Genomic DNA, 41,905 nt, shown 5'->3' with positions numbered 1-41,905 from the left:
TGGCGACAACCGTGCCGGGGCCGAAGTCAAGGTCGACGTTGGTGGTGCTCATGTAAGGCTCCTCATTTCGTTCCGCTTGTGCGATCTGGCGGGCTGCGGGGTGCAGCTCAGCCAAGCCATTGGCTTTTCCGTACACGCGCGAGATGGTGGCGCTCACCTCCTGTGGTCAGGTTTCTTCGGGCGTCCCCACCGGGCCGTCGCCGCCGTAGGCCGCCAGCTCGGAGGGAAGCATCAGGTGCACGATCTGCCGGTCGTGCAGGCTCTCCACGAGTTCCTTGACGAACCCGTGGGTGAAGTGGGGCAGCACCCCTCCGGCGTCCAGCACTGTCAGGGGCCCCCTGGTCAGGGCCGCCAGGAGCGGGTGCTCGCTCAGGTCGAAGGCCCGGGAGCGCTTGGGCTGCCGCCAGTCCCGCTGGAGCAGCAGCGTCGTGGGGCGGGGCTGCGGGTCGGCGCCGTACTCCTCGTCCTCCTTCGCCAGCCGCAGCACGTCGTAGCGGAACTGGACGACCGCGTGGGGCTTGCGCAGCACGAGGGTGCTGCCGGCCCGCAGGGCGCCTTCCGGCTCGTCCGGGAACACCTTGGGGGTCTCGGCCAGCTCGCAGACGTGGCTGCAGAACCGGAGGAGGTCCACCAGGTATTCCGGCAGCGACCTCTCGACGACGTAGTCGAAGGAGAAGTCGACGAACCGGCGGAGTTCTTCCATGCGCCCGAACTGCCCGACGGAGACCGCCTGGTGGTACGCCTGGAAGAACTTCCCTCGCGGCGTGTAGCGGAACAACGCGTTGAGGAAGAGCCCGAATTCCGCTTCGCGGCGGACGATGCGCTGTTTGATGACGAGCGTGGCGACGCCTTCGAGATAGTCCGGGTCGATGCTCGCGAACTGCGTCTTCTCCGCCTCGGTGAGGCCGAGTTCGGCGGCGGCCCGCTCCAGGCCGTCCGGCTGCAGGACGGAGCGACGGAAGTCGCCGTCCCGCACCGAACGGGTCAGCAGCTGCTGGAGTCCTGCCAGGCTCATCGCGCCTTCTCCTCTGCCTCGATCTGCGGAGCCATGAGTTCACGGACCCATTCCAGGCGCTCCTTGGTCCGTTCCGGTGCCGGGCGGGACGGAGTGCCGCTGGCCTCGACTTCGAGGATCACGGCGGAGGGCCGGAAGTCTTTCTCCTTGAAGAGCCGCTCCAGGGTGGAGAAGTGCCATTTCTCGTTCCTGCGGAACCGGGCGTATTCCGGCTCGGCGAGCTCCTTCTCGTTGGGGAGCGGGAGGTGCACCTGCCAGACGCGGTCCAGCGGGATGCGGCTCAGTTCGCTCTCCCAGTCGACGGGGTGGTAGTCGTCGGAGATCACGAGGTTGGAGAGGCTGAGCAGGATGCCGGCGTCCGCGCCGACCGCGATGTCGGCGACCTGCTGGCACACGCTGCGCGGACCGATCTGGTTGAACAGCATCGGCTGGTTCTCGATGATCAGCGGAACGGATGATTCCGCGTTGGCGGCCCGCAGGTTGTCGATGAACACCTGGGTCTGCTCATCGGTCCCCATCGGCTGCATGAACGTTCCCGTATAGGTGTCCCGGGTGCCCACCATGCCGACGTGCTCGCCGATCCAGCGGCAGTTGGAGACCTCTGCCATCCGCTGCAGCCGGCGGACCGTCTCCGGGTCCGGGTCGTCGACGGAGCCGAGCATGTACTCGTAGCTGTGCAGCGTCGACGGCAGGCCGGCGGTGGAGGCGTTGATCTCCCCCAGGTAGTCGGGGTCGGTGGCGAAGTGCGCCGCGAGGTACTCGACCATGTCGACCCGGGCGTCGAGCTCCATCAGCCGCTCGAAGTACTTCTGGTGGCCCGGAATGCAGTGGTGCAGGTAGCCCGCGCCGATGGTGGCCGGCCGTCGATGCCGTCGCATCTGGTCAGCGCTGGTCATGTTCCGCCTCCGGCAGAGCGTCGGTGGTGAGCAGGTGGTCGGTGATCCGGTCCCGGATCAGTTCGTTGGACGGGCCCATCAGGGCGGTGGCCCTGGCGTCCCGGAGGCGGCGTTCCAGAGGGAACGACGCCAGGAAGCCGCGGGATCCGACCGTGTGCAGGAGCGCGGCGGTGATCTCCTCCGCCGCCGCGGAGGACTGCAGCTTGAACTTGCTGGAGGTCACCGGGGACGCGCCCGGACCGCTGCCCGCCACGGCCAGTGCGGCGTAGGCGTAGCTGGTCTCGACGCGCACCAGGGTGTCGGCCAGGGCCGCTCGCACGTGCTCGGCACCGGTGCGGGGCTGGGTCTCCGGCAGCCGCCCGGTCGCCATCAGGCAGGCGTCCTCGAAGGCGCCGGCGGCCGCACCCAGGGCGAGCAGACCGGGGTTGAGGCAGACCTCGTGGTTGCGGCCCATCAGCTGCCGGCCGCTGCCCGCCTCCCCGACCAGGTCCGCAACGGTGAGTTCGACGCCGTCGAACTCGACCGAGGCCGTCCCCGATGCCCGCAGGCCGAGCAGCGGGTAGGGGGCCGATATCCGGACGCGCGGGTCCTTGGTGTCGACCCGGACGAACGTGGGGCCCTGCCGTTCGCCGTTCAGATGGGTGTCGGCGAGGACGTGCACCACGCCGGCGGTGGCGAGGCCGGTGCAGAAGGTCTTCTCCCCCTCCAGCAGCAACCGGTCGTCGCCGGGGGAGCCTGCGGGACTGCGGGAGTCGTGGGAGGACAGCCGCGTCTGCAGGTTCTCCTTGTTCTTCGTCGTGGCCTTCTCGGTCCAGGCGCTCGCCCCGATGAGCGATCCGGTGGCGAACCCCCGCAGGTCGTCGTCGCGCCACGGACCGGCACCGAAGGTGAGAGTCCGGCGCACGACCTGGTAGTGGAACATCAGGACGGCGGCGGTGGAGGCGCAGGACTGTGCCACCCGTTCGACGACCAGGCAGGCCGCCGCGTCACCGAAGCCGAGCCCGCCGTACTCCTCGGGCACCTGCACTCCCAGTGCCCCGAGGTCGCCGAGCGCTTCGAGCGACCGGAGCGGGGGCTCACCGGTGGTGTCGGCGTCGGCGGCCCCGGCGGCGATCAGGCCGTCCGCGAGGTCGTCCAGGCGCCGGAACCAGTCCCGTGCGCTCTCCGGCAGCCCGGACAGGCAGGCGGCGACGAATTCGTTCCGATACGTTTGGGGCGAAAATTTCATGCGGCCCTCTCCAGGCACAGAAGGTCAACGAAAGAGCAGCGCACGAAACACGGGAAAGCCCTGGCGTCTCGCGTTCTCTTTACTGTCACTTCGATTCGAAGAAGACATGGCAGATTCTGCTCTTCGGCCGCCACGTCTCAATTCGGCACGGTGGGAGGTTTTCCCGAACCGACAGGTTCGTCAAGCACTCTTTTACTACTCGCCACAGGCCCTGCAACTCGCCCGTTCACCAGGCAGCTTCACGTTTCCCCACACTCCCCCGTACAGGCAAGAAAGGCGCCGCGAGACGTTTGCTCGGAACTGAACGCTACCCCAAGGCAAATCGACGGGCCAGGTTTTCCTGGGCCCCATTGGTCGATCAATGATCCAACAAAAACCGATATGTCCACCCACTGCAGATTGGCAATAACCTGCAACCAAGGGGACCGGAGGAGGTTATTCCGAGTGAATTCCCTGACAGAGGTCGAACCGGCCTCCGAACAGAAAAAGAAGCCCCCGACCGGCGTTTCCCGCCGGTCGGGGGCTTCTTTCGTGTCGTCGGGCCTGATCAGGCCGTCGCAGCCGCCGGTACGTCGTCGGCGGACTCGGCCTCTTCGGCCTCTTCGGCCGCTTCAGCAGGGCGGGGGACGCGGTGCAGGCCCTTGCGGTCGTAGAGGCGGGTGACGCCGAAGCCGAAGAGGGCTCCGGTGACCAGAGCGGTGCCCATGGCCACCCAGGCGCGGGCAAGCCCGGCGTCGGCCTGTGCGTCGTAGTAGAGGATGGCGCGCAGGCCACCGGTGATCTGGCGCAGCGGCTCGAACTCCGAGAGGACGCGGAAGAAGCCGGGCAGCGCCTCCAGCGGCACGGTCGCCCCCGAGGAGGGGACGGCCATGGCCACGAAGATGATGGCCGAGAGCACCATGCCGGGCGTGCCGAAGACGGCGAGCAGGGCCAGGGCGCTCACACCGACGGCCGCGATGGTGCCCACGGAGTAGAGCCACAGCAGGCCGAGGTGGGAGGCGTCCATGCCGAGGATGCCGACCGTGGCCAGCTCGACGAGGGAGCCCATGACCACGGAGAGGCCGAGCATCAGGACGGTGCCGATGGCCAGCGTGCGCACCCGGCTGGTGTGCCGGAGGGGCATGCGCTGACGGAAGGGGCCGAAGTCGGTGTGCACGTAGCCGAGTGCGGTGTCGACCTGGGAGCTGATCGCGTTGGCGCCGAGCATGCCGCAGACGACCAGGACGAGCGCGTAGTAGAAGGCGCTCAGGCCCATGGCGCTGTGCGAGTCGAGCGGGTGGCCGTCGGCGACCTGGACGGTCACGGGGTCGGCGAGCATCAGCTGGGCGGCCGGGGCGAGCTTGGCCCCCTGGCTCTTCGCGCGGCCGAGGAGTTCCTTGCCGAGCTGGGCGGAGGCGGCGTGGGCGGCCTTCTGGTTGGCCTGGCTGGCCATGGAGGAGCCGATGCTGCCGGCCGACTGGTTGGTCAGCACGGTCACGGCGGGCCGGGCGGCCTCCGCCTGTCGCGGACTGGTCAGCCCCGACACCGCGGCGGTGAAGTTCTCCGGCACGACGAGGGCGCCGAAGAGCTTGCCCTGGCCCAGCTTCTTGTCGGCCTCCTGCCGGCTGAGCACCTGCCAGTCGAAGCTGTCGTCGCCCTCGGCGGACTTCTTGATCCCGGAGACGACCTGGTCGCCGAGGTTGATCTTCTTGCCGCCGGCGTCGGTGCCGCCCTTGTCACTGTTGACCAGGGCGACGGGAAGGTCGCGCAGGTTGCCCTTGGGGTTGACGTTGCCGCCGACGTAGAGCAGGGCGAACAGGGTGGCGACCACTGCGACGATGAGTCCCGTGCCGATCCACAGCCGCGGGCTGCGGAGTACGGAGGAGGGCTGAGGGGAAGGCATGAACGCTCCGGTGCGATGACACTGCGTAACTAGATATTGAAGGTATCCAGAAGCTAGATAGTGACAGTATCGGGTTGAGGTGTCCAGTTGCCCGACGGATGCCCGGCCGCACCACCAGTCGAGGAAGCCGCATGAAGATCTCGGAGCTCAGCCGCACGACCGGTGTGCCGGTCGCCAGCATCAAGTACTTCCGGCGCGAGGGCCTGCTCCCCGCCGGGCGGGCGACGGCGGCGACGCTGGCCGAGTACGGGGAGGAGCACGCCCAGCGCCTGCGGCTGATCAAGGCGCTGACCACGCTCGGCGGGCTGTCCATCGCCGCCACCCGCGACGTGCTGGCGGCGGTCGACCGGGCCGACAGCACCGACGGCACCCTCAAAGCCATCAGCTACGCCCTGCCGGTGCCCGTCGCCCAGGCCCCGGTCGGCGACGCCGACCAGGCGGCGGAAGCGGAATCGGCCGCGGAAACGGACGTGGCGAACCTGATCGCGGCCATGAACTGGCAGGTCCCCACCACCTCGCCCCACGTCCAGGGACTGACGGCGGCCCTGAGGGAGCTCCGGCGGCTCGACATGAACTACCAGCCGGAGAGACTCGTGGCCTACGCGGAACTGGCCCACGCGGTCGCCCGCCTGGACCTGGAGCGCGCGGCCGCCTTCGACGATTCGCCGGCCCTGGCCGAACAGGCGGTCATCGTCCTGGCCCTCGCCGGCCCCCTGCTCGAACTCCTGCGGCGGCTCGCCCAGGAGGACCAGGTCCGCCGCCGCACACCACTCGAGGAGCCCGACGCAGGGTGACACCCCCCGGCCGGGCCGGCGAAAGGATCAGGAGTCGTACCAGACGACTCCATCACCCCCGTCGTGGCCTATGGTCTGCGCCATGACGTTGCCTTCCTGCCAGTACTTGGGGTGCTGGTTCAGGAAGCCGAGGACGGACCGCACCGAGGTCGCGTCGCACACCCCGTCGGTGCGGATGCAGAAGCGTTGCACCGGTACGCCGTCGAACTTCGCCGGGCCGGCGCCGGGGGAAGTGAACCCCAGGGCGCTCCACCCCTTCGGCAGCTGGGACCAGATGCCGGTTCCGGGCTGCAGGGGGTCGGAGTACAGCATGCCGTTCACCTGCGAGCGGGGAATGCCGGTGGCGCCTTCGGCGATCTTCTGGAGCACCAGGTCGGCCACATGTGCGCCTTGGGAGTAGCCGACGATCGTGAGGCGGGCGGTGGGGTCGCGACGGTGCGTTTCCTGGGCGGTGGTCAGCAGGTTGCGGTACCCCTCGCGCACGCTGGCGTCGAAGCTCGGTGCGGTCGGGTCCGGGACGTTGTGGCCGTTGAGCCAGGGGCCGGCGCTCGCCGGGTAGCAGACCGGCACGGGGATGCCGCCGTTCAGGTGCTTGTTGGCGAGGGCGTAGGTGCTGGTGCAGTCGGGTGCGGGCGCCGCCGAGCCCGTGCCGCCGACCTCCAGGTAGTAGTGGTGCACCGGGTCGGCGTGGGCGACGGTGGGGGCGATGGCGGTGACGGCCACCATGGCCGTCACGGCACCGACGGCGCCGATCGCCTTCTTCCATCTGCGGGCCAGGTTCATCGTTCTGCTTCTCCTTCGTGTGAGGTGGTCATCGGTGACCGGCAGGCGTGCAGCTCAACTGCCGTGGCCGGGCCCGACGTTAGCCACGGCCGGTGACACGACGATGAAACGACGGGCACGGCGGCCCGCTCGTCACTGCAGAGGTGCCCGGGACCGGCGCACGTCAGCGGATGCCGTCCGTTCGAAGGCGCTCCACGAGTGCGCAGAAGACGAAGAGGTTCGGGACCTCGGACGCCGCAGGACCCAGCCGGTGCCATGTCCCGGCGATGTCCAGCCCGACGGCCCCCTTGCGGATCCCGGCCTGCTGCACCTGCGGCCACCGCGCGGACACCCTGCCGGACCCGACCCCCTCCCCCGTCAGCCAGATGTCCCCGAAGGTCAGTCGCTCGCCCCCGGCGAGCGCGGCCAGCGCCCGGGGCAGTCGGGCGCGGGTGACGGCCCGCCGGATCCCGGGCCACCATTCCTCCGCGTCCTCCGCGCCGCCGCGCTCCGGCCCGGCGTGCAGCGTGATCCGTCTCCCGTCGGCATCGCTGATCGTGCAGGTGGTGCCGGCGCGGGCCGGGTCGTACGGTTCCGCGACGCCTTCCTCGAACACGGACGTGGCGTCGTAGCGGACGACGTGGATCCGCCCTTTGAGGGCCACCGTCATTCCGTGCTCGTACAGGTCCAGTCGCGCGTCCCGGCGCGTCTGCGGGGCGGAAGGCCGGCCGTACAGGACGAAGGCCAGCAGCGAGCCGATCCCCCTGACCGGCACGGCATGCGCGGGGGCCGTGTACCCGACGGCCGTGTAGGTGGCGCGCCGCTTGCCGAGGTACGCGCGGCCGGCCGCTGCCGAGATCTTCGCCAGCAGGAGCTCTTCGCCCCGCGTGGGCCGCGTCGGTCCCGTCACGGCGTCGTTCCGGTGAGGATCATGTGGTGCGTCTGCCGCAGCATCCGGCTGGGCGGCACCCCCAGCTCGTCGGCCAGCCGGCGGCGGGTGCGTTCGAACACGATCAGGGCGTCGGCCGGCCGGCCGCTCCGGTGCAGCGCGCGCATCAGCATCGCGGCGACCGGCTCGTTCAGGGGGTGCTCCCCGGCCAGAGCGAACAGCTCGGCGATCGCCTCGGTGTGCCGGCCCAGCCTCAGCTGCCACTGCAGCTTCCGCTGCACGACGGCGATCCTCCGCTCGGTGAGCCGCAGCCGCTCCAGCTCGGCGAACGGCCCGGGAAGGCCGGCCAGGAGCTCCCCGCGGAACAGGTCCAGCGCCCGGGAGCACGCACGGACCGCCTCGGCCAGGTCACCCGCCCGCTCGGCCTTCCCGGCGGCGGTGACCAGCTCCTCCATGCGCGCCACGTCCACCGCGACCGTGCCGGGGGCCAGCCGGTAGCCGCACCGGTCGCGCTCGATGACCGAGTTCGGACTGTCCCCGGTGCGCAGGGCCTTGCGCAATCGGTAGATGTACACCGGCACCACCTTCGTGACCGGTGGCTCCATCCCCCACACCCCGTCGAGGAGCTCCTGTTGACTGACCGTCCGGCCCAGGCACAGCGCCAGCGCCGCCAGTACGGCCTGCTGGCGGAGGTGCCCCAGGTCCACGGGCCTCCCGTCGCGCCACGCCTGCAGCGGTCCGAGCACCGAGATCTGCAGCCTCGGCCCGGCCGTCCGGCGGACGGCGGCCCGTGGCGCGGGGCTCGGCTCCTGCCTGCGCGGGCCGTGGCCGGGGGCCACCAGGCCGCAGTCGAAGGCGTGGACGATGGCGGCGGCCCGGTCACGGAGTCCGAGAACGGCGAGGACCCTCGCGAGGTGTCCGGCCACGGCCTCCTCGGGTATGGCGAGTGCGGCGGCGATCTCGTCGTCCCTCAGGCCGCAGCCGACCGCGTAGAGCACCTCGCGCTCCTGGTGCCTGAGCGTGGTGACGGTCGGCCGGCCGGTGGTTGCGGTGGTTGCGGTGATCGGCATCATGGCTCCCGGGCTTCGGGCTGCTTCCGGCGGGTGGTTGCCGTCGACGCTGGCCCCGGCGGCGGCCGGCGGACAGGCCAAACGACCGGCCGTATCCGGCCGGTGGCCGCGCTAGAGTCCCCCACCTGGGGAAACGCAGATTCGAGGGGGAGGCCGTGACCTGTGGCCAGTGAGTTCAGCGCGCTGTTACGGCGGCTGCGGCGCGAGGCGGGAATGACCCAGGAGACCCTGGCGGAACGCGCCGGAGTGGGCGTGCGCACCATCCGGGGGCTGGAGACCGGCGAGCGCGCCGACCCCCGGGTGACCACGGTGCGGCTGCTGGCCGACGCGCTCGGGCTGGCGCCGGAGGACCGCGAGGAGCTGCTGGCCGCCGCCGTCCGCCGGCCCGGGCAGGAGAACGGGCCCGGGCACGGGAACGGGGCGGACGGCCCGAGCGACAGGGGGAACCCGCCGGACCACGCGCTCGCCCCTCCCGCCCCACCGGCCGTGGAGCGGCAGGGCTCGGCGCTCCAGGAGGCCCTGGCCGACGTCGGCGAGCAGCTCGCGCAGGCGGTGGCCGCCCGCTGGCAACGCGAGGAGGAGCACCGGCAGGTCCACGATCCGTACCCGTTGCCACTGCGCTGGCAGGCGGCTCCGGAGGAGCTGACCGACCACTGGGCCAACATCCGGCGGCTGCCCGCCGGGGTCAGGCACGGTCCGCTGGAACTGGGCGGGCGGCTGGACGAGATCGTCGGCGTGTACCGGCGGATCCCGTCCGGGCGGCTGGTGGTGCTGGGCCGGCCAGGATCGGGCAAGACGGTCCTCGCCGTGCGGTTCGTCCTGGACCACCTGAAGTCGAGGACCCGCACCGACGCCGTACCGGTGATCTTCAGCATCGGCTCGTGGGACCCCACCGCCCTCACGTTCCGTGACTGGCTGGCGAGACAACTGACGCGCGACCATCCCGGTCTCGCCGCCCCGGGACCCGCCGGGCCGAGCCTGGCCGCCGCACTGGTCGAGAGCGGCCGGGTGCTCCCCGTGCTGGACGGCTTCGACGAGATCGCCGGCGGTCTGCGCCGCCCCGCCCTGGAGGCGCTCAACGCCACCACCCTGCCCCTGGTGCTGACGAGCCGGCCGTCCGAGTACGCCGCCGCGGTGGCCGAGACCGACGTGCTCACCTCCGCCGCCGCGGTGGGCCTGACCGATCTCACCCTGAGCGACCTGGCCGACTACCTGCCGCGCACCACGCGCAAGGCCCGCGGCGGGGACCCCGCGAGGACGGCCTGGGACCCCGTGCTGAGCGAACTGGGCGTGCCGGATGGGCCGGGCGAGCCGGGAGACCGGGGCGAGCGACCGCACAGCCAGGCCGGCGCCAACCTCGCCGCGGTGCTCACCACGCCGCTGATGGTGACGCTCGCCCGCGCCGTCTACAGCGACACCCCCGGCCACGACCCGGTCTCACTCCTGGACACCGGGCGTTTCGGCAGCCCGGAGGAGCTGGAGGAGCACCTCCTCGACAACTTCGTCGCCACCGTCTACCGCCCCCGGCCGGAACACCACCCCGGCAGCGGTCCGCGCCGCGACGTCGACCCGGAACGCGCCCGGTACTGGCTCGGCTACCTCGCCCACCACCTGACCCGCCTCGACACCCCCAACCTGGAGTGGTGGCGGCTCGGTTCGGGGCTGCGCCGCTCCACGCGCACGGTGGTGACCGCGCTGCTGATCGCTCTGACCACCGGGCTCGTCGACTGCGCCGTCGGCACCCTCTTCGACACCCTCGGGTTCCAGCTCGCGGACGGGCTGGCCGTGGGGACCATCGCCGGGCTCATGTTCGGATTCACGTACTGGTTCATGGTCGCGGCCAAGGACACGGCGGTGGCGCCGTCGGGCGTGCGCATGAAAATGGGCGGCAGGGACGGGAAGGCCGTGCGGAGGGCCCTCCTCCGGCTGCTGATCGGATTGGCGGTCGGGCTCGTCTTCGGCTTCGGTTACGGATTCATCCGCGGGTTCCACGACGGCTTCGCCTATCACCTCGGGCTTTCGATGACCCTGCGCGCCGGTCTCTACGACGGCATGGTCTACGGGCTCGCGTTCACTCTGGCGGCCGGCCCCGCCTTCGGCCTGCTGGGCCTCCTGGAGACGCCTCTCGACATCCGGTCCGCCATCAATCCGGCCAGCCTGCTGCGCACCAACTGCCGCACGGTCACCGCGCAACTGCTCGTCTGGGCCCCCACGTTCGGACTCCTGGTCGGCTTCGGAGCCGGGGTGGCCATCCGCCTCCTGCCGGCCCTCCTGGGCCCGATCGCGTGGAGCGCCGAGTCCTCGATCAAGATGGGCCTCATCAGCGGGCTCTGCGGTGCCCTCAGTTACTCCCTCAGCCTGACGGCCTGGGGCCAGTGGGTGGTCTTCTCCCGGATCTGGCTGCCGTTGACCGGCCGGCTGCCGTGGTCCCTCGTCGCCTTTCTGGAGGACGCGTACGAGCGAGGTGTCCTCCGTCAGGCGGGCGCGGTCTACCAGTTCCGCCACGCCCGTCTGCAGGACCACCTCGCCCGCACCTACCGGGCGGCCCGCGCACCCCGGCCGCCGGAGAGGGGTGAGTGATCAGGCGGTACCGAACACCACCGCCGAGTTCTGGCCGCCGAATCCGAAGTTCTGCTTGACGGCGACGTTGATCGGGGCGGACCGGCCCACGAGCGGGGTGTAGTCCAAGTCGCAGTCGGGGTCCGGGTTGTCCAGGTTCGCCGTGGGCGGCACGTACTTCTCGCGCATGGCGAGCAGCACGCCGACGCTCTCCAGGATCCCGCACGCGCCGCAGGCGTGGCCGATGACCGATTTGGGCGCCGTGATCGCCATGTGCCGCGCGTGGGAGCCGAACGCGCGCTTGATGGCGGCGGTCTCGGCCCGGTCGTTGAGCGGTGTCGACGTCCCGTGCGCGCTGACCAGGTCCACGGCGGCGGGGTCGAGTCCGGCGTCCGCGCAGGCCAGCTCGATCGTCCTGGCCGCAACGGTGCCGTCCGCACGGGGAGCCACGGGGTGGTGGGCGTCGCAGGTGGTTGCGGCGCCGAGCACCTCGCCGTGCACGGTGGCGCCGCGGCGCAGCGCGGAGCGCTCGGACTCCAGCACGAGCACGGCGGCCCCTTCGGCCGGCACCATGCCGTCGCGGTCGCGGTCGAACGGCCGGGACGCGCGCGCCGCCTCCGCCGCGGGTCGCTGGGAGAGCGCGTCCAGCAGGCAGAACGACGCCAGGCAGGGCAGGTCCAGCCAGCTCTCCACACCGCCGACGAGGACCACGTCGGCGGTGCCGTCGCGCACCGCGCGCAGGCCCGCTCCGATGGCGTCCGTCGAGGACGCGCAGGCGGTCGAGAGGGTGAGCACCGGGCCCGTGATGTCCAGTTCCTGGGCGACGAGCCCGGCGGCCTGGTTGGGCAGCAGGCGCAGCAGGCCGAGCCGGTTCATCTGTGACCAGCCGCTGTGGCGCAGGGTGGTCACGAGCCGCGCGGCTTCGTCGAGCCCACCGCCGCCGGTGCCGACGAACAGCGCGCCCGGCGCCGTGCGCAGCCCTGCGTCCGCCCGTGCCTTCATCGCTGCGGCGAACAGCAGTTGCTGAAAGCGGGAGGTGCGGCGGACCTGCTGGACGGACATGTGCTCGCGGGGGTCGAACCCCTCGACCACGCCTCCGACCTGGCACGGCAGCGGTTGCTCCAGTTCCAGTGCCGAGATCGCGGGGCGCCCTGCGGACAGGGCATCCCACAACGCGTCCGGTGTGCCGCCCGCGCACGACTCGACGCCGATGCCGGTCACCAGCACGCGACGGCGTACCACGTCGTGCATCACGCTGTCCCCGACATGGCCTCGACCACGTCTCCGACCGTGCGCAGGTCGGAGATCCTGATGTCGGTGTCCGCCAGCTGGACCCCGAATTCCGTCTCCAGCACGGAGATCAGCTCAAGTGCCTCCATGGAATCGAGTCCCAGCACCGGCTGGTCGGGGTCGGCGGCGTAGAAGAGGGCCGATTCACGGGTGATCGCCGTTCGCGCCTCTCCCAGGTCCGGCCGTATACCGATGATGGCCCGGGTGACGACGTTCATGACCTCGGTCATGGTGCATTCCTTTCGTGAGGGTTCTTACGGCCGGACGGCGGAGAAATACACGCAGCGCCGCGTGATCGTGAACGGTGCGCGCTCGTACTGTTTTTCCATCGTCTCGGCGAGGAGTGCCCCGGCGGTGTGCCGGTCGAGCCCGGGGAGTGCGGCGGCGGCGAACATCGGGGTCGAGCACAAGGCGGCGAGGAAGTCCGGGCCGAGGGCGAACTCCCGCTCGGTGGTGTCCACACCGGTGAATCCGGCCGCGTCGAGGGCGGCCCGGTAGTCCCCGGCGCTCCTGCGCAGCCCCGAGGGCCGTCCGGCGGCCGACCGGGCGAGGGGGAGCCCGCGCGTCCGGGCGACGCGGCGGGCCGTGCCGACCAGCTCGGCGTACAACGGTAGGTCGGCCGCCGTCTCCGCGCCCGAGTAGAAGGCCGAGTTGAACACCAGACGCCCGCCGCCGGCGAGGACCTGCCCGATCGCGTCGAGCGCCTCGGCGAGGTCCGGAACGAGATGGATGCAGTTGGCCAGCACGACGATGTCGAAGGCGTCCGACGGGAACAACCGGGAGACGGCGGCCGCGTCCCCCAGGACGAAACGGGCCCGGTCGCCCAGGCGGGCCCGTGCCGCGTCGAGCAGGGCCGGGTCGGGATCGGCGCCGATCAAGGACATGGCCGGGTCGCGCAGCAGCAGTTGCTCGCTGACGGCTCCGTCCCCGCATCCCACGTCGAGGACGGCCGGCCCGGAGCCGACCGGGACCAGGTCGAGCAGTGCGCGGTTCAACTCGGCGTATTCCGGGTCTCGGCGCAGCGCGGCGTAGTCCATGGACGGTTTTATGGTTTCTGTTCGTGCGTTCATGAATTGCCTCTCCGTCGATGCGGTCGGCGAATCACCGCAGTGCGGAACGAATGACGGGCGCCGACGCTAGCAGCGCCCCCGAAGGGCAACAAGGGTTTGATTTCCCGCGGCACCGTACCCATGGGCGTGACCAGCAAGGACATCCCTGTTTCATCTTTCTTTCATCGCGGCCGGATAGTTTCGGCGAGTCGCACCGAGGCGTCATGGGGAGAGCGTCGCCGGGTCGGTGGACAGGGGAATTCAAGAATGGGGCGAGGAGAATCTGCCGTGCGTATGACCCAGATCCTCGACTGGCGACCCGAGCCGGGTGAAGTGGTCGAGTTCGAGCTCGCCACCGACCGGACGCCCGTACCGCACGACGTGCCTGCGTCGCACTTCCAGCAGGCGCACCTGCGGTTGGCGGCCGCCCACCGCGCTGCCGGACGACGGCAGTCGCCCTGGGTGGCCATGGTGTTCGACCTGCCGGGCCGGGCCGATCTCGATGCGCTCACCGACGCGTGGCAGGGGCTCGTACGCCGCCACGAGGCGTTCCACACCTGGTACGAGCCGGAGAGCGAGGACCTGACGGGCTTCCGCCTGCCGCCCGGTTCCCTCACCGTGCATCCGGTGCGCGTGGGCGACCTCACGAGCACGGACGAGCTGCGCGCCTACGTGCACCGGAGGATGGACGAGCAGACCTGGACGGGCCGGCCGGGTCTGCTGGCCGGGGTGATCCGCCGGGACACGGCGTCCACGGTGTACTTCGCTATCGACCACGCCTATACGGACGGGCACTCCCTGGCGCTGCTGTTCGACGAGATCTGCAGCCGGTACCACGCGGCCCGCAGCGGCACCCCCATCGACCTGCCGCCGGCACCCGGCTACCTGGACTGCAACCGCCGCGAGCGGAGACGCTCCGCGTCACTGACGGCGGCCGCGCCGGAGCTCGCCGCGTGGTCGGAGTTCCTGGCCGTGCGGGACGGTGACTTCCCCCGCTTCCCCGTCGAGCTGGGCAACGACGCCGACGCGCTGCTTCCCGGCAGGCGACTGCAGTACCCGGTGCTCACGGACGCCGAGGCACGCGCGTTCCGCGCCCATTGCGCCCGGCACCGCGGCGGGTTCGGCGCGGGTGCCTTCGCCGCGCTGGCCCTCGCGCAGTGGGAGTTCACGGGCAACGACGTCTACCGCGTGCTCACGGCCGTGTCGACCAGGGCCTACCCCCGGCTGCTCCCGGTGCACGGCTGGCTGGTCAACCTGGTGCCCCTGCTGTTCCGGCTGCCCGCCTCGCCGACCTTCGCCGACGCGATAGCCGCTGCGCAACAAGGCTTCCAGCGGGCCCGCGCCGGATACGACGTGCCGCTGCACCGGGCGCTCGAACTGCTCCTCGACGGCGGCGACGTCCCCTCGATCCCGCCCATGGTGTCGTACGTGGACGGCCGCGCCGCTCCGGGCTCCCGCGACTACCTGCGCGCGAACGCGACGGTCCTGACCGGCCCCGACAACGCCAGCGGCGTGTCGATGTGGTTCAACTGGTTCCCCGACCGGGCCGACGTCGTGGCCAGCATCCCGGACACTCCCGAGGCCACGGCGGGGGTGCCGAAGTACCTCGACCGGGTCAGGGAGATCATGCTCACCGCGTCGTCGGGAGCCCGCCGGGCCTCCTGACGGTGCAGGTGGTCAGGGCCGGGGTGGGGAGCAGGACGCCTCCCGCTCCTCGACGAGGGCGCGCATGGCGCCGGGGTCGCTCGCGGCCTGGTGGTAGCGGTAGCACAACGCCGCATTGGCCTCGTACTGCAGCCCTTCCTTGGCCCCCGGCGGGTGGTGGAGGGCGTAGACGCGGCCTTCGTGGCGGACGGGCGGTGCGCCCAGAAGGGTGGTGTGGGCGGCCTCCCAGGCGGCGTCCTCGAAACCCCAGCCGCGGAAGCGCTCGTCCTGCCCTCCATGGGCCCACCACGTCGCCGGAGTGGTCACGTAGACGCCGCTGCACGCCCCCGGGACCGTGAGGGCGCTGCAGTCGGACAGCGCCGCTCCTGCGCGATGCTGCGCGCTGCCGTCGGCGTCGAGAGACCGGTATTCGGTGTACGGCAGATGGACGAGGCCGCTCCCGGCGGCGCCCTCGATGGCGTTGTGGAGCGGGCCTTCCTCGACCAGCGTGTCGGCGTCGGCGATGACGACGACATCGGCGCCGGACCGCGCGGCACGGCGCACGCCCGCGTTGCGGCAGGCGGCGGAGTTGAACGGCTCGTCGCCGGTGTCGACGTCGATCACCGGGGCGGCGGGCAGCGCGCGACGCCAGTGGGCGACGCTGATGTCGTAGGCGTACTCGCGGCCGGGCCGGGGCCGCCAGGGCATGGCGACGGCGATGTTCACAGCTCCTCCTGGGACGGTGTGCAGCCGTTTCGGGTGGCGGCGGGTGGTCACGTCGTGGGCGGCGGCAGCCGTACGCGAAAGGCCCTCCGGCCGTCGGGGTCACCGGCAGGAGGGCCTTCGGTCAGCGGCACACGATGAGTCGGCCTCTGCGCGGACCGCCGGCCCCCGGGGTCAGGAACTGGTGAGGTCGGCGATGACCAGCGCTGTGACGGCGCCCCTGTATTGCCAGTTGACATCGCCCTTCGCGTCGTTGGGGTGGTTACGGCGCCAGATGGTCAGCTCGACGGCCGCGTCGTAATCCGGATTCTCGGTCGGAACGATCTTCAACCCCACTTGGTCGAGCGACATCATGCAGTGGGTCACGGTGTGGTTGTACAGCACCTCAAGCGAGTACGACTGAAGCGCCACACTCCAGACGGACTTGTTCTTGACTTTGCGCACCGTACCGGTGAGCGAGAATCCCACCGTCTGCTTGCACGGGCTGTCGCCCATGGGCGTATCGCCCACCGTGAACGTGACCGGCTTGAATTCGATTGGCACTGACTTTCCTCCCGTTCGGGGTTGGAAGTTTCGCCGACGTATTTCTGTCGTGATCACTCCGGGATTCGTCGCGTGAGTGATCGCACATGGGGCGGTCGTCCCGCCGGGAAGGGCGGACGGTCAGCGCGCCGAGCCCGCTACGCGGAAGGGCGTCCTTCGGCTCTCGCGGCCCAGCGACTCGATGGATTCGCACCAGACGTCGAGATCGGGGTTCTTGGTCAGCTCGTCGGAGCGGGCCTTCGCCCGGCGGGAGGCCCTCGCCCAGTTCTTCGGGTCCTTCAAGCCCATCAGAGCGTGGATCCAGGCGTCCATGTCGTCGCGGTAGGCGAAGATCCCGGCCTCGCCGAGGGATTCGATCAGCCCGGGGGTGGGGTGGGCGATCACCGGGATGCCGGAGGCGAACGCCTCCACGGCCACCCGTCCCCAGGACTCGTACAGACTGGGCATGAGCATCACGCGGGACCGGCTGTAGACGTGCGTGCGCATTTCGTTTCCGGGCACGCCGTCCGCGACTTCGCAGTTGGACAGCCGAGGAGGCGGCATGACCTGCTGCCCGTAGGCACCGCGGACGCCCAGGAAATTCCACTCCGGTGTCCACGCGGCGATCTGCCAGAAGAGGTCGCCGCCCTTGTCGGGGTTGAGGTTCACCAAGGTGGCACGGTCGCCCGGTTCGGTTCGGTAGTCCTCCGCGAGTACGGGAGGGCGGACGACGACCGTGCGCCTGGGCATGAATTCCGGGGGGTACCGGGCGTAGAAGATCTCGCCGTCCCGCCGGATCCATTCGCTGTTGTAGACCACGAGATCGGCTCCCGCCGCGTTGTGGAAGCTCGTGGCGAAGTTGTCGTGACAGATCACGGCCACGGGAATCCGGCGGGCCCGGGCCAGTCCCGACACGAGGGGGACGTTCTCGAAGTGGGACAGGAGCACATCCGCCTTCTGTGCGGCGGCGGCGAAGTCGGCGCCCTCCTGGTACGGGACGACGCGCACCCCGTCGATGTCGTAGCTCTTCTCGATGCTCCCGGGATGCGAAAGCCAGACCGTCACCCGGTGGCCGCGCTCGGCCAGGGGGCGGAGCATCGAGTGCAGCATCCACTCGGATCCCGCGTTGTGGGCCGGTGGATATCCGTACACCCGGGCCGCGATGGACATGCTCCACGGCTTGGTGAGCGCGGCCAGAGGAGGCCCCTGCGGGCGGGCCGCCGCCGAGTCCACGTGTATGTACTCCCTCCGGAAGAACGATGTGAGAACGAGGCGAAGGACGCCCTGGAGGCGGCGGGTCTCTCATGCGGCTTTCCGGCCGGAAGGGTCCAGCCGCCACCGGACCTATTCGGCGACCACCTCGACGGGTGCATAAGTCGATTTGTCGCCGACCGTGAAGGCCGGCTTCGCTTCGCCCAGCTCGGCGTCGGCAGGGATCTGCACCCCGATCAGCAGTGAGTTCGACGTCCCTGCTCCCGACAGGTGCAGATCGACGGGGCCGCCGGTGGTGAAGGTCTGCTTGTCGTCCGACAAAATCCCGCCGTAGGAGGCCAATTGCTGGCCATTACCCCACACGAGCAGGTTGCCGCTGCCGTAGAACCGAAGGCCCTTTCCCCCGGGAAGCCGCACGCTGACCCTCTGCGGGGGCACACCGTCTCCGAGTGCCTTCACGTAGATGCCCGGCCACGCCTGGTCCTGGCCGCGCTTCACCTTCGTCGGCCCTCCCGGTGACACCGAGAACCCGACCGTGACGTCGACGGGCGCGGAGGTCGGAGCGTGGTCGCCCACTGTGAAGGTCAGGCGTGCTTCGCCCAGCACGGCGTCGGCAGGGGCTTGCACCTCGACCAGCAGGGAGTTCGTCGTGCCTTCTTTCGACAGGAGCAGGTCGACGGGGCCGTGGGTGGTGAAGGTCTGCTTGTCGTCCGACAAGGACCCGCTGTAGGTGGCCAAGGGCCCGAAGCCGCCGTCTTTCTTCTTGCCGAACACCATCAAACTGCCGCTGCCGGAGAACTGCAGATGCCGTCCCGGGGGGAGCGTCACGCGAACCGTCTGCGGGAGAACCGTGCCGCCTCCGAGTGCCTTCACGTACACGCCGGGCCAGCCGGCCTTGCCGGTGCCGCGCTCCAGCGTCGTCAGGCCCCCCGGCCACACCGAGAACAGGGCGGGGACGGGAACGCCACTCACCTTCCGCACCCGGTTGTTCTGGGTGTCGGAGATGTACAGGCTTCCGTCGGAACCCACCGCTGCACCGCAGGGACCGTTGAGGGCGGCCTTGTCGGCCGGTCCGCCGTCGCCGCCGTAATCAGCGCTGCCGTCACCTGCGAAGGTGATGATCGTCTGCGTCTTCCCGTCCACCCTCCGCACCCGGTGGTTGTGGGTGTCGGCCACGTAGAGACTGCCTTCGGAATCCACCACGACACCGCGGGGACGGTTGAGTCCGGCGTTGACGGCCGGCCCGTGGTCGCCGGAGAAGATGGCACTGCCGTCGCCTACGACGGTGGTGATCGTCCGGGTCTTCGCGTCCACCCTGCGCACCCGGTCGTTGTCGGTGTCGGCGATGTAGAGGTTGCCGCCGGTATCCACCACGACGGCGCGGGGATGATTGAGTGCGGCGTGAACGGCCGGCCCGTCGTCGCCGGAGAAGTCCTCGTCACCGTTGCCCGCGACGGTGGTGATCGTCTGCGTCTTCGCATCCACCTTCCGCACCCGGTGATTGTCGGTGTCGGCGATGTAGAGATGGCCGCCGGAATCCACCACGACGCCGAAGGGCGTATAGAGGCTGGCCTCGTCGGCCGCCTTGTCGTCACCGTCGAAACCAGCCCTGCCGTCACCGGCGACGGTGGAGATCGTCTGCGTCTTCGCGTCCACCCTGCGCACCCGATGGTGGTCGGTGTCGGCGATGTAGAGATTGCCTTCGGCGTCCACGGCAATGCCGCGGGGACCGGAGAGGGAGGCGTCGACGGCCGGCCCGTCGTCGCCGGAGAATTCCTGATTGCCGTTGCCGGCGACGGTGGAGATCGTCTGGGTCCTCGCGTCCACCCTCCGCACCCGATGGTTCTCGGAATCGGCGATGTAGAGATTGCCGAAGGCGTCCGTTGCAACGGTGTTGGGGTGGTAAAGGCCGGCCTCGGTGGCGGCGTGACCGTCACCGGTGTACTCACCGTTGCCTTGGCCCGCCACCGTGGTGATGCAGGGGGCACTCACCGGCGCCAGGATGCTCTGGGTGCCACCGGGTTCACTCATCGTCGTCTCCTTCACGCTGATGATGGGCGACGTACGGGATCTACGACTCTGTCATTCGCTTCGCCTGAGTTATTCATACTTACGACAAATATCTCTGATGCGGCCTTTGTCGTGCCGAACAAGGCTGGCCCGGGTCCGGGATGTAAAGAAAGGGGCTCTCCGCGCGAAGTGCCGTTCCCTGCCACACGGAGAGGCCCCGCCGAGCCCGCATCAGCCGACCACACACGTCCTACGCGTACCGTGCGGGCTCCGCATTGTCTTCCCACGCCCACCACCCGGCACGGCTTCTCCCCGTCACCCCGGGCACCCCGCGCCGGGGCGGTTCACAATGGCCGGGACCGGATCGGGCGAAAACAGGCCAGGCGTTCTCCGGATCCGTCAGCGCTGGGCCGGAAGCATTTCGACGGTGCCGTTCCGTCGTGCTCGCTCCGCGGCGAGAACCGCCAAGTGGCTGGCGAGGGAGTCGCGCGGGCCCGACCTGATCCGTGTGGGGTCTCCCATGGCCACAGCCCCGACGAAGGCGTCCATGAGCCCCGCGTCTCCGCCGCCGTGACCGCCGGCCGCGGTCATCTCTCCCTGCCGCGAGGGCGTGACGTCCGTTGTGCTGCGGGTCAGGAAGTCGTGGACCTGAATGCTCGTGCCGTCACCGCACAACTCGCCGCGGGTGCCGAAGATCCGGGTCTTGCGGGGGGCGGCCTCGGTGAATGCGGTCATGGTGAAGGTGGCGGTGGCTCCGTCGGGAAACTCCATCGCGACGACCTGATGGTCGACCACGTCGTTGTCGCAGGCGTACACGCACCGGCCGTAGGGTCCCGTGCGCAGGGCCCGGTCGAGTGCGTGCGGCGTGAAGGCGTCGACGACGACGCTGAGCGGCCAGCGGTGTTCACCGCGGTCGAGCATGCCGCCGTAGAAGTGCGTGGCCGAGTACGGACAGCTCTGCGCGACCGGGCACTCCACGCACCGGTCGGCCGCCCCGGCGGGTCGGTTGGCCGGGGTGAAGTGCGAGAGGCGGCCGAAGCTGGAGACCCGCCTCGGCGACTGCCCCAGGATGTACTGCAGCCAGTCCAGGTCGTGGCACGACTTGGCCATCAGCATGGACGTCGCCTCGTCGCTGCGGCGCCAGTTGCCGCGGACGAACGAGTGTGCCTGGTGCCAGAAGCCGACCGGCTCCAGGTGCTGGACGTTGACGATGTCGCCGAGCCGTCCGGAGTCGACGACGGCTTTGAGTGCTCGTGTGTAGGGGGTGTAGCGCAGGACATGACCGACGGCGAGCATGACGTCGGCCTTCTCGACTGCGGTCACGACCCGTCGGCAGGAGTCTTCGTCCAGTGCCATCGGCTTTTCCAGCATGATGTGGTAGCCGAGGGCGGCGAACGCCTCGGTGGGCTCGACGTGTTCCCGGTCGAGGGTGCAGATCAGCACGGCATCGGCGATCTTGCCGCGAGCGGCGAGCTCCTTCCAGTCGGACACCGCGTTCCCGGGCGCGATGCCGTGTTCTTCGACGAGCCGGGCGCGGCGCACGGCTCGTGGCTCGGCCACGCCGACGACGGTCGCGCGATCAGGATGTCCGAGGGCCCACGTGGCGTATCCGGTGCCTCGATCGCCGGCGCCGATGACGAGGAGAGAGACAGGCGACATGCCGCCACCCTAAGGAGTCCCGTCACCGGCAGGACGAGAACGGCGGCCATCAGTTCACCCTTCGGGGTGGAACCGGTGATCGACCCCGCGCCGGCGGGGATCAGACCGGTTTACCGGGTGCTCGGGCCGGCCGGTGTGCGGCAGAGTCGGTCACGTACCCCGAAGGTCACCGCCGAGGCCCTGACCGCCACCGGACAACGACCCCCGAGGAGCCTGCGTGGCAGCACGCACCGGCAAGGCGTTTCTCGACCGGCTCGCCGACTCGCGCCCCACCGTGCACGTCCGGGGGGAGACCCTGGCCGGGGGGGAATCCGGCACCACCCCGCGTTCCGCAACGTCGTCCGCACGTACGCCGAGCTGTACGACCTGCAGCACTCGGCCGAGCACAAGGACGTCCTGACCTACCCCTCCCCCGCCTCGGGGGAACCCGTCGCCACCTCCTTCCTCACCCCCACCACGCCCGACGAACTCGTCAAGCGCCGCGAGGCGTTCACGGTGTGGGCCGAGCACAGCAACGGCATGCTCGGACGTACCGGCGACTATCTCAACAGCGGGCTGATGGCCATGGCCTCGGCCGCCGGCTGGTTCGCCGGGGCGGACCCGGCCTTCGGCGACACCGTCCGCCGCTACTACGAGAAGGCCCGCGAAGAGGACCTCCTGCTGTGCCACACGCTCATCCCGCCGCAGGTCAACCGGTCTGTCCCGGGACCCCGGCAGGCCGGCGGGAGCGTCGCCGCGCGCATCGTGCGGGAGGACGACAACGGCGTGGTGATCCGGGGTGCCCGGATGCTGGCCACCATCGCCCCCTTCGCCGACGAACTCCTCGTCCTCCCCTCCACCCTGCTGCGCGGCACTCCCGAGGACAGGCTGTACTCGTACGCGCTCGCCGTTCCCATGGACGCCCGAGGGCTGCGGTGCATCGCCCGCGAACCGCTCGATCACGGCCTGTCGCGCCACGACCACCCCCTCGCCTCGCGCTTCGACGAGCCGGACTGCGTCGTCGTCTTCGACGACGTGCACGTGCCGTACGAGCGGTGCTTCCTGCTGGGCGACGTCGAGCGGTGCACCGACCTCTTCGCACGGACGTCGGCCGTGGTGCACATGTCGCACCAGGTGGTCACCCGCACGGTGGTGAAGACCGAGTACGTCCTGGGCCTGGTCTCGCTGCTGACGGAGGCCATCGGCATCGAGGGGTACCAGCACGTCCAGGAGGACGTGGCGGAGGTGATCGGCACGTTGGAGATCCTGCGGGCGTTCCTGCGCGCGGCCGAGGCCGATGCCGCCGTGAACGAGTTCGGCGTGCTGACCCCGGCGTGGGCCCCGCTGAACGCCGCCCGCACCGTGTACCCCAAGCTCTGTCAGCGCTTCCCGCAGATCCTGCGCAAGCTCGGTGCCGGCGGACTGATGGCCACTCCCACCGGGCTCGACGTCACCGGGCCGGCCGCCGCGGACATCGACGCCTACCTGCAGTCGGCGACGCTGACGGGTGCCGAGCGCGTGAAGCTGTTCCGGCTGCTGTGGGACACCTGCATCTCGGCGTTCTCCAGCCGGCAGGCCCTGTACGAGTACTACTTCTTCGGCGACCCGGTGCGCATGGCCGGTGCGTACGTCGCCTCCTACGACAGGGAGCCGTACAAAGCCCGCGTGCGGGCCTTCCTCGACGGATACGGGGCCGGGGAGGCGCCGGCATGAGCACCACCACTCCCCTGCCGCCCTCCGTCATCGGGCACTGGATCGGAGGCGAGACCGCCGGTGCCGCCGACGGCCGCACCCTCGATGTGACCGACCCGGCCTCCAACCGGCCGTACGCAAAGGTGGCCAGGGGCGGCCCGACCGACGTCGCCCGTGCCGTGGACGCCGCCCGCACCGCCTTCCCCGCCTGGGCGGCGACCGCGCACCACGAGCGCGCCCGTCTCCTGCACCGCATCGCCGACGCCGTCGAGGAGCGGCACGACCGGCTCGCCGCCTACGAGTCGTACGACTGCGGACTGCCCATCGGCCAGGCATGGGGGCAGGCCCGGCGCGCGGCCGAGAACTTCCGCCACTTCGCCGGCGTGATCACCGCGCTCGGCGAGGAAGCCTTCCGGCAGGGCGAGGAACAGCTCAGCTACGTGGTCCGCAGCCCCGCCGGGGTCGCGGGCCTCATCACCCCGTGGAACACCCCCTTCATGCTGCAGAGCTGGAAGCTCGCCCCGGCGCTCGCGGCAGGCTGCACCATCGTCCTCAAGCCCGCCGAATGGACCCCTCTTTCGGCCTCGCTGTGGCCGGACATCCTCACCACGGCGGGCGTCCCGGCCGGTGTGGCGAACATCGTGCACGGCCCCGGCACGGAGGCGGGCCAGGCGCTCGTCGACCACCCCGGCGCCCCGCTGCTCTCCTTCACCGGCTCGACCACCACCGGCCGCCACATCCTGCGTTCTTGCGCCGACCACCTGAAGGCCGCCTCCATGGAACTGGGCGGCAAGTCCCCGGTCGTCGTCTTCGCCGACGCCGACAGGGCCGCCGCGCTCGACGCGGTCGTGTTCGGCGTGTTCTCGCTCAACGGCGAGCGCTGTACAGCCGGATCCCGGGTGCTCGTCCAGCGCCCTCTGTACGAGGAGTTCACCCGCCGCCTCGCCGACCGCGCCGCAGGCGTCCGCGTCGGGCCGCCCTCCGAACCCGCCACCGAGGTCGGCCCGCTCGTCCATGCCGACCACTACCGGCGCGTCCTGGAGTACGTCCGGACCGGCCGCGAGGAGGCCCGCCTCGTCGCCGGCGGCGAGCGGCCGGCGCACCTGCCCGAGGGCAACTACCTCCAGCCGGTGGTCCTCGCCGACGTGCCGCGGGACGCCCGGGTCTTCCAGGAGGAGATCTTCGGGCCCGTGGCCGCCGTGACCCCCTTCGACGACGAGGACGAGGCCGTCGACCTGGCCAACGCCACCCCCTACGGCCTGGCCGCCTACGTCTGGACGTCCGACCTCCGGCGCGGCCACCGCATCGCCCACGCCGTCGACTCCGGCCTGGTGTGGATCAACTCCCACAACGTGCGCGACCTGCGCACCCCCTTCGGCGGGACGAAGGCGTCCGGCGTCGGCCGCGAGGGCGGCGCCCGCAGCATCGACTTCTACACCGAGTCCAAGGCTGTCCACGTCGCGCTCGGCGAGCCCCGGCGGCCGCGGCTGGGAGGAGGACCATGACGACGAGCGAGCACCGGACGGACCGGGCCCCCGACGTCGTCCGCGCCGCCTACGCCCAGCTCACGGTCACCGACCTGGCCCGGGCACGGTGGTTCTGGGCGGACCTCCTCGGTCTCCACGTGCAGTACGAGGACGGCGGCACGCTCTGCCTGCGCGGCACGGACGAGCTGACCCACCACTCCGTGGTCCTGCGCAGGGCCGATGTCGCCGCCCTGGACCACATCGCCTACCGGGTGCGTACACCGGGAGACGTGGAAAGGGCCGAGCGGTTCTTCGGGCGGCTGGGCTGTGCCACCCGGCGCGTCCCCGCCGGGCGCGGGACCCGCGGGGTGGGGGACGCCGTCCGCGTCGTCGACCCGCTCGGCTTTCCCATCGAGTTCTTCCACGGCATCGAGCGCGCCGAACGCCTCATCCAGCGCTACGACCTGCGGCACGGAGCAGAGGTCGCCCGCCTGGACCACTTCAACATCTGCACGCCGGACGTCGCCGCGGCGTACGCGCACTACGCGTCCCTCGGCTTCCGCTGCTCGGAGACCATCGAGGGCGACGCCCACGAGCTGTACGCGGCGTGGATGTACCGCAAACCGACCGTCCACGACGTGGCCTTCACCTCGGGGGCCGGACCCCGCCTGCACCACCTCGGCCTGGCGACCCACGAGTCCCACCATGTCCTGCGCGCCGCCGACATCCTCGGCGCCCTGCACCAGGAACACCGCATCGAACGCGGTCCCGGCCGGCACGGCGTCTCCAACGCCTTCTATCTCTACCTCCGCGACCCCGACGGCCACCGCGTGGAGATCTACACCTCCGACTACTACACCGGTGACCCGGACCACGAGACCCACCGCTGGAACGTCCGCGACGACCGTCGCCGCGACTTCTGGGGCAACGCGGTCGTCGAGTCCTGGTACGAGGACGCGTCCCCGGTCCACGACCTGGACGCCACGGTCCAGCCGCTGTCCGAGGCGGCACGGGACGAGTGGTCCGGCCGGGTGGGCGCGGACGGCCTGGGCTGACGGGCGGCAGCAGGCGCGCAGCCGGTCCGGGAAAGCCCCTCGTCCCTCCTTCACTCGCTCCGCCTACTCGGACGGGCGGTCCGGTCACCGTCTCTTGAGACTGGCAGGGAGAGCACGCTGACCTGCGACCTCGGGGAGCCGGTATGACGATCATCGGTACATGGAACGTGGAGAACCTGTTCCGGGTCGGTGAGCCGTCCGGCCCGGAGACCGAGGAGGAGTACGAGGCAAAGCTCAAGGGGCTGGCCGGCACGATCAACCGGCTCGGTCCGGACGTTCTGGGGATTCAGGAGGTCGGCAATCCGGACGCTCTCGCGGACCTCGTCAGCCGACTGGACGGGGAATGGCACACCGCCCTGTCCGAGCACCCGGACGTCCGCGGTATTCGCGTCGGCTTCATCAGCCGTCTTCCGCTGACCAAGGTGAAGGACGCGACGGCATTCCCTGAGCGTCTTCGGCCGGTGCAGATCGAGGACGACGGAACGTCCGCGGATTCCGCAGGCCGTGGTGTGCTCGCGGTGCGTGTGGAACCCTCCGCCGGACACACCCTTGCGCTGGCGGTGTGCCATCTCAAGTCGAAGCTCCTGACGTTTCCCCCTCCGCCTCCGCAGCGGCATGTTCCCCATGACGAGGGGGAACGCGCGCGCTACAACGCCTACGCGCTCTTCCGTCGTGGGGCCGAGGCCGTCGCCCTGCGCGCTCTGACCGACGAGCTCCTCGCCGGTGACGGCCGTCAGCACGATGTCGCCGTTCTGGGCGATTTCAACGATGGACCCACCGCAGCCACCACACAGATCCTCTGCGGCCCGCCCGGTTCTCAGATCGGGACCGCCGGGTTCGATCATCCGGACAACGGTGACGCGAAGCGGCTGTGGAACCTGGCGCCGCTGATCGGGAAGCAGCCCTTCTCCCGCATCTTCGAGGGCCAGCACGAGTTGATCGACCACATTCTGGTCAGCCGCTCGTTGCTGTCCCGCGTCGAGGAAGCCTTCGTGGGGGCACTGGATCCCTTGCCCGACGTCAACGAGCAGCCGGCTGAACGGCGGGGCAAGCCGGTTTCCGACCACGCACCGGTCATCGCCCGGCTCACGTACTGATCCCGCGGCGGGTACGACGAAGACCCTGTCTCCAATGCTGGATACAGGGCCTCCGACCTGCGAAAATCGCTGGTCGGGACGGCGGGATTTGAACCCACGACCCCTTGACCCCCAGTCAAGTGCGCTACCAAACTGCGCCACGTCCCGGTGCTTGTCCGGCCCGGACTTTCGCCCTTGCCGACCGCGCACGAGAACAATACCGCACTTCGTGAGGTGGTCGCGCACGGCTTTCGGGGGCGGGAAGGGGCGGGAGGCGGCGGGAGAGCCCCCGGGAGGGTCGTCGCGCACGGCGAGGGCGTCGTCACCTCACGTCAGGTCGGGGTGGGCTTCCGTCAGCGTGCGGGGGGCCGTCTGGCGCCAGGAGTCTTCGAGGATGACGCGGAGCTCTGCGGTGTCCTCGACGGCCGTCAGGCGGACGCGCAGCCACGCGTAGCGGTCGTCGTGACCCGTTCGGATGAAGAATTTGCGCGGCTCCGAGGCGATCAGCCCGGCCCTGTCCTGCTGCGGGCACTTCACGCCCATGGAGGCGTCGTCGTCCGCGAGGGACGCGAAGATCTTGCCGCCCACCCGGAACGTGGGCATGCCCCACGCGAGCTTCTCCGATGTCTCCGGCAGGGAGAGGGCGATGGTGCGAACGTCCTCGGCAGTGACCATGGCTGCGCTCCGTTCCCGTCTCACCCGGCGCGTCCGGGGTGGCGCCGGATACCGACGACCCTAGCGCCCGGCACTGACAATGCCCGCTTTCTCAGGCTTGGTGCGGTGTTGACCTGCGACCTGTACGGCATGCAACCATCGCCCTTTGGATTTTAGCTGCCAACTCACCCAACTCCCTTGACACAGGAGGACAGTTGAACACCAGCATGTCGCGTAGAGGATTTCTGCGGACGGCAGCCGGGACGGCCGCCGCAGCCGGGGCCGCGGCCGGTACGGTCGCCGCTCTGCCGCTGGATGCGGCGGCCTCGGCGCGTACCGCCCGCACCGTCCTCTCCTTCTCCGCGGCCACCAACGGGGCGGCCTCCCTCTCGCCTTCCGGCGAGCAGTTGATCGCCGAGGTGCAGAACGTCCTGTGGTCCGTTCCCCGCAAGGGAGGGGAGGCCGTCGCGATCACTCCGGCGGATCTTGAGCCAACCCGTCCCGTCCACTCCCCCGACGGGAGGTCGCTGGCCGTCTGCGCCTACCGGGGCGGCGGCTTCCATGTGTGGACGCTGCGCACCGACGGGTCGGAGCTGCGGCAGCTGACGGACGGGCCCTGGGACGACCGGGGGCCTGCGTGGTCGCCGGACGGGAAGCGCATCGCCTTCGCCTCCGAGCGCGGCGGCGACCCGGTGGCGGGCAGCCCGTACCGCGTGTGGGTGGTGGACGTGCGGACCGGTGCGCTGACGCAGGTCACCGGGCTGGCCGGGCAGGAGGGCCCGGGGCAGGACGGGGCGTGGGAGGACTTCGACCCCGTCTGGTCGCCCGACGGCAAGCGGCTGCTGTTCGTGCGGGGCCGTGTCGTGGCCGGGGCACTGGAGGCCCGGACCGTCGCCTCCGTGCCCGCCGACGGGCAGGGGCCGGTGCGGGCCGAGCACACCGAGACGGTCGCCGCCCAGGTCATGACGCCCGCCGTCGCGCCGAACGGGCGACTGGCCTATCTCCGGACGACGCCCGCGCCCGCCGCCTCCTGCACCCTGGTCGTCGACGGGGCGGCGGTGCCCGTGGACGGGGACGTGGAGCCGGTGCCCCCGCGGTGGGTGGGGCGGGACGAGCTGCTGCTGACGGTGAGCGGCCAGTTCCGTATCGTCCGGCCGGGAGCCGCCGCGGCCGGCGTGACGCCCCCGGCCGCCGACTCCCTCCCCCACCCCTCCGCGGCCCCCGCGCCCACTCCGCCCGCCACGGCCGGCGGTGTGGCGTCGGTCACCCTCCCCTTCTCGGCGAAGCTGCCGGTGGAGCGGCCGCGCTACGACGTCAAGCGGTACGACGTCGCCACGGGGGGCGGCGTACGCCGTGTCCGGGCGCTGCACCTGCCCGCGCTGTCGCCCGACGGGCGCCGGGTGGCCTTCGCCGCGCTCAACTCCCTGTGGGTCGCGGACGTCTCCGGCGGCCGCGCGCCGCGGCAGGTGGTGAAGGCCGATCCCACCCGCTACCTCCTGGGCCCGTCCTGGACGCGGGACGGCCGGGCGCTGCTCTACGCCGACGACCGCGACGGGCTGTTCGCCGTCCGCCGCCGGGACCTGGCCTCGGGCGAGGAGAGCGTGCTGGCCACCGGCGGGCGCGTGCAGCCGGCGCTGTCGCCCGACGGCACGCGGCTCGCCTGTCTGGACCTGTCCGGGAACCTCGTCGTGCGCGATCTCGCGGCCGGCACCGAGCGGGTGCTGGCGGCTCCGCTGGGGGCCGGCGGGCTGCCGGGCAGACCGAGCTGGTCGCCCGACGGGCGCTACGTCGCCTTCTGCGACCGCAACCGCCTCAACCAGCGCTTCCGCGAGGGATACAACCTCATCCGGGTCGTCGACACGGCCGACGGCACCGCCCGTCTGCACGCGATCGCCCCGCACGCCTCCGTCTCCGACCGCTACGACTCCGGCCCGGTCTGGTCGCCCGACGGCCGCACCATGGCCGTGATCAGCGAGTCGGCGCTGTGGCTGGTGCCCGTACGGGCCGACGGAACGCCCGACGGCGCGCCGCGCCGGCTGACGGACGAGGCCGCCGACCACCCCTCCTGGTCCGCCGACGGGCGCTCGCTGCTGTATCTGTCCGCCGGCCGGCTGCGGCTGCTGGACACCGTGGACGGCGGCACGCGCACGGTCCCCGTCGCCCTGGACCACCGGCGCCCGGCCCCCGTCGACACGGTCGTGCACGCCGGCCGGTTCTGGGACGGCACGGGCACGGCGGTGCGCGAGGACGTCGACCTGGTGGTGCGGGACGGCCGCATCGCCGCCGTCGAGGCGCACCGCGCGCGCCGGAACGCCCAGCGCACGGTCGACGCGTCGCGGCAGACAGTGATCCCCGGCCTGTGGGACGCCCACACCCACCCCTGGCAGTACACCTACGGCGGCCGGCAGGCCGCCCTCCAGCTGGCGTACGGGATCACCACAGCCGTCTCCTTCGGCGGGTTCGCCTACGAGCAGGCCCGTATCCGGGAGGCCGTGGCGGCGGGCGAGCTGGCCGGGCCTCGGCTGCTGACCAGCGGGGAGCTGCTGGACGGCCCGCGGGTCGCGTACAGCATGGGCCGGGCGCACCGGACGCGGGAGGGGCTGCGCCGGTCGCTGTCCCGGGCGGAGGCGCTGGACTGGGACTTCGTCAAGACGTACGTCCGCGCTCCCGGCTGGGTGATGGAGGAGGCCGCCCGCTTCGCGCACGAGCGGCTCGGGGTGCGCACGGGCAGTCACCTGTGCTCGCCCGGCGTGCAGCTGGGCCAGGACCTGACGACGCATCTGCAGGCGACGCAGCGGCTGGAGTTCGGGCACGCGACGTCGGCGACGGGGCGGTCCTACCAGGACGTGGCGGAGATCTACACCGCCACCGACTTCCGGCTGATCGCCACGATCTTCACGTCGGTGCCGTTGCTGGGGTCGGACCCGGCGCTGGCCGAGGACCCCCGGGTGACCGCGCTGATGCCGCCGTGGGATGTGACGCTCGTGCAGCAGACGGCGGCGAAGGCGCCCACTGCCGACCAGCTGACGGCGCTGGGCCGCGAGATGGAGGTCTACCGGCGGGTGCTGTCGGGGGGCGGCGTCGTCGCGCTCGGCACGGACGCCCCGCTGGTGCCCGTCGGCCTCTCCCTGCACCTGGGGCTGCGGGCCCTGCACGAGCACGGGCTGTCGGCCGCGCAGGCGTTGCGCACCGCGACCGTGCTGCCCGCGCGGGCCTTCGGTGCGGAGCGGGACCTGGGGACGCTGGAGCCGGGCAAGCTCGCCGACGCCACGGTCATCGACGGGGACCCGTTCACCGACTTCTCCACGCTCGTGCGGACGACGGCGGTGCTGCGCGGCGGCGTCGAGTACCGGCAGAGCGAGCTGGTGGGGGCTTACGAGCGGGCCGGCGCCCCGGCGATGCGCCACGGCCGCCCGCACGGGGACTGGCTGGACGTCGGGCGGCAGCTGCGCCGCGACTCGTGCTGCGACATGGAGCACGGCCCGGGCCACTGACGGCCGGGCTCCGGACGGCCGGCCGCCCGCGCACTGCCCCGAGGCCGGTGCGCGGGCGGTCGTCCCGGTGGGCCGGTCCTATTCCTTGATCTCGAACGCCTCGCCGTAGACCTTCCACTTCAGCGGCGGCTTGAAGGCGAAGTTGCCGTTGTACAGGAACACGCGCTGCGCGGTGTCGACGCGGCTGGTGTCCTCGTGGGCCTTCTCGCTCTGCATGGCCTTCTTGCGGGCGTCGAGGAAGGCGTTGAGGTAGGTCTTCTCGTCGCCGCCCTCGGCCGGGGGCTTGGCCTTGGACAGGGCGGTCTTGCGGATGCCGCCGAAGCTGTACTTGTCGTTGCCGCCGCCGTGCATGACGATCGCGTCGTAGTAGACGAACTGGCCCAGCGCGCGCAGGCCGTCGCTCTTCGCCTGCTTGACAGCGGGGTTGAAGTACACCCGGTCGCGCTCCGACTCCTGGGCGTCCTGGAACGCCTTGTCCTGGGCGGCCTTGCGCCAGGCGTCCTCGAAGGACTTGCCGAGGCCGTCGTGCGAGTCGCTGCCGTTGACCTTGCGCAGGGCGGGGAGGTACGTGGCGAGCGGGTTGCCCGGCTTCTTCTTGGTGTAGAGCTCGACGAGGTCGAGCATGTCGCCGGTGCCGGAACAGAAGCCGATGATGCCGGCGGTGTAGCCGCGGCCGTCGCCTATGTCCTCGATGTACTTGAACTGGCCGCGCCAGTCGAGCGAGGAGTTCTCCGCGCTCGACACCACGCGCATGGCGATGTCCTTCGTGCGGGGGTCGTCCAGGCCGGCCGCGGAGGTGCCGACGGCGTACGCGGCGTCCGCCCGGGCCTGCGCCACCGGCGCCGCCTGGCCGATGCCGCCCAGGACGAGGGTGGCGGGCAGGGACAGGGCCGCACCGAGGAGGACGGCCCGAGTGACCCCTCTCCGCAGGGGCGTCTTCATCTGGTGCGAGGTGCGCGCGGGCATGCAGAACTCCGTTCCCGATCGTTCCGGCAATGCGTTAGGAAGCTTTCCTAACCGTCGTCAGGCATTGAAGCCGCCGTTCCCGCGCATGACAAGGGGGACACGCACATGTGTACGGAAAAAGCCCACCCCGGGTGCCAACCCCGGTGCTAGGCGCGGACGGTGGCCCCGACGGCCGCGGTCTCGACGGCGCCGGCGGCCCGGCCGGCCGGCGACGTTCCTGTTTCCACCGCCGTCCGGCCGCCCTCCGGGCGGGCCGCGACCTGGCGCCACCAGGGGTCGAGCGGCAGCCCGGCGACCGGCTCGAAGGGCTGCCCCGGCCGGGGCACGGCGATCCTTGCGCCGGTGCGCCGGGCCGCGGAGAGGGTGCCCTCGGCGGGCTCCTCCCAGGGGTGCGGGGCCAGGGTGAACGTGCCCCAGTGGATGGGCATCATGAGACCCGACGAGGCGTCGCCCTGGAGGTCGGCGTGGGCCCGCATGCCCTCCTCGGGCGTCATGTGGATGTCGGGCCAGAACTCTTCGCTGTAGGCACCGACTTGCACCATGGTCACGTCGAACGGCCCGTACTGCGCACCGATGGCGGCGAAGCCGGGGAAGTAGCCGGTGTCGCCGCTGTGGAAGATGCGGTGGCCGGGACCGGCGACCACCCAGGAGGCCCACAGGGTGTGCTGGGTGTTGCGCAGGCCGCGCCCGCAGAAGTGCCGGGCGGGGGTGGCGGTCAGGGTGAGGCCCGCGACGTGGGTCTGCTCGTGCCAGTCGAGCTCGGTGATGCGGTCCGCCGGCACGCCCCAGTGCTCCAGGTGGGCACCGACGCCGAGGGGCACGACGAAGGCCGTCCCGCGCCGGGCCAGGGCCCGGACCGTCGGCATGTCCAGGTGGTCGTAGTGGTCGTGGGAGATCACCACCGCGTCGATGCGGCCGGTTTCGGCCAGCGGCACCGGCACCGGGTGCAGCCGCCGGGGGCCCGCGAAGGCGAAGGGCGAGCAGCGCTCGGACCACACCGGGTCGAACAGCACCCGGGCGCCGTCGATCTCGGCCAGCACGCTGGAGTGGCCCATCCAGGTGAGGCGCAGCCCCGAGGCGGCGGGGACGGCCAGGTCGGCGACGGTGGTGGGGTGGACGGGCACGGCGTGCGCGGGTGCTCTGCGCAGGCGCTCCTCCCTGCGGAAGTACGTCGGCAGGTACGTCAGCAGGGAACCGGACGGCGCGTGCCGCTCGCCCTCGGGGTTGACGAACACGCCGTCGGCGAAGTTCGGCGACCGCCTGATGCGCGCCATCCGCTCCCCCGCCGGGTCCGCGCCGAACGCGGCCGGGCGCAGCGAGTCCAGGGGTGAGCTCTTCGGGCGGAAGCCGGGCACGGCGCCTCCTGGGCGGTGGGGGGCGCCCCCACCGCCGGTCGGGCCGTGGGGGAGGGTCAGCAGGTCACCGTCATTATCCGGCCACACGCGTCACACGCTGCTCACCCTCAGCGTGATGTTCAACCGTCCCTTCAGCCCCAGGACCGGAGGTGCGGCGCCCGGACGGCCGCCACCGCTTGCCCAGAGACAGTCTCCGGCCTGCGGTTTCACAAGGGATCCCGGGAGGATGTCACATTTCCGGCCGCGCCGTCCGTCCTCCTGTCGACAGCAACCACACCGTTCCTGACGGAGGCACCGGCCATGGCTCGCATCTCTCTCGACCCGCCCCGCACCCTGCTGACCCGTCTCACCTCCTGGTACAGCAAGCGCGCCTACGGCAAGGTCATCGACCCGCTGCTGGCGCTGGCGCACAACCGCAGGGTGCTGATGACCGACTCCCGGTTCGAGATGTCGCTGGCCCGCTGGAACAGGCTCGAACCGGGCCTGAAGAACCTGGCCGAACTGGCGTCCGCGGCGGCCATCGGCTGCTCGTGGTGCATGGACTTCGGCTACTGGGCCAGCCGCCGGCACGGCACGCCCCACGAGAAGCTGCAGGACGTGCCGCGCTGGCGGGAGAGCGACGTCTACACCCCGCTGGAGCGGGACGTCATGGAGTACGCCGAGGCGATGACCGCGACCCCGCCCACCGTCGACGACGAGCTGGCGGACCGGCTGCGCGGCCGCCTGGGCGAGGCGGCGTTCGTCGAGCTGACCGCGATGGTGGCGGTGGAGAACTTCCGCTCGCGCATCAACGCGGCGCTCGGCCTGAGCAGCCAGGGGTTCAAGGACACCTGTGACGTCCCCGTCCGCCCGGCCGGCTGAGGCCGGTCCGCGGCCGTCAGCCCTTGCGGCCCACGCCTCCGTAGAAGACGGTGTTGTTGAGCTCCTCGGCGCCGGGCACCGGCCCGTCCGGGCGCCACAGCGGCACCCGGACCAGCCCGGGGTCGAGCAGCTCGAAGGGGCCGAAGAGCGGCTCGACGGCCGCGCGCCCGCGGAGGTTGAGGGCGGCGGTGGCGTTCTTGTAGACGTCGACCACCCCCTCCTTGGCCACGTGGTCGATGCGGCCGCCGGCGTACTCCTCGTACGGCTCCTCGGTGGCGTGCGACAGGACGAGCAGGCTGCCGGCGGGCAGGGCGTCGCCGAGGGTGGCGATGATGCCGGCCGGGTCCTCCTCGTCCTTGACGAAGTGCATGACGGCGACGAGCAGCAGGGCCACCGGCTCGTCGAAGTCGATGAGCTCGCGCACCACGGGGTGGCCCAGGACCGTCCGCGGCTCCCGGACGTCCGCGAGGGCGAAGCCCGCGCCGCCCGCGTGGGTCAGCTTCGCCCCGGCGTGGGTGGCCACGATCGGGTCGTTGTCGACGTAGGCGACCCGGACGTCCGGGGCGATCTCCCGTGCCACCTCGTGGGTGTTGGGCGAGGTGGGTATGCCGGTGCCGATGTCGAGGATCTGCCGGACGCCGCCGCGCACGGCCTCCCGCACGGCCCGCCGCAGGAAGGCGCGGTTGGCGCGGGCGGAGAGCCGGACCTGCGGGTGGACGGCGATGACGCGCTCGGCGGCGGCGCGGTCGACCTCGTAGTTGTCCCAGCCGTCGAGGTAGTAGTCGTACATGCGGGCCGGGTGCGGCCTGCTGGTGTCGATCTCCTCGGCGGTGAAGCCCTGCCCGCCCACGCCCTGCCCGTCCACGCCTTGCTCGATCACGCCCTGTTCCCTTCGGTACGCATGCGGCTGTCGCCGGTCGGTCGGTCCTCGCGCGTCCGGCGCCTATTCGGCGCTCACGCTCGGCCCCGCCAGCAGGAAGTCGGCCTCGCCGGCCTTGGCGCCCCGGATGAAGGTCTCCATCTCGTGACGCGTGTAGATCAGTGCCGGACCCCCGGGGTCGGTGGACTGTCTCAGGGCCACCCGGCCGTCCACGAGCCGCAGCACCTCGACGCAGCTGCCGCCGTTGCCACCGCTCCACGGCTTGCTCCACCCCTCGGTGCCGAGGTCGGTGGCGGGCATGCCGTTGTAGATGTGGTCCCGATCCATGGTTCAGATCTCCTTACGAATGCCACCCAGGATGGCCTTGGTGGTGTGTGCCGGCGCGGCCTGCGCGCACATGCGGTCCAGGGCCTCCAGGAAGGCCGAGACGTCGTCGCGCTGGTCGAAGTACGAGGCTCCGACGAGGTTTTCGGCGTACGCGATGTCCGGCAGCTCCTGGAGGGGGAACCGGAAGATGTGGAAGGGGCCGTACATCGCCGGGTGGGGCCCGGCGGCGAACGGCATGAACTGCAGTCGCACGTTGGGCAGGTCGGTGGCCTCGACGAGCCGGTCGACCTGGGCGCGCATCACGTCCGGCCCGCCGATGGGCCGGCGCAGCACGGTCTCGTCCATCACGACCCACAGCAGCGGCGCGCTGTCCCGGGTGAGCAGGCCCTGGCGCTGCCGGCGGACGGCGACGGCGCGCTCGACGTCGGCCTCGCGGGCGTGCGGCATCCCGGCGCGCAGGACGGCGCGGGTGTAGTCCTCGGTCTGCAACAGGCCGGGGACGTAGTGCGGTTCGTAGGCGCGGATGAGGTTGGCCTCTCCCTCCAGGCTCACGAACGCGCTGAACCACTCCGGCAGGACGTCGCGGAAGCGGTGCCACCAGCCGGGGCGGTTGGCCTCGCGGGTGAGGGTGAGGAAGCCCTCGACCTCCTCGGGGTCGAGCACGCCGTAGACGTGGAGGAGCTTCTCCACGTACGGGATCTTCAGGCCGACCTCGGCCTTCTCCATGCGGCGGACGGTGGCGTGCGTGACGTCCAGCGCCTGGCCGGCCTCCTCGTAGGACAGCCCGGCCCTCTCCCTGAGGTCCTGCAGGCGCTTGCCGAGCACGACCCTCAGGACCGTAGGGGCGCCCGTCGGCCGCGAGTCCGCCACTGTCCACCCCCTCCAACTGCCGTCATATGCCAGCAGTGTGCCACGCAGTCCGTCCACCGAACAGACTGTCCGTGCGGTTCTGTAATTTGCAGATTGAACCTTGCCACAGATGAGCTCTATCGCACATAGTTGCGGAGTGCTCCCCTCCCATGACGCACCCTCGCTCGGGTTCCGCGGTGGCTTCCTCGCCGGTCGCCTGCAGGACGCCTTTCACTTCCCGGCCCTCAACACCTCGGTGTCAGAGGCCCGAAAACGAGTCCTCGCACGGCTGCGGGAGTGGGGCATCGACGAAGTGGCCTGCGACGACGCACAGTTGGTCGTGTCGGAGCTGTTCACCAACGCCGTGCGGCACACGGACAGCGACAAGGTCAGCTGTCAGCTGCGGATCAACGCGGTGGCGCTGCGCATAGAGGTCGCCGACCAGGGGCACGCGCCGACGGAGCCGAGGGCGCGGTGCAGCGGGGCGGACGAGGAGAGCGGGCGCGGACTGCTGCTGGTCGGGGCCCTGTCCCAGGCGTGGGGGGTCCGGCCCGACGACACCGGCCGGGGCCGTGTCGTCTGGGCCGACCTGCCGCACGGGCGGCTCCCCCACTGAAGCGAACCTGCCGAACGGGTCCGCTGAAACGAATCTGCCGAATCGGACCGGACGCGCCGGTCGAACCCGCGGTTACAGCGGCAGCAGATCCGGCCGCTTGGGCTCGACGTTGTCGCCCGAGGACTCGCCGCGCAGCCGGCGGCCGATCCACGGCACCAGGTGCTCGCGCGCCCAGTGGATGTTGTCGCGACGCACCTCGGCGGGCGAGCGCTGGCCCTCGTCCGGCCACTCCTGGTCGGGGTCGGCGGGGACCTCCAGGCCCAGGACCTGGGCGGCGCGCAGCGCCACGCGGGTGTGCCCGTCCGCCGAGAGGTGGAGCCGGTCCTCGTCCCAGGCCCGCCGGTCCTGCACCGAGCGCAGCGACCACAGGTCGAGCACCGGGCAGCCGTGGCGGTCGGCGATGGAACGGACGTGGGCGGTGTAGGTCGCGATCTTGCCCCGCAGGTGACGCAGGACCGGCACGCCGCGGGTGTCGAATCCGGTGCACAGCAGCACCGTGCCGACGGATTCCCCCAGCCGGACCACGGCCGCTTCGTAGCGCTCCGCCACGTCGTCCGGGTCGCTGCCCGGCCGCAGGATGTCGTTGCCACCCGCGCAGAAGGTGACGAGATCCGGCCCGAGCTCGATGGCCCGGGGCACCTGCTCCTCGACGATCTGGTCCAGGAGGCGTCCCCGGACGGCGAGGTTGGCGTACGTGAAGGAGTGCTCCGCCTGCTGGTCGGAGAGGAGTACGGCCAGTCGGTCGGCCCACCCGATGAAGGTGCCGTCGGGTCCTGGATCGCCGACGCCCTCGGTGAAGCTGTCCCCGACGGCTGCGTACGACCCGATCGCGCTCTTGCTGAATGTATTCGAATCGTCTGCCACGTCAGTACATCTTTCACCGTCAGGAGTGACCTACGCCACCGTAACCAGGGGTTGACGTGCCGTGATGTATCCCACCCCGGCAAACTCACGTCAGCCGGAATACGATCGGCACCGGCATCCGGCCGAGACCCGAGGAGCGCCCGTGACCCAGACGCCGCACGTCCCGCAGGCCGAACCCGAGCTGGCGGGGGTACGCAACTTCCGTGATCTGGGCGGCCTGCCGGCCGCCGACGGGCGACGCGTACGGCCCGGCGTCCTCTTCCGCAGCGGTCACCTCGCCCATGCGACCGAGGCGGACGCCGCCTTCCTCGACACGCTCGGCCTGCACACCGTCTTCGACTTCCGCAACGCCGCCGACATCGCCCTGGAGGGGCCGGACGTCACCCTCACCGGGGTGCGGAACGTGAACATCCCGCTCTCGGACCCGGCGGACGGCAGCGAGTTCTGGCGGATGGTCCGCGACGGCGGCCTGGAGACCCTGCGGTCCGTGCTGGGGCAGGGCCGGGCGGCCGGCCGGATGGCCGAGTCCTACCGCACCATGATCATCACCCGTACCGCCGAGCACAGCCGGGTGCTGCGCGCCCTCGCCGAGGACAGCGTGCCGGCGTTGATGCACTGCGCCGCGGGGAAGGACCGGGCGGGGCTGTCCGTCGCGATCACGCTGATGGCCCTCGGGGTGCCGCGCGGGGCCATCGAGGCGGACTACCTGGAGTCGAACGCGCCCCACCGCCGCTACCGGGTGCGACGGGGCGACGGCACGGACGCGGACGGCTCGCCGGAGGTGAGCGAGCTGCTGTCGCCGCTGTTCGAGGCGCGGGCGGAGTACCTGGCGTCGGCCTTCGCCGCGATCACGGAGACCTGGGGGAGCACCCGGCGGTACCTGACCGAGGGGCTGGGCTTCGGGCCCGGGGAGCAGGAGCGGCTGCAGGGGACGCTGCTCACCGGCTGAGGCCGGTGAGAGCCCCCTTCCTCCCGGCCCTCAGCGTCCGCCCACCACCTGCTTCACCAGCGTGCGGCCGAAGTCCCACATCAGGCCGCCGCCCGCGTGGGCGTCGTCCATGACGGCGCTGAAGGCCGCCACGAAGCGGTCCACTTCGGGCTCGCCGATGATCAGCGGGGGGATCAGCTTGATCACCTCCAGGTGATCGCCCGAGACCTGGGTGAGGATGCGGTGCCTCTGCAGCAGGGGCACCACGACCATCTGCGCGAACAGGCCCTTGCGCGCCGCCTGCAGCATCGTCCAGCGACTGCGCAGGCCCAGCGACTTGGGCCTGCCGAACTCGATGCCGATCATCAGTCCGCGGCCGCGCACCTCGTGCAGCAGCTCGTACCGGTCCACGAGCGCCGCGAGGCGGGAGCGCAGCAGCTCGCCCGTCCGGTGGGCGTTGGCCACGAGCTGCTCGTCCTCCATGACGGAGAGGACCGCCAGACCGGCCGCCATGGCCTGGGCGTTGGAGCCGAAGCTGGCGGAGTGGACGAGGACGCGGTCCATGGAGGAGTAGACCTTCTTGAAGATCCAGTCCTTGCCCAGCGTCGCCCCGACCGGGACGTAGCCGCCGGAGAGCGCCTTGGCCACGCACACGAGGTCCGGCTCGACCCCGCTCTCGTGCTGGTGGGCGAAGAACGCGCCGGTCCGCCCGATGCCGGTCTGCACCTCGTCGGCGATGAGCAGCGCCTTGTGCCGGTGCAGCAGCTCCTGCGCGGCGCGCAGGTATCCGGGGGGTGCCTCGTGGACGCCCTTGCCCTGGATCGGTTCGATCACCAGGGCGGCCACGTCGCCGCGCTCCAGCTCGCGTTCCAGCCGCTCCAGGTCCCCCATTGGGATCGCGGTGTCGGGCAGCAGCGGTGCGAAGCCGTCGCGGAAGCCGTCCTCGCCGTTGACGGAGAGCGAGCCGACGGTGAGCCCGTGGAAGGCGTGCGTGCAAAAGAGCACGCGCGGTCTGCCGGTGGCGTAGCGGGCGAACTTCAGGGCGGTCTCCACGGCTTCGGTGCCGCTGTTGCCGAAGAACACCCGGTCCAGGTGCGGGGTGTGGGCCAGCAGTCTCTCGGCGAGCAGCCCGGGCAGCGGAGGGCAGTCGAAGCGGGTGAGGTCGGCGAGCGAGGCGTCGAGGACGTCGTGCAGCGCCTTGCGGACGACCGGATGGTGGCGGCCCAGGCCCATCACCCCGAAGCCGGCCAGCATGTCGAGGTAGTCCTGGCCCTCGGAGTCCCAGAAGTAGGCGCCCTCGGCCCGCTCGTAGACCTTGTCGAAGCCGATGGTGCGCAGCATGCGCGGCAGTTGGTGGTTGAGGTGCCGGGCGTGCAGGTCGTAGCGTTCGCCGCCGCGCTCGGCCAGCAGCCGGGCCAGGTCGAACCCCTTCGTGGCGTCGGCGGTCATGCGCGCTCGCTCTCCTTCCCCGCCAGGGCGGCCTCCTTGCCGGCTCCTGCGGCGTCCTTGCGGGCCAGGGCCGCGCTGATCCGCCCGGCGATCTCGGCGGGCGTCAGCCCCAGGTCGGCCAGCACCTCGGCCCGCTTGGCGTGGGCCAGGAACTGCTCGGGGATGCCGAAGGTCCGCACGGGCAGGTCGACGCCGGCGTCGCGCAGCGCCTGGGCCACGGCCCAGCCGACGCCGCCGGTGCGGCTGTTGTCCTCGACGACGGCGACCAGGCGGTGCTTCCCGGCGAGGGCGGGCAGCGCCTCGTCGACGGGCTTGACCCAGCGCGGGTCGACCACCGTGCAGGTGGTGCCGCGTGCGTCGAGGAGCTCGGCGGCGTCCAGGGCGACCGGTGCCATGGCCCCGACGGCGACGAGCAGGACGTCCGCCCCGCCGGCCGCGTCCTCGGGGCGGGCCAGGACGTCCATGCCGCCGATGCGGCCGACGGCGGGAATGTTCTCGCCCACGGTCTCCTTCGGGAAGCGCACGACGGTGGGCGCGTCCTTGACCTCGACGGCCTCGCGCAGCTGGGCGCGCAGCTGGCCGGCGTCGCGCGGGGCGGCGATGCGCAGACCGGGGACGACCTGCAGGATCGACATGTCCCACATGCCGTTGTGCGAGGCGCCGTCGGTGCCGGTGACGCCCGCCCGGTCCAGGACGAAGGTGACGCCGCACCGGTGCAGGGCCACGTCCATCAGCACCTGGTCGAAGGCGCGGTTGAGGAAGGTCGCGTAGACCGCGAAGACCGGGTGCAGGCCACCGGTGGCCAGGCCGGCGGCCGAGACGGCGCCGTGCTGCTCGGCGATGCCGACGTCCCAGACCCGGTCGGGGTAGAGCTCGGCGAACTTCGTCAGCCCCACCGGGTCCAGCATCGCGGCGGTGATGGCCACGACGTCCGGCCGCTCGGCTCCGATGCGGACCATCTCGTCGCCGAACACCGAGGTCCAGGACGTCCCGCCGGACGGCGAGAGGGGCTTGCAGGTGAGGGGGTTCATCACCCCGACGGTGTGGAAGCGGTCCGCCTCGTCCTCCAGGGCGGGCTGGTAGCCGCGGCCCTTCTCGGTCCGGCAGTGCACGAGGACGGGCCCGTGGAAGCGCTTGGCGCGGCGCAGCGCCGACTCGACGGCGCCGATGTCGTGCCCGTCTATCGGCCCCAGGTACTTCAGGCCCAGGTCCTCGAACATGCCCTGCGGGGCGAAGGCGTCCTTGAAGCCCTTCTTCGCGCCGTGCAGCGACTCGTAGAGCGGTTTGCCGACGAGCGGCAGGCGCTGGACGGCGTCCTTGCCCCAGGTCAGGGCGCGTTCGTAGCCGTCGGTGGTGCGCAGGGTCGCCAGGTGGTCGGCGAGGCCGCCGATGGTGGGCGCGTAGCTGCGCTCGTTGTCGTTGACGACGATGATCAGCGGGCGGTCCTTGGCGGCGGCGATGTTGTTGAGCGCCTCCCAGGCCATGCCGCCGGTCAGGGCGCCGTCGCCGATGACGGCGACGACGTGGCGGTTCCAGCGCCCGAGCACCTGGTTGGCCTTGGCGAGGCCGTCGGCCCAGCCCAGCACGGTCGAGGCGTGGCTGTTCTCGATGACGTCGTGCTCGGACTCCTCGCGCGAGGGGTAGCCGGACAGGCCGCCCTTGCCGCGCAGCTTGGAGAAGTCCTGACGGCCGGTGAGCAGTTTGTGGACGTAACTCTGGTGGCCGGTGTCCCACAGGATGCGGTCCGCGGGCGAGTCGAAGGCGCGGTGCAGGGCGATGGTCAGCTCCACCACGCCGAGGTTCGGTCCGAGGTGCCCGCCGGTCCTGGCCACCGCATGGACCAGGAAGTGGCGGATCTCCTCGGCGAGTTCGGTCAGCTCCTCGCCGTCCAGTGCCTTCAGGTCGCGCGGACTGCGGATGTTCTCCAGCAACGACATGCCGGCCCCCTCCTCCTTCGTCGGCCCGCCCTTGCGGGCTCGTTGTCGGACTCCGCCGGTCAGAGCACGGTGACGGCGGGCGGCCCGGAGAGGGCGCCTTCCGCCTCCAGCTGCTCGGCGAGCTTCATGGCTTCGTCGATGAGGGTCTCCACGATCTTCGATTCGGGAACGGTGCGGATGACCTCGCCCTTGACGAAGATCTGGCCCTTGCCGTTGCCGGAGGCGACGCCCAGGTCGGCCTCGCGGGCCTCGC

Annotated in this window: 35 protein-coding genes, 1 tRNA gene and 1 pseudogene; 11 read left to right on the top strand and 26 right to left on the bottom strand. The window is 71.3% G+C overall.

Annotated features, from left to right (window positions below; translation table 11 throughout):
- Nucleotides 1-166: 166 nt before the first annotated feature.
- The 4 genes from IE182_RS00185 to IE182_RS00170 all read right to left on the bottom strand — a co-directional run bounded on the left by IE182_RS00185 (nucleotide 167) and on the right by IE182_RS00170 (nucleotide 5,021).
- Nucleotides 167-1,015 carry a hypothetical protein gene (locus tag IE182_RS00185; RefSeq protein ID WP_190107505.1) on the bottom strand — a complete coding sequence of 283 codons (849 nt, stop codon included), beginning with the start codon at nucleotides 1,013-1,015 and terminating at the stop codon, nucleotides 167-169.
- Nucleotides 1,012-1,911, bottom strand: coding sequence for a multinuclear nonheme iron-dependent oxidase (locus IE182_RS00180; RefSeq protein ID WP_190107504.1), 900 nt, complete (start codon nucleotides 1,909-1,911; stop codon nucleotides 1,012-1,014). The genes IE182_RS00185 and IE182_RS00180 overlap by 4 nt, the downstream gene beginning before the upstream one ends.
- The gene (locus IE182_RS00175; RefSeq protein ID WP_190107503.1) at nucleotides 1,898-3,139 is read right to left on the bottom strand and encodes an acyl-CoA dehydrogenase family protein; all 1,242 of its coding nucleotides are present in this window, start codon (nucleotides 3,137-3,139) and stop codon (nucleotides 1,898-1,900) included. The genes IE182_RS00180 and IE182_RS00175 overlap by 14 nt, the downstream gene beginning before the upstream one ends.
- 547 nt (nucleotides 3,140-3,686) lie before the next feature.
- Nucleotides 3,687-5,021, bottom strand: coding sequence for a YhgE/Pip domain-containing protein (locus IE182_RS00170; RefSeq protein ID WP_190107502.1), 1,335 nt, complete (start codon nucleotides 5,019-5,021; stop codon nucleotides 3,687-3,689).
- A gap of 131 nt (nucleotides 5,022-5,152) precedes the next feature.
- On the opposite strand from IE182_RS00170, the gene IE182_RS00165 reads away from it, so the two are divergent.
- The gene (locus IE182_RS00165) at nucleotides 5,153-5,815 is read left to right on the top strand and encodes a MerR family transcriptional regulator (protein ID WP_190107501.1); all 663 of its coding nucleotides are present in this window, start codon (nucleotides 5,153-5,155) and stop codon (nucleotides 5,813-5,815) included.
- Nucleotides 5,816-5,842: 27 nt separating this feature from the next.
- Here IE182_RS00165 and IE182_RS00160 read toward each other — a convergent pair whose 3' ends face one another.
- From IE182_RS00160 to IE182_RS00150, 3 genes are all read right to left on the bottom strand, one after another.
- Nucleotides 5,843-6,598, bottom strand: a complete 756-nt coding sequence (locus IE182_RS00160) for a PE-PPE domain-containing protein (protein ID WP_190107500.1) — start codon at nucleotides 6,596-6,598, stop codon at nucleotides 5,843-5,845.
- Nucleotides 6,599-6,761: 163 nt separating this feature from the next.
- Entirely contained in the window at nucleotides 6,762-7,487 is a 726-nt protein-coding gene (locus IE182_RS00155) for a DUF6585 family protein (RefSeq protein WP_229844476.1), read from the bottom strand.
- Nucleotides 7,484-8,536 carry an AfsR/SARP family transcriptional regulator gene (locus IE182_RS00150; protein WP_190107499.1) on the bottom strand — a complete coding sequence of 351 codons (1,053 nt, stop codon included), beginning with the start codon at nucleotides 8,534-8,536 and terminating at the stop codon, nucleotides 7,484-7,486. The genes IE182_RS00155 and IE182_RS00150 overlap by 4 nt, the downstream gene beginning before the upstream one ends.
- A 162-nt stretch (nucleotides 8,537-8,698) precedes the next feature.
- Between IE182_RS00150 and IE182_RS00145 the strand changes: the two genes are divergently transcribed.
- The gene (locus tag IE182_RS00145; RefSeq protein ID WP_190107498.1) at nucleotides 8,699-11,116 is read left to right on the top strand and encodes a helix-turn-helix domain-containing protein; all 2,418 of its coding nucleotides are present in this window, start codon (nucleotides 8,699-8,701) and stop codon (nucleotides 11,114-11,116) included.
- On the opposite strand, the gene IE182_RS00140 is transcribed toward IE182_RS00145, so the two are convergent.
- From IE182_RS00140 to IE182_RS00130, 3 genes are read right to left on the bottom strand one after another with little or no spacing between them, the layout of a single operon-like run.
- Nucleotides 11,117-12,346, bottom strand: coding sequence for a beta-ketoacyl-[acyl-carrier-protein] synthase family protein (locus tag IE182_RS00140; protein WP_190107497.1), 1,230 nt, complete (start codon nucleotides 12,344-12,346; stop codon nucleotides 11,117-11,119). It abuts the gene before it with no gap.
- On the bottom strand, nucleotides 12,346-12,615 hold the full coding sequence (locus IE182_RS00135) for an acyl carrier protein (RefSeq protein ID WP_190107496.1): 270 nt from the start codon (nucleotides 12,613-12,615) through the stop codon (nucleotides 12,346-12,348). The genes IE182_RS00140 and IE182_RS00135 overlap by 1 nt, the downstream gene beginning before the upstream one ends.
- A 24-nt stretch (nucleotides 12,616-12,639) precedes the next feature.
- Complete coding sequence (locus IE182_RS00130; protein WP_190107495.1) at nucleotides 12,640-13,455, bottom strand: class I SAM-dependent methyltransferase; 816 nt, start codon at nucleotides 13,453-13,455, stop codon at nucleotides 12,640-12,642.
- A 273-nt stretch (nucleotides 13,456-13,728) separates the two neighbouring features.
- On the opposite strand from IE182_RS00130, the gene IE182_RS00125 reads away from it, so the two are divergent.
- On the top strand, nucleotides 13,729-15,099 hold the full coding sequence (locus IE182_RS00125; RefSeq protein WP_229844519.1) for a condensation domain-containing protein: 1,371 nt from the start codon (nucleotides 13,729-13,731) through the stop codon (nucleotides 15,097-15,099).
- A gap of 12 nt (nucleotides 15,100-15,111) precedes the next feature.
- On the opposite strand, the gene IE182_RS00120 is transcribed toward IE182_RS00125, so the two are convergent.
- From IE182_RS00120 to IE182_RS00100, 5 genes are all read right to left on the bottom strand, one after another.
- Complete coding sequence (locus IE182_RS00120; protein ID WP_190107493.1) at nucleotides 15,112-15,804, bottom strand: glycosyltransferase family 2 protein; 693 nt, start codon at nucleotides 15,802-15,804, stop codon at nucleotides 15,112-15,114.
- Between the two features lie 171 nt (nucleotides 15,805-15,975).
- Nucleotides 15,976-16,344, bottom strand: coding sequence for a hypothetical protein (locus IE182_RS00115; protein ID WP_190107492.1), 369 nt, complete (start codon nucleotides 16,342-16,344; stop codon nucleotides 15,976-15,978).
- Nucleotides 16,345-16,464: 120 nt separating this feature from the next.
- Nucleotides 16,465-17,493, bottom strand: a complete 1,029-nt coding sequence (locus IE182_RS00110) for a glycosyltransferase family 4 protein (RefSeq protein WP_190107920.1) — start codon at nucleotides 17,491-17,493, stop codon at nucleotides 16,465-16,467.
- Between the two features lie 174 nt (nucleotides 17,494-17,667).
- A complete protein-coding gene (locus tag IE182_RS00105; RefSeq protein ID WP_190107491.1) occupies nucleotides 17,668-19,581 on the bottom strand; it encodes an NHL repeat-containing protein in 1,914 nt (637 codons plus the stop codon).
- A gap of 363 nt (nucleotides 19,582-19,944) precedes the next feature.
- Nucleotides 19,945-21,204: a Gfo/Idh/MocA family protein gene (locus IE182_RS00100; RefSeq protein WP_190107490.1), complete on the bottom strand. Its 1,260-nt coding sequence runs from the start codon at nucleotides 21,202-21,204 to the stop codon at nucleotides 19,945-19,947.
- A 75-nt stretch (nucleotides 21,205-21,279) separates the two neighbouring features.
- Between IE182_RS00100 and hpaB the strand changes: the two genes are divergently transcribed.
- The 4 genes from hpaB (at nucleotide 21,280) to IE182_RS00080 (ending at nucleotide 26,493) form a co-directional block, all read left to right on the top strand.
- Entirely contained in the window at nucleotides 21,280-22,896 is a 1,617-nt protein-coding gene (gene hpaB / locus IE182_RS00095) for a 4-hydroxyphenylacetate 3-monooxygenase, oxygenase component (RefSeq protein WP_229844475.1), read from the top strand.
- Complete coding sequence (locus IE182_RS00090) at nucleotides 22,893-24,380, top strand: aldehyde dehydrogenase (RefSeq protein WP_190107489.1); 1,488 nt, start codon at nucleotides 22,893-22,895, stop codon at nucleotides 24,378-24,380. Before hpaB ends, IE182_RS00090 begins: the two co-directional genes overlap by 4 nt.
- Complete coding sequence (gene hpaD, locus IE182_RS00085; RefSeq protein ID WP_190107488.1) at nucleotides 24,377-25,396, top strand: 3,4-dihydroxyphenylacetate 2,3-dioxygenase; 1,020 nt, start codon at nucleotides 24,377-24,379, stop codon at nucleotides 25,394-25,396. The genes IE182_RS00090 and hpaD overlap by 4 nt, the downstream gene beginning before the upstream one ends.
- 143 nt (nucleotides 25,397-25,539) lie before the next feature.
- Nucleotides 25,540-26,493: an endonuclease/exonuclease/phosphatase family protein gene (locus tag IE182_RS00080; protein WP_190107487.1), complete on the top strand. Its 954-nt coding sequence runs from the start codon at nucleotides 25,540-25,542 to the stop codon at nucleotides 26,491-26,493.
- A gap of 70 nt (nucleotides 26,494-26,563) precedes the next feature.
- Here IE182_RS00080 and IE182_RS00075 read toward each other — a convergent pair.
- Together IE182_RS00075 and IE182_RS00070 are read right to left on the bottom strand one after the other, a co-directional pair.
- A tRNA-Pro gene (locus IE182_RS00075) sits at nucleotides 26,564-26,640 on the bottom strand.
- A gap of 159 nt (nucleotides 26,641-26,799) precedes the next feature.
- Complete coding sequence (locus tag IE182_RS00070; protein WP_190107486.1) at nucleotides 26,800-27,147, bottom strand: MmcQ/YjbR family DNA-binding protein; 348 nt, start codon at nucleotides 27,145-27,147, stop codon at nucleotides 26,800-26,802.
- Nucleotides 27,148-27,353: 206 nt separating this feature from the next.
- On the opposite strand from IE182_RS00070, the gene IE182_RS00065 reads away from it, so the two are divergent.
- Nucleotides 27,354-30,620, top strand: a complete 3,267-nt coding sequence (locus IE182_RS00065; protein WP_190107919.1) for an amidohydrolase family protein — start codon at nucleotides 27,354-27,356, stop codon at nucleotides 30,618-30,620.
- 78 nt (nucleotides 30,621-30,698) lie between these two features.
- On the opposite strand, the gene IE182_RS00060 is transcribed toward IE182_RS00065, so the two are convergent.
- The gene (locus tag IE182_RS00060) at nucleotides 30,699-31,586 is read right to left on the bottom strand and encodes a chitosanase (RefSeq protein ID WP_229844474.1); all 888 of its coding nucleotides are present in this window, start codon (nucleotides 31,584-31,586) and stop codon (nucleotides 30,699-30,701) included.
- Between the two features lie 146 nt (nucleotides 31,587-31,732).
- Entirely contained in the window at nucleotides 31,733-32,941 is a 1,209-nt protein-coding gene (locus IE182_RS00055) for an MBL fold metallo-hydrolase (protein ID WP_190107485.1), read from the bottom strand.
- 300 nt (nucleotides 32,942-33,241) lie between these two features.
- Here IE182_RS00055 and IE182_RS00050 point away from each other — a divergent pair, with 300 nt between their 5' ends.
- Nucleotides 33,242-33,802, top strand: coding sequence for a carboxymuconolactone decarboxylase family protein (locus tag IE182_RS00050; RefSeq protein WP_190107484.1), 561 nt, complete (start codon nucleotides 33,242-33,244; stop codon nucleotides 33,800-33,802).
- Nucleotides 33,803-33,818: 16 nt separating this feature from the next.
- Here the strand turns inward: IE182_RS00050 and IE182_RS00045 are convergent, their stop codons facing one another.
- From IE182_RS00045 to IE182_RS00035, 3 genes are all read right to left on the bottom strand, one after another.
- On the bottom strand, nucleotides 33,819-34,592 hold the full coding sequence (locus IE182_RS00045) for an SAM-dependent methyltransferase (protein WP_229844518.1): 774 nt from the start codon (nucleotides 34,590-34,592) through the stop codon (nucleotides 33,819-33,821).
- A 153-nt stretch (nucleotides 34,593-34,745) separates the two neighbouring features.
- Nucleotides 34,746-35,009: a DUF397 domain-containing protein gene (locus IE182_RS00040; RefSeq protein WP_190107483.1), complete on the bottom strand. Its 264-nt coding sequence runs from the start codon at nucleotides 35,007-35,009 to the stop codon at nucleotides 34,746-34,748.
- 3 nt (nucleotides 35,010-35,012) lie between these two features.
- A complete protein-coding gene (locus IE182_RS00035; RefSeq protein ID WP_190107482.1) occupies nucleotides 35,013-35,879 on the bottom strand; it encodes a Sco1979 family transcriptional regulator in 867 nt (288 codons plus the stop codon).
- A gap of 109 nt (nucleotides 35,880-35,988) precedes the next feature.
- On the opposite strand from IE182_RS00035, the gene IE182_RS00030 reads away from it, so the two are divergent.
- The gene (locus tag IE182_RS00030) at nucleotides 35,989-36,474 is read left to right on the top strand and encodes an ATP-binding protein (RefSeq protein WP_190107481.1); all 486 of its coding nucleotides are present in this window, start codon (nucleotides 35,989-35,991) and stop codon (nucleotides 36,472-36,474) included.
- A gap of 72 nt (nucleotides 36,475-36,546) precedes the next feature.
- Here the strand turns inward: IE182_RS00030 and IE182_RS00025 are convergent, their stop codons facing one another.
- The gene (locus IE182_RS00025; RefSeq protein WP_190107480.1) at nucleotides 36,547-37,338 is read right to left on the bottom strand and encodes an SGNH/GDSL hydrolase family protein; all 792 of its coding nucleotides are present in this window, start codon (nucleotides 37,336-37,338) and stop codon (nucleotides 36,547-36,549) included.
- A 142-nt stretch (nucleotides 37,339-37,480) separates the two neighbouring features.
- Between IE182_RS00025 and IE182_RS00020 the strand changes: the two genes are divergently transcribed.
- Entirely contained in the window at nucleotides 37,481-38,287 is an 807-nt protein-coding gene (locus IE182_RS00020; RefSeq protein WP_229844473.1) for a tyrosine-protein phosphatase, read from the top strand.
- A 30-nt stretch (nucleotides 38,288-38,317) separates the two neighbouring features.
- Here the strand turns inward: IE182_RS00020 and IE182_RS00015 are convergent, their stop codons facing one another.
- The 3 genes and pseudogenes from IE182_RS00015 to IE182_RS00005 form a co-directional block, all read right to left on the bottom strand.
- Nucleotides 38,318-39,715 (bottom strand): aspartate aminotransferase family protein, encoded by a 1,398-nt coding sequence (locus IE182_RS00015; protein ID WP_190107479.1) that lies wholly within the window; start codon nucleotides 39,713-39,715, stop codon nucleotides 38,318-38,320.
- A complete protein-coding gene (gene dxs, locus IE182_RS00010) occupies nucleotides 39,712-41,652 on the bottom strand; it encodes a 1-deoxy-D-xylulose-5-phosphate synthase (protein ID WP_190107478.1) in 1,941 nt (646 codons plus the stop codon). Before dxs ends, IE182_RS00015 begins: the two co-directional genes overlap by 4 nt.
- A 59-nt stretch (nucleotides 41,653-41,711) precedes the next feature.
- Nucleotides 41,712-41,905 (bottom strand): annotated as a pseudogene (locus IE182_RS00005) (flavodoxin-dependent (E)-4-hydroxy-3-methylbut-2-enyl-diphosphate synthase); the annotation flags it as partial.

This window comes from Streptomyces cinnamoneus, assembly GCF_014650495.1.
Classification (GTDB): Bacteria; Actinomycetota; Actinomycetes; order Streptomycetales; family Streptomycetaceae; genus Streptomyces; species Streptomyces cinnamoneus.
The sequence above is the reverse complement of the archived record's forward strand: the minus strand, read 5'-3'. Positions and strand labels throughout refer to the sequence as shown.

Coding starts and splice junctions, on each gene's coding strand:
- IE182_RS00015 (WP_190107479.1), bottom strand. CDS start 39,715: ATGACCGCCGACGCCACGAAGGGGTTCGACCTGGCCCGGCTGCTGGCC.
- IE182_RS00175 (WP_190107503.1), bottom strand. CDS start 3,139: ATGAAATTTTCGCCCCAAACGTATCGGAACGAATTCGTCGCCGCCTGC.
- IE182_RS00050 (WP_190107484.1), top strand. CDS start 33,242: ATGGCTCGCATCTCTCTCGACCCGCCCCGCACCCTGCTGACCCGTCTC.
- IE182_RS00090 (WP_190107489.1), top strand. CDS start 22,893: ATGAGCACCACCACTCCCCTGCCGCCCTCCGTCATCGGGCACTGGATC.
- IE182_RS00100 (WP_190107490.1), bottom strand. CDS start 21,204: ATGTCGCCTGTCTCTCTCCTCGTCATCGGCGCCGGCGATCGAGGCACC.
- IE182_RS00065 (WP_190107919.1), top strand. CDS start 27,354: ATGTCGCGTAGAGGATTTCTGCGGACGGCAGCCGGGACGGCCGCCGCA.
- IE182_RS00170 (WP_190107502.1), bottom strand. CDS start 5,021: ATGCCTTCCCCTCAGCCCTCCTCCGTACTCCGCAGCCCGCGGCTGTGG.
- IE182_RS00110 (WP_190107920.1), bottom strand. CDS start 17,493: ATGTCCATCGCGGCCCGGGTGTACGGATATCCACCGGCCCACAACGCG.
- IE182_RS00045 (WP_229844518.1), bottom strand. CDS start 34,592: ATGTACGACTACTACCTCGACGGCTGGGACAACTACGAGGTCGACCGC.
- IE182_RS00060 (WP_229844474.1), bottom strand. CDS start 31,586: ATGCCCGCGCGCACCTCGCACCAGATGAAGACGCCCCTGCGGAGAGGG.
- IE182_RS00180 (WP_190107504.1), bottom strand. CDS start 1,911: ATGACCAGCGCTGACCAGATGCGACGGCATCGACGGCCGGCCACCATC.
- IE182_RS00160 (WP_190107500.1), bottom strand. CDS start 6,598: ATGAACCTGGCCCGCAGATGGAAGAAGGCGATCGGCGCCGTCGGTGCC.
- IE182_RS00030 (WP_190107481.1), top strand. CDS start 35,989: ATGAGCTCTATCGCACATAGTTGCGGAGTGCTCCCCTCCCATGACGCA.
- IE182_RS00080 (WP_190107487.1), top strand. CDS start 25,540: ATGACGATCATCGGTACATGGAACGTGGAGAACCTGTTCCGGGTCGGT.
- IE182_RS00185 (WP_190107505.1), bottom strand. CDS start 1,015: ATGAGCCTGGCAGGACTCCAGCAGCTGCTGACCCGTTCGGTGCGGGAC.
- IE182_RS00150 (WP_190107499.1), bottom strand. CDS start 8,536: ATGCCGATCACCGCAACCACCGCAACCACCGGCCGGCCGACCGTCACC.
- IE182_RS00125 (WP_229844519.1), top strand. CDS start 13,729: ATGACCCAGATCCTCGACTGGCGACCCGAGCCGGGTGAAGTGGTCGAG.
- IE182_RS00165 (WP_190107501.1), top strand. CDS start 5,153: ATGAAGATCTCGGAGCTCAGCCGCACGACCGGTGTGCCGGTCGCCAGC.
- dxs (WP_190107478.1), bottom strand. CDS start 41,652: ATGTCGTTGCTGGAGAACATCCGCAGTCCGCGCGACCTGAAGGCACTG.
- IE182_RS00040 (WP_190107483.1), bottom strand. CDS start 35,009: ATGGATCGGGACCACATCTACAACGGCATGCCCGCCACCGACCTCGGC.
- hpaD (WP_190107488.1), top strand. CDS start 24,377: ATGACGACGAGCGAGCACCGGACGGACCGGGCCCCCGACGTCGTCCGC.
- IE182_RS00130 (WP_190107495.1), bottom strand. CDS start 13,455: ATGAACGCACGAACAGAAACCATAAAACCGTCCATGGACTACGCCGCG.
- IE182_RS00140 (WP_190107497.1), bottom strand. CDS start 12,346: ATGCACGACGTGGTACGCCGTCGCGTGCTGGTGACCGGCATCGGCGTC.
- IE182_RS00135 (WP_190107496.1), bottom strand. CDS start 12,615: ATGACCGAGGTCATGAACGTCGTCACCCGGGCCATCATCGGTATACGG.
- IE182_RS00070 (WP_190107486.1), bottom strand. CDS start 27,147: ATGGTCACTGCCGAGGACGTTCGCACCATCGCCCTCTCCCTGCCGGAG.